This window comes from Pseudomonas sp. SLFW (genome assembly GCF_009905615.1).
In the GTDB taxonomy this organism is placed as follows: domain Bacteria; phylum Pseudomonadota; class Gammaproteobacteria; order Pseudomonadales; family Pseudomonadaceae; genus Aquipseudomonas; species Aquipseudomonas bambusae.
Genome location: NZ_JAAAKW010000019.1, coordinates 1 through 57671, shown reverse-complemented (window position 1 = coordinate 57671; position 57671 = coordinate 1). Strand labels below are relative to the sequence as shown.

47 protein-coding genes and 1 other RNA gene (1 of these 48 running past the window's edge) are annotated in these 57671 nt (G+C 61.3%); 19 read left to right on the top strand and 29 right to left on the bottom strand.

Annotation, left to right across the window (positions count from 1 at the left end):
* Positions 1 to 1993, top strand: the 3' portion of a protein-coding gene (locus tag GVN17_RS24630) for a dermonecrotic toxin domain-containing protein (protein ID WP_166597885.1). It extends 1106 nt beyond the left edge of the window; only the last 1993 of its 3099 coding nucleotides appear in the window; the start codon falls outside the window, past its left edge; the stop codon is at positions 1991 to 1993.
* Between the two features lie 42 nt (positions 1994 to 2035).
* Here the strand turns inward: GVN17_RS24630 and GVN17_RS24625 are convergent, their stop codons facing one another.
* Positions 2036 to 2662, bottom strand: a complete 627-nt coding sequence (locus GVN17_RS24625) for a LysE family translocator (RefSeq protein ID WP_166597884.1) — start codon at positions 2660 to 2662, stop codon at positions 2036 to 2038.
* Between the two features lie 114 nt (positions 2663 to 2776).
* On the bottom strand, positions 2777 to 4138 hold the full coding sequence (locus tag GVN17_RS24620) for an NCS2 family permease (protein WP_371928615.1): 1362 nt from the start codon (positions 4136 to 4138) through the stop codon (positions 2777 to 2779).
* A 343-nt stretch (positions 4139 to 4481) separates the two neighbouring features.
* Between GVN17_RS24620 and GVN17_RS24615 the strand changes: the two genes are divergently transcribed.
* The gene (locus GVN17_RS24615; RefSeq protein ID WP_166597883.1) at positions 4482 to 5246 is read left to right on the top strand and encodes a GntR family transcriptional regulator; all 765 of its coding nucleotides are present in this window, start codon (positions 4482 to 4484) and stop codon (positions 5244 to 5246) included.
* Between the two features lie 190 nt (positions 5247 to 5436).
* On the opposite strand, the gene guaD is transcribed toward GVN17_RS24615, so the two are convergent.
* From guaD to xdhA, 4 genes are all read right to left on the bottom strand, one after another.
* On the bottom strand, positions 5437 to 6741 hold the full coding sequence (guaD, locus tag GVN17_RS24610; protein ID WP_166597882.1) for a guanine deaminase: 1305 nt from the start codon (positions 6739 to 6741) through the stop codon (positions 5437 to 5439).
* Positions 6742 to 6766: 25 nt separating this feature from the next.
* On the bottom strand, positions 6767 to 7618 hold the full coding sequence (xdhC, locus tag GVN17_RS24605; protein ID WP_166597881.1) for a xanthine dehydrogenase accessory protein XdhC: 852 nt from the start codon (positions 7616 to 7618) through the stop codon (positions 6767 to 6769).
* 140 nt (positions 7619 to 7758) lie between these two features.
* Positions 7759 to 10167, bottom strand: a complete 2409-nt coding sequence (gene xdhB, locus GVN17_RS24600; RefSeq protein WP_166597880.1) for a xanthine dehydrogenase molybdopterin binding subunit — start codon at positions 10165 to 10167, stop codon at positions 7759 to 7761.
* Positions 10160 to 11617, bottom strand: a complete 1458-nt coding sequence (gene xdhA / locus GVN17_RS24595) for a xanthine dehydrogenase small subunit (protein ID WP_166597879.1) — start codon at positions 11615 to 11617, stop codon at positions 10160 to 10162. Before xdhA ends, xdhB begins: the two co-directional genes overlap by 8 nt.
* Before the next feature lie 283 nt (positions 11618 to 11900).
* On the opposite strand from xdhA, the gene GVN17_RS24590 reads away from it, so the two are divergent.
* The 7 genes from GVN17_RS24590 (at position 11901) to ffs (ending at position 23369) form a co-directional block, all read left to right on the top strand.
* Complete coding sequence (locus GVN17_RS24590; RefSeq protein WP_166597878.1) at positions 11901 to 12560, top strand: GntR family transcriptional regulator; 660 nt, start codon at positions 11901 to 11903, stop codon at positions 12558 to 12560.
* A gap of 3 nt (positions 12561 to 12563) precedes the next feature.
* Entirely contained in the window at positions 12564 to 16052 is a 3489-nt protein-coding gene (gene smc, locus GVN17_RS24585; protein ID WP_166597877.1) for a chromosome segregation protein SMC, read from the top strand.
* A gap of 263 nt (positions 16053 to 16315) precedes the next feature.
* Entirely contained in the window at positions 16316 to 17173 is an 858-nt protein-coding gene (gene zipA, locus GVN17_RS24580) for a cell division protein ZipA (RefSeq protein ID WP_166597876.1), read from the top strand.
* 159 nt (positions 17174 to 17332) lie between these two features.
* Positions 17333 to 19696, top strand: coding sequence for an NAD-dependent DNA ligase LigA (gene ligA / locus GVN17_RS24575; protein ID WP_166597875.1), 2364 nt, complete (start codon positions 17333 to 17335; stop codon positions 19694 to 19696).
* Positions 19697 to 19990: 294 nt separating this feature from the next.
* Entirely contained in the window at positions 19991 to 21157 is a 1167-nt protein-coding gene (locus GVN17_RS24570) for a putative zinc-binding metallopeptidase (RefSeq protein ID WP_166597874.1), read from the top strand.
* A 165-nt stretch (positions 21158 to 21322) separates the two neighbouring features.
* A complete protein-coding gene (locus tag GVN17_RS24565; RefSeq protein ID WP_166597873.1) occupies positions 21323 to 23128 on the top strand; it encodes a GGDEF and EAL domain-containing protein in 1806 nt (601 codons plus the stop codon).
* Positions 23129 to 23272: 144 nt separating this feature from the next.
* An RNA gene (gene ffs / locus GVN17_RS24560) (signal recognition particle sRNA small type) lies at positions 23273 to 23369 on the top strand.
* Between the two features lie 15 nt (positions 23370 to 23384).
* On the opposite strand, the gene GVN17_RS24555 is transcribed toward ffs, so the two are convergent.
* Positions 23385 to 24461, bottom strand: coding sequence for a hypothetical protein (locus tag GVN17_RS24555; RefSeq protein ID WP_166597872.1), 1077 nt, complete (start codon positions 24459 to 24461; stop codon positions 23385 to 23387).
* A gap of 158 nt (positions 24462 to 24619) precedes the next feature.
* Here GVN17_RS24555 and GVN17_RS24550 point away from each other — a divergent pair, with 158 nt between their 5' ends.
* Entirely contained in the window at positions 24620 to 25081 is a 462-nt protein-coding gene (locus GVN17_RS24550; protein WP_166597871.1) for a hypothetical protein, read from the top strand.
* 6 nt (positions 25082 to 25087) lie between these two features.
* Positions 25088 to 27049, top strand: coding sequence for a hypothetical protein (locus GVN17_RS24545; RefSeq protein WP_166597870.1), 1962 nt, complete (start codon positions 25088 to 25090; stop codon positions 27047 to 27049).
* A gap of 17 nt (positions 27050 to 27066) precedes the next feature.
* On the opposite strand, the gene GVN17_RS24540 is transcribed toward GVN17_RS24545, so the two are convergent.
* Together GVN17_RS24540 and GVN17_RS24535 are read right to left on the bottom strand one after the other, a co-directional pair.
* Positions 27067 to 27291, bottom strand: coding sequence for a hypothetical protein (locus GVN17_RS24540; RefSeq protein WP_166597869.1), 225 nt, complete (start codon positions 27289 to 27291; stop codon positions 27067 to 27069).
* Between the two features lie 126 nt (positions 27292 to 27417).
* A complete protein-coding gene (locus tag GVN17_RS24535; protein WP_166597868.1) occupies positions 27418 to 28749 on the bottom strand; it encodes a hypothetical protein in 1332 nt (443 codons plus the stop codon).
* Between the two features lie 485 nt (positions 28750 to 29234).
* Here GVN17_RS24535 and coaA point away from each other — a divergent pair, with 485 nt between their 5' ends.
* The 3 genes from coaA to GVN17_RS24520 all read left to right on the top strand — a co-directional run bounded on the left by coaA (position 29235) and on the right by GVN17_RS24520 (position 31903).
* On the top strand, positions 29235 to 30161 hold the full coding sequence (gene coaA / locus GVN17_RS24530) for a type I pantothenate kinase (protein ID WP_166597867.1): 927 nt from the start codon (positions 29235 to 29237) through the stop codon (positions 30159 to 30161).
* Positions 30161 to 30529, top strand: coding sequence for a Rap1a/Tai family immunity protein (locus GVN17_RS24525; protein ID WP_166597866.1), 369 nt, complete (start codon positions 30161 to 30163; stop codon positions 30527 to 30529). Before coaA ends, GVN17_RS24525 begins: the two co-directional genes overlap by 1 nt.
* A gap of 150 nt (positions 30530 to 30679) precedes the next feature.
* Positions 30680 to 31903, top strand: coding sequence for a nitrate/nitrite transporter (locus GVN17_RS24520; RefSeq protein WP_166597865.1), 1224 nt, complete (start codon positions 30680 to 30682; stop codon positions 31901 to 31903).
* 55 nt (positions 31904 to 31958) lie between these two features.
* Here the strand turns inward: GVN17_RS24520 and GVN17_RS24515 are convergent, their stop codons facing one another.
* The 4 genes from GVN17_RS24515 to GVN17_RS24500 all read right to left on the bottom strand — a co-directional run bounded on the left by GVN17_RS24515 (position 31959) and on the right by GVN17_RS24500 (position 36340).
* Complete coding sequence (locus GVN17_RS24515; RefSeq protein ID WP_166597864.1) at positions 31959 to 32795, bottom strand: PhzF family phenazine biosynthesis protein; 837 nt, start codon at positions 32793 to 32795, stop codon at positions 31959 to 31961.
* Between the two features lie 111 nt (positions 32796 to 32906).
* Positions 32907 to 33404 carry an N-acetylmuramoyl-L-alanine amidase gene (locus GVN17_RS24510; protein WP_166597863.1) on the bottom strand — a complete coding sequence of 166 codons (498 nt, stop codon included), beginning with the start codon at positions 33402 to 33404 and terminating at the stop codon, positions 32907 to 32909.
* Positions 33405 to 33532: 128 nt separating this feature from the next.
* Positions 33533 to 35254 carry an acid phosphatase gene (locus GVN17_RS24505; RefSeq protein WP_166597862.1) on the bottom strand — a complete coding sequence of 574 codons (1722 nt, stop codon included), beginning with the start codon at positions 35252 to 35254 and terminating at the stop codon, positions 33533 to 33535.
* A gap of 315 nt (positions 35255 to 35569) precedes the next feature.
* Positions 35570 to 36340, bottom strand: a complete 771-nt coding sequence (locus tag GVN17_RS24500) for an ABC transporter substrate-binding protein (RefSeq protein ID WP_166597861.1) — start codon at positions 36338 to 36340, stop codon at positions 35570 to 35572.
* Positions 36341 to 36495: 155 nt separating this feature from the next.
* Between GVN17_RS24500 and dnaX the strand changes: the two genes are divergently transcribed.
* The 4 genes from dnaX (at position 36496) to recR (ending at position 41037) form a co-directional block, all read left to right on the top strand.
* Positions 36496 to 38637: a DNA polymerase III subunit gamma/tau gene (gene dnaX, locus GVN17_RS24495; protein ID WP_166597860.1), complete on the top strand. Its 2142-nt coding sequence runs from the start codon at positions 36496 to 36498 to the stop codon at positions 38635 to 38637.
* Between the two features lie 66 nt (positions 38638 to 38703).
* The gene (locus GVN17_RS24490; protein WP_166597859.1) at positions 38704 to 39030 is read left to right on the top strand and encodes a YbaB/EbfC family nucleoid-associated protein; all 327 of its coding nucleotides are present in this window, start codon (positions 38704 to 38706) and stop codon (positions 39028 to 39030) included.
* Positions 39031 to 39336: 306 nt separating this feature from the next.
* Positions 39337 to 40365: an NADP-dependent oxidoreductase gene (locus tag GVN17_RS24485; RefSeq protein ID WP_166597858.1), complete on the top strand. Its 1029-nt coding sequence runs from the start codon at positions 39337 to 39339 to the stop codon at positions 40363 to 40365.
* 69 nt (positions 40366 to 40434) lie between these two features.
* A complete protein-coding gene (recR, locus tag GVN17_RS24480; RefSeq protein WP_166597857.1) occupies positions 40435 to 41037 on the top strand; it encodes a recombination mediator RecR in 603 nt (200 codons plus the stop codon).
* A gap of 110 nt (positions 41038 to 41147) precedes the next feature.
* On the opposite strand, the gene GVN17_RS24475 is transcribed toward recR, so the two are convergent.
* From GVN17_RS24475 to ccoN, 14 genes are all read right to left on the bottom strand, one after another.
* Positions 41148 to 41681 (bottom strand): adenine phosphoribosyltransferase, encoded by a 534-nt coding sequence (locus tag GVN17_RS24475; RefSeq protein WP_166597856.1) that lies wholly within the window; start codon positions 41679 to 41681, stop codon positions 41148 to 41150.
* A 67-nt stretch (positions 41682 to 41748) separates the two neighbouring features.
* Entirely contained in the window at positions 41749 to 42483 is a 735-nt protein-coding gene (gene fnr / locus GVN17_RS24470) for a fumarate/nitrate reduction transcriptional regulator Fnr (protein ID WP_166597855.1), read from the bottom strand.
* 120 nt (positions 42484 to 42603) lie between these two features.
* On the bottom strand, positions 42604 to 43986 hold the full coding sequence (gene hemN, locus GVN17_RS24465) for an oxygen-independent coproporphyrinogen III oxidase (RefSeq protein WP_166597854.1): 1383 nt from the start codon (positions 43984 to 43986) through the stop codon (positions 42604 to 42606).
* A 277-nt stretch (positions 43987 to 44263) separates the two neighbouring features.
* The gene (locus GVN17_RS24460) at positions 44264 to 44947 is read right to left on the bottom strand and encodes a sulfite exporter TauE/SafE family protein (RefSeq protein WP_166597853.1); all 684 of its coding nucleotides are present in this window, start codon (positions 44945 to 44947) and stop codon (positions 44264 to 44266) included.
* Positions 44948 to 45085: 138 nt separating this feature from the next.
* Positions 45086 to 45295: a cbb3-type cytochrome oxidase assembly protein CcoS gene (gene ccoS / locus GVN17_RS24455; RefSeq protein ID WP_166597852.1), complete on the bottom strand. Its 210-nt coding sequence runs from the start codon at positions 45293 to 45295 to the stop codon at positions 45086 to 45088.
* A gap of 17 nt (positions 45296 to 45312) precedes the next feature.
* Positions 45313 to 47766, bottom strand: a complete 2454-nt coding sequence (locus GVN17_RS24450; RefSeq protein ID WP_166597851.1) for a heavy metal translocating P-type ATPase — start codon at positions 47764 to 47766, stop codon at positions 45313 to 45315.
* Between the two features lie 4 nt (positions 47767 to 47770).
* The gene (locus GVN17_RS24445; RefSeq protein WP_166597850.1) at positions 47771 to 48310 is read right to left on the bottom strand and encodes a FixH family protein; all 540 of its coding nucleotides are present in this window, start codon (positions 48308 to 48310) and stop codon (positions 47771 to 47773) included.
* A gap of 12 nt (positions 48311 to 48322) precedes the next feature.
* The gene (gene ccoG / locus GVN17_RS24440) at positions 48323 to 49732 is read right to left on the bottom strand and encodes a cytochrome c oxidase accessory protein CcoG (RefSeq protein WP_166597849.1); all 1410 of its coding nucleotides are present in this window, start codon (positions 49730 to 49732) and stop codon (positions 48323 to 48325) included.
* A 178-nt stretch (positions 49733 to 49910) separates the two neighbouring features.
* Positions 49911 to 50363: a type II toxin-antitoxin system VapC family toxin gene (locus GVN17_RS24435; protein ID WP_166597848.1), complete on the bottom strand. Its 453-nt coding sequence runs from the start codon at positions 50361 to 50363 to the stop codon at positions 49911 to 49913.
* Positions 50363 to 50614, bottom strand: coding sequence for a type II toxin-antitoxin system Phd/YefM family antitoxin (locus GVN17_RS24430; RefSeq protein WP_166597847.1), 252 nt, complete (start codon positions 50612 to 50614; stop codon positions 50363 to 50365). The genes GVN17_RS24435 and GVN17_RS24430 overlap by 1 nt, the downstream gene beginning before the upstream one ends.
* A gap of 148 nt (positions 50615 to 50762) precedes the next feature.
* Positions 50763 to 51743: a cytochrome-c oxidase, cbb3-type subunit III gene (gene ccoP, locus GVN17_RS24425; protein WP_166597846.1), complete on the bottom strand. Its 981-nt coding sequence runs from the start codon at positions 51741 to 51743 to the stop codon at positions 50763 to 50765.
* Entirely contained in the window at positions 51740 to 51931 is a 192-nt protein-coding gene (locus tag GVN17_RS24420) for a cbb3-type cytochrome c oxidase subunit 3 (protein ID WP_166597845.1), read from the bottom strand. The genes ccoP and GVN17_RS24420 overlap by 4 nt, the downstream gene beginning before the upstream one ends.
* A gap of 5 nt (positions 51932 to 51936) precedes the next feature.
* Positions 51937 to 52548 (bottom strand): cytochrome-c oxidase, cbb3-type subunit II, encoded by a 612-nt coding sequence (gene ccoO, locus GVN17_RS24415; protein WP_166597844.1) that lies wholly within the window; start codon positions 52546 to 52548, stop codon positions 51937 to 51939.
* Positions 52548 to 53990, bottom strand: a complete 1443-nt coding sequence (gene ccoN, locus GVN17_RS24410) for a cytochrome-c oxidase, cbb3-type subunit I (protein WP_166597843.1) — start codon at positions 53988 to 53990, stop codon at positions 52548 to 52550. The genes ccoO and ccoN overlap by 1 nt, the downstream gene beginning before the upstream one ends.
* A gap of 894 nt (positions 53991 to 54884) precedes the next feature.
* Between ccoN and GVN17_RS24405 the strand changes: the two genes are divergently transcribed.
* On the top strand, positions 54885 to 55565 hold the full coding sequence (locus tag GVN17_RS24405; RefSeq protein WP_166597842.1) for an alpha/beta family hydrolase: 681 nt from the start codon (positions 54885 to 54887) through the stop codon (positions 55563 to 55565).
* Here the strand turns inward: GVN17_RS24405 and GVN17_RS24400 are convergent, their stop codons facing one another.
* Positions 55566 to 56042 (bottom strand): hypothetical protein, encoded by a 477-nt coding sequence (locus tag GVN17_RS24400; protein ID WP_166597841.1) that lies wholly within the window; start codon positions 56040 to 56042, stop codon positions 55566 to 55568.
* A 95-nt stretch (positions 56043 to 56137) separates the two neighbouring features.
* Positions 56138 to 57671 (bottom strand): hypothetical protein (locus tag GVN17_RS24395; RefSeq protein ID WP_166597840.1); only part of this gene is annotated, 1534 nt, incomplete at its 5' end.

Below are 57671 nucleotides of genomic sequence, written 5' to 3'. Positions count from 1 at the left end.
CGCCGCCCAGCAGCTCGACACCCGCGCCTGGATGCTTCAGCAGGCGATTCAGAGCCGCGCGCGCACCCGCTTCGACATCCAGACCGAGCAGAACCGGCAGCAAGGCGAGACCTATGTGGGGTACCTGAAAGCCCTGTTGGGTCTGCTTCCCGGCATCGGTACCCTGGTCAGCGTGCAGGATGGCTGGCTGGATGGGCACGACGCCATGAAAGCCTTTAGAGAGGGGCGCCTCGATGACGGGCTACTGGCGTTGGGTAGCACGGCGATGAGTGTGCTCGACGTGGCGATGTCGGTGATTCCCGGTGCCGCCAGCGTGTTTGTGCTGGGGCGGATGGCGCGCCGTGGCGCAAGGTTGGGCACCGCGACGTCAGGCTTGCGGCCGCACCTGCTGATGCCGTTTGAAGGCTATGAAGTGCCCAAAACGCTCACTGATGCGGTGCCGCAATCGGGGCGCGATCTCGGCACGCTGCTCAAGGACGGTCAGCTCTGGATCGAGCGCGAAGGGCAGGCGTACGAGGTTTATCGACGCGCTGGGGAGCAAACGCTGCGCCTGAAGAAGACCGCTGTTCACGGCTTCGAACCCCCGGTGCGGTTTCACAATGGCGCCTGGGTGTACCACTCGGACGTCGGGCTCAGGGGCGGCATGCGCTCGACCATTGCCGAAACACTGATCGCCCAGGCCCACGGCGACCCTGCGTTCAAGAACCGGCACGCGCGGCAGTTGCTTGATGAGTTCGAATTCCCCGCTGATCGTCAGCGCAGACTGGAGCTGGACATCGCCGTGCACTACCAGCAACACAAGGCGACCCCGGAATGGGCCGAGGCCTATCGTCGGCCGCCCCAGGCCGAACCACAACCTGGTACCAGCGGCAGTAAACGCAAGGAGCCACCTCAACCTTCGGCGCTGCGCGATGCGCTGGACGGCGCCGACCGCTGGAAACGTTGGGGCCGCCCTCTGGATGACGCCGGCAGGCTGCAACAGATCGAGGTGTTTCCACCAATCTTCCGGCTCAAAGACCAACCGGGCAGCACCTTCGTGCAGATCGACGGACAGCGATTCGACATCCTGCCGAGCGGGGCGAGCCAGAACCCTTCGATCGTGTTCCTGAAGCATCCGACGCCGCTTGAGGACAGCTTTTCAGGACTCAACGAAACCATTCGCCGCGACCGCTTCAACCAGCCGGGCATGGCGTCTTTCAAGGACGGGCACTGGACAGTGCATGGTCCGCTGTTTCGCTTGAAGATCCAGCATCTGGTGGAGGAAGCGCGGCCCGGGCTGAGCCCGGTCACCTGCCGGATTCTCGCGGAGAAAATCTACGATGCCGCTGATCAGGCGCACACGGGCCTGACGGCAACTCGGCTGATCAACATCAAGGCCACCCTTAACGCGTGGAAGAGGGGGCAGCTTGCGCCGTTTCCTCAATTGAACGATCCGCTGTTGATGCTCGAAGGCGCTCATTTCACAGGCATCGGCACCACGATGCCCCGGATGTGGATCAGCTACGGCCCGTCGATTCAGGAGTTCAAACGTCTGGATTTCGCGGTCTCGAAACCTCCGCTGGTGACCCTGCTGGAAAGGGTCACCGGCGGCCCTCGTATCGGCACACCGGCAAAAACGGCAATGCGTGAGTTCATGTCGGCGTTGATCACCGACGCAGGCTACCGCATGGTTTCCGATGGTGAGGCGGTGTTGCAGGTGCGTTCGATCCTGTTGTTCCGACGCACCGGACAGGAGCACCTCTACATGCTCCACACGCATCACGTCTCTGCTTCGCAAGTGGAGTTTCAGACCCTGACGCCAAACGCCGCCGTTCCCCTGTCCAATCGCTGGATCGATGAGTGGGCGGCGGCGCGACCGGGAGAAGGTGCGTTGAATACCTTGCTCGAAGTCCGGGATCAGGGGCGTCTGGTGAAATTGATCGGGGGTGTCAGAAGCGGCAGCTCGCTGGAGCCGGCGCCGCAGGTGTTCATACAGCGCGTCGCCGAACCGTGACGAACACGCCGCTGCCTTGAGAGGACAACAGCGTGCAGGGCGTCAATGGCTGAGCAGTGCAGCGCTGCCCGCGCCACCGAACAGCCCGGCGCTGATGTGGTTGAACCAGGTTTGCCCTTTACCTGTGCGCAGGTAACGCGCAGCACCTTGGGCGCTGAAGCCGTAGAACAGCTTGCAGGTCAGGTCCAGCAGCGTCCACGTGATGATCATGGTGATCAGTTGGCCGAGGAACGGTTGATCCGCCTTGAGGAACTGCGGCAGGAAGGCGGCAAAGAACAGGATGTCTTTCGGGTTGCTGCCGCCGAGCACGAAGGCGCGCCAAAACAGCAGCGCGAAGCCCGGATGGCTGAGGGCCGCTGGCACGTCTGCGCCGGTCGCGGGTTGGCGGGACTGTTTCCAGCTTTGCCAGGCGAGGTAGAACAGGTACAGCCCGCCAACGATCTTCAGTGCGCCGAATAATTGCTCCGACGCCATCAACAACGCCCCCAAGCCAAAGGCTGAGGCGCTGAGCAGGCAGATCGACGCGCAGACCCCGCCGAAAAATGCCGGGTACGAACGCAGCACGCCATAGTTCAGGCTGTTGCCGATCATGAGCAGGGACAGCGGCCCCGGGATCAGAATCACCACCAGCGCGGCGCCGCTGAACAGCAGCCAGGTTTCCAGGGTCATGGGGTTTCTCCTTGTTGAAATCGGAAAAGCAAAAACGCCACCCAATGGGCGACGTCATGTGCGGATCTACAGCGCTCCCACAGGGGGTGTTGCATCAGGCAGATACGGGCCTCTTTACAGGAACACAAACTTGGCAATGAATATCGCGCACAGCGCCCACAGGCTGACCGAAATCTCCTTGTGACGCCCGGTAAACGCCTTCAGCACGACGTAGGTGATGAAGCCCAGTGCGATGCCGTCGGCCACCGAGAAGGTCAGCGGCATCATGATCGCCGTGACAATGGCGGGAATCGCGTCGGTGGCTTCGTCCCATTCGATGTGGGCCATGCCGCCCATCATCAGCATCGCCACGTAAATCAGCGCGCCTGCGGTGGCGTACGCCGGGATCATCCCCGCCAATGGGGCGAAGAACATCGCGGCGACGAACAGCACGCCCACGGTCACGGCCGTCAGCCCGGTGCGGCCACCCGCCGCCACGCCCGAAGCACTTTCCACATAACTGGTGACCGGCGGCACGCCGACCATCGCACCGAATACGCTCGACGCGCTGTCGGCCTTGAGGGCGCGGGACAGGTTCTCGATGCGGCCGTCGTCATTCACCAATCCGGCCCGTTGCGCGACGCCCATCAAGGTGCCCGCGGTGTCGAACATGTGCACAAACAGGAACGCCAGCACCACGCTGATCATGCTGACGTTGAACACGCCTGCGACGTCCATCGCCATCCAGGTCGGGGCCAGGCTCGGCGGGGTAGAAAAAATGCCGTTGTAATGCACCAGCCCCAGGCCCCAGCCCGCGACAGTCACGGTAATGATGCTGATCAGGATCGCGCCGAACACGCGGTGATAGCTGAGCACCGCAATCATCAGAAAGCAGATCGCCGCCAGCAACGGACCGGGTTCACGCAGCGAACCCAGCTTGATCAACGTCGCGGGGCTGTCGACCACGATGCCCGCTGTTTTCAGGCCGATCAGCCCGAGGAACAGCCCGACCCCCGCGCCCATCGCGAAGCGCAGGCTCACCGGAATGCTGTTGAGCAGCCATTCGCGGACGCGGGAGAGGGTGAGGATCATGAAGATCACGCCCGAGATGAACACCGCACCCAGCGCCGTTTGCCAGCTGTACCCCATCGTGCCGACGACGGTGTAGGTGAAGAACGCGTTCAAGCCCATGCCCGGCGCCAGTCCCACCGGCCAGTTGGCGTACAGACCCATCAGCAGGCAACCCAGCGCCGCGGCAATGCAGGTGGCCACGAACGCGGCGCCATGATCGATGCCCGCGTCGGCCATGATGTTGGGGTTGACGAAAATGATGTACGCCATGGTGATGAACGTCGTCAGGCCCGCCAGCAGCTCGGTCCGAACGGTGGTGCCGTGCAGGCTGAGCTTGAAGAGGCGTTCAAGCAGGCCCGAGCGTGTCGGCCTGAGGTCTCCTTGAGTGGCTTCCAGCGGCGTGGCTTCGGTTTTGCGACTTTCCACAGTGAATCCCTCGAAACGTTTTTGTTGTTTTTTTCAGAGCCGGTAACTGCTCCGTGGGGCGAATTGACCGCCAGCCTGATTTGTTGACTGGAAGGTCAGAAACGTGCACGAGCGAATTATGCTTTTGTATACAAAAAATGCAAATAATGTTTTCGTTTTTGTTGTGGGGATTTTCGGGATTGTGTGCATAACGAAGCGAACGGCAGAAATCTGTTCAGCCGCTGCGCACTGTGTACAATGCGCCATTACTTTTACTGTGACTTTGCCCTGATATCTGCTATTGCTTTTGTCATCGCCGTCACGGTCACGGCTTACATGCCGGATTCAGTTCTCACGAGTGCCCATGAACGATCAGTTGCAACCCCTCAAGAAACAGCCGCGCACCGCCAAGGCGGGCCGTAGCGGCACCCAGGACGACATCGTCTACGCGCACATTTTCGAGGCCATCCTCGAACAACGGCTGGCGCCCGGCACCAAGCTTTCCGAAGAGGCCTTGGGTGAGATTTTCGGGGTCAGCCGCACCATCATTCGTCGCGCTTTGTCGCGTCTCGCTCACGAAGGCGTGGTGTTGTTGCGCCCGAATCGCGGCGCGGTGGTTGCCAGCCCGAGCGTGGACGAAGCGCGGCAAGTGTTCTTCGCCCGGCGCATGGTCGAGAAGGCGATCACTGAATTGGCGGTCGAACACGCGACGCCGGAGCAGTTGAATGAACTGCGCAAGATGGTCAGCGACGAGCGCGACAGTTTTTCCAGAGGGGATCGTGGAGCGGGGATTCGCCTGTCGGGCGAGTTCCACTTGAAATTGGCCGAAGCGGCGAAGAACGCGCCGCTGATCAGCTTCCAGCGCAGCCTGGTGTCGCAGACCTCGCTGATCATCGCCCAGTACGAAAGCGGCAACCGCTCGCACTGTTCCTACGATGAGCACACCCAGTTGATCGACGCCATCGAAGCCCGCGACGCGACGCTGGCGGTGAGCCTGATGATGCACCACATGGACCACATCGACAGCAAGCTCAACCTCGACGAAGAAAGCGCCTCCGACGACCTGCACGCGGTGTTCTCGCACCTGATGCTGCCGAAGAAAAAGCCGGGGCGCAGCACGGCGGTTTGATTGCGCAAACCCGCCGCACGTTTTTTAGCCAAGCGGATTTGCGGCGGACGCAGATTTAATCTGTGGGAGCGAATTCATTCGCGAATCGGCGTCTTGGGCGATGCATCTCTGTTGGGTGTACGGCCGCCGCATCGCGAATGAATTCGCTCCCACAGGGGATCTTGTCCAATTTCAAAATTGGGTGCTGACCTCAGCGCTTATGCACCAACACTCCCGCCGAATACGTCTCGCTCACCGTCCGGTCATCCCCCAGGGTCATCAACACGAACAGCTGTTCTTCGATGCTCTTCGCCTGTTTCATGCGGTAGGACAGCAGTGGGGTGGCGTTGAAGTCCAGCACCACGAAGTCCGCCTCAGTCCCGGCGTGCAGGTTGCCGATCTTGTCTTCCAGACGCAGCGCCCGCGCACCCCCCAAGGTCGCGAGGTACAGCGATTTGAACGGGCTCAGCTTGGCGCCTTGCAACTGCATGACCTTGTACGCCTCGTTCAGGGTTTGCAGCAGCGAGAAGCTGGTGCCGCCGCCCACGTCCGTTCCCAGTCCCACATTGACCTTGTGCTTCTCCGCCATCGGCAGGTTAAACAGCCCACTGCCGAGGAAGAAGTTGGACGTCGGGCAGAAGGCGATGGCTGACCCGGTCTCCGACAGACGCTGACATTCCTCGTCGCACAGATGCACCCCGTGGGCAAACACCGAGCGCTCACCCAGCAGCTTGAAGTGGTCGTACACGTCCAGGTAATTCTTGCGCTCCGGGAACAGCGCCTTGACCCACTCGACTTCCTTGAGGTTTTCGCTGATGTGGGTCTGCATATAGAGGTCGGGGTATTCGGTCAACAACTGGCCGGCGAGGGCAAGCTGCTCGGGCGTGCTGGTCGGTGCGAAGCGGGGCGTGACCGCGTAATGCAGACGGCCCTTGCCATGCCAGCGCTCAATCAGCGCCTTGCTGTCGACGTAGCTGGATTCGGCGGTGTCCACCAGATAATCCGGGGCATTGCGGTCCATCATCACCTTGCCCGCGATCATCCGCAGGTTGAGCTTTTCGGCGGCGGTGAAGAACGCCTCCACCGACTCCTTGTGACGGCTGCCGAACACCAGCGCCGTCGTGGTGCCGTTGCGCAGCAGCTCCTGAATGAAGATGTCGGACACTTCAGCGGCGTGTGCAGGATCTGAGAACTGACGCTCGACAGGGAATACGTAGGTGTTGAGCCAGTCCAGCAACTGCTCGCCGTAGGAACCGACCATGCCGGTCTGCGGCAAATGGATGTGAGTGTCGATGAAACCGGCGGTGATCAGCGCGTCGGTGTAGGTCACCACGTCGACGTCGCTGCCAAGGCTGCCCAGCAAATCCCGGGCATGGCCGACGGCGGAAATCTTGCCGTTCTCCACCACCATCAGGCCGTCTTCGAAATACTCGTAGGACGCTTCGGCCACCACCTCGGCAGGGTCGGCGATGCTGTGGACGATGGCGGCGCGGTAGGCTTTCTTTTCAATAGTCATGTTTACGATTCGTTCTTCTAAAAATTCATTGAGCTTGGGCACGGCGGGAGACCGGCATCAGCTTGGCGATGGGTTCGGAGGTTGAGCCATGCTCGCCGCTCTCAGTGCCGAAATGCAGGTTGTACGTGGCGATCACCTCGGCGGCGACCGACACGGCAATCTCCATCGGCAACTTACCCTTCACTTCGGACAGCCCCATCGGGCAGCGCATGCGTTGCACCAGTGCCGGGTCGAAACCGCGATCGCGCAGGCGGTGTTCGAACTTGGCGCGTTTGGTCTTCGAGCCGATCAGCCCGAACCAGGTGAAGTCGCCGCGCTTGAGGATGGCGGCGGTCAGTTCCAGATCGAGCTGGTGATTATGGGTCATGACAATGCAGTAACTGCCAGCGGGCAGGTGATCCACTTCATCGACCACTTCTTCGTTGACGATCTTGCTCACGCCTTCAGGCAGGTGCGTCGGGAATTCCGCTTCCCGCGAATCGATCCAGCGCACGCGGCAGGGGAGGCTGGCCAACAGCGGGACCAACGCACGGCCGACGTGGCCAGCACCAAACACGGCAATCTGCGCCTGCGACTGGCCCATGGGTTCGAACAGCAGCACGTTCACGCCGCCGCAGCACTGCCCCAGGCTCGCGCCGAGGCTGAAGCGTTCGAGGCGGGTTTGCTGGCTGCCGCTTGCGAGCATCTCGCGGGCGATTTCCATGGCCTTGTATTCCAGATGGCCGCCGCCAATGGTGTCGTAGATCCGCTCGGCGCTGACCACCATCTTCGACCCCGCGTTGCGCGGCGTCGAGCCACGCTCCTCGATGATCGTCACCAGCACGCAGGCTTCACCCTGGGTTTGCAACTCGGCGAGGGCGCTGATCCAGTTGTTCATGTGTTTCTCCTGATCGCCTGTGGCAGATCAAAAATCTTGTTTGGCTGTACCGGCGTCATCGCGAGCAAGCTCACTCCTACAGGGATTGCGCACTGCCTGTAGGAGTGAGCTTGCTCGCGATGAGGTCCATCCAGACGCCGCTAAACCGGTGAAACCGTCAGCTCATGGGCCACACCGACTGCCTCGGAACTGGCCACCTTCAACTGGCGCATCTGCTCACACCCCCACAGCACCCGCTCCGGCGTGGCAGGCGCGTCGATCTTCGGCTGATGTCTGTAATCGCCGAGACTCGCCACGGCGTCCTTGATCGCACACCACGCCGCAATCCCCAACATGAACGGCGGCTCACCCACGGCCTTGGAATGGAACACCGTGTCTTCGGGGTTCTTGCGGTTTTCCACCAGCTTGACCCGCAAGTCGGCGGGCATGTCCGCCACCGCCGGGATCTTGTAACCGGCCGGGCCGTTGGTCATCAGCTTGCCCTTTGCGTTCCACACCAGTTCTTCGGTGGTCAGCCAGCCCATGCCCTGAATGTAGCCGCCCTCGACCTGGCCGATGTCGATGGCCGGGTTCAGCGAGGCGCCGACGTCGTGGAGGATGTCGGTGCGCAGCATCTTGTATTCACCGGTCAAGGTGTCGACGACCACTTCGGTGCACGCCGCGCCAAACGCGAAGTAATAGAACGGCCGACCCCGCGCCTGACTGCGGTCGTAGTAAATCTTCGGCGTCTTGTAATAGCCGGTGCTCGACAGCGACACCTGACCCATCCACGCCTGCTGGGCCAGGGTGTCGAAGCTGATCACCTGCTCGCCGACGCGCACGTGGCCGTTGCGGAATTCGACCTGCGTGGCTTCGCACTTGTAATGCTTCGCAGCGAATTCGATCAGCCGTTGCTTGATGGTTTCCGCTGCGTTCTGCGCCGCCTTGCCGTTCAAGTCCGCGCCGCTGGACGCTGCCGTTGGCGAGGTGTTCGGCACTTTGTCGGTGTTGGTCGCGGTGATCTGCACGCGGCTGATGTCCACCTGAAACACCTCGGCCACCACCTGCGCAACCTTGGTGTTCAAGCCCTGGCCCATCTCGGTGCCGCCGTGGTTCAGGTGGATGCTGCCGTCGGTATAAATGTGGATCAGCGCACCGGCCTGATTGAGAAAGCTGGCCGTGAAGGAAATGCCGAATTTAACCGGGGTCAACGCCAAGCCTTTCTTCAGAATCGGGCTGTGGGCGTTGTAAGCCGTGATCGCTTTTCGACGCTCGGCGTACTGGCTGCTTTCCTCCAGTTCGGCGGTCATCTCTTCGAGCATGTTGTGCTCGACTTCCTGGTAGTAGTGGGTGACGTTGCGCTCGGTCTTGCCGTAGTAGTTGGCCTTGCGCACCGCCAGCGGGTCCTTGCCCAAATGGCGGGCAATGGCGTCCATCACTTCCTCGATGGCGACCATGCCTTGCGGGCCGCCAAAGCCGCGATAGGCGGTGTTCGACGCGGTGTTGGTCTTGCAGCGATGACCGTTGATGGTGGCGTCGCCGAGGTAATACGAGTTGTCCGAGTGGAACATCGCGCGGTCGACGATAGAGGCCGATAAGTCCGGCGAACAGCCGCAGTTCCCGGCCAGTTCCAGCTGAATGCCGTGCAGGCGCCCGTCGTTGTCGAAGCCCACGTCGTACTCGACGTAGAAGGGGTGACGCTTGCCGGTCATGATCATGTCTTCCATGCGCGGCAGGCGCATCTTGGTCGGCTGACCGGTCAGGCGTGCGATCACCGCGCACAGGCACGCAGGGCTGGCGGCTTGCGTTTCCTTGCCACCGAATCCGCCACCCATGCGGCGCATGTCGACCACCACCTTGTTCATCGACACGTCGAGCACTTCGGCGACCAGCTTCTGAACTTCGGTGGGGTTTTGCGTAGAGCAGTAAACGATCATCCCGCCGTCTTCAGTGGGCATCACCGAGGAGATTTGCGTCTCCAGATAAAAGTGTTCCTGCCCGCCAATGTGCAGCGTGCCCTGAATGCGGTTCGGGGCCGTATCCAGCGCCGCGACCGAGTCGCCGCGCTTGTGGGTGTGGCTGTCGAGGACAAAATGCTTTTTGCGGTAGGCCTCGACCACGTCGAGCACCGGCTCCAGGTCTTCGTATTCGATGATCGCTGCCATCGCCGCCTTGCGCGCGGTTTCCAGATCGCGCGCAGCAACGGCAATCACCGGCTGGCCGACGAACTCGACCTTGTCGATGGCCAGCAGCGGATCGCCCGGCAGCAACGGGCCGATGTCTTTCAGGCCGGGAATGTCTTCGTGAGTGATGGCGATGCGCACCCCTTCGAAGTCGTAGCACGGCGACACATCGACGCTGACGATGCGCGCGTGGGCGCGGTCCGACATCCGCGCGTACACGTGCAGCTGATTGGGGAATTCGAGCCGGTCATCGATGTAGATCGCTTCGCCTGAGACGTGTTTATCGGCGCTGTCGTGCTTGACGCTGCGGCCGACGCCCGAGGTGAGGTCCTGCTGAAACAGTGCGACCAGTTCTTCCTGAGTTTTCTGCGGGGCGTGATTAGACATAAGCGGTCACCCGTGTCTCGATGTGTGGCGTTTGCAGCTCGATGAAGTATTTGCGCAGCAGGTTCTGCGCGCTCAGCAGGCGGTATTCCTTGGTGGCGCGGAAGTCCGACAGCGGGGTGAAATCCTGCGCCAGTGCGGCGCAGGCGCGCTCGACTGTGGCCGATGTCCACGGCTGGCCGATCAAGGCCTTTTCACAGTTCGCAGCACGTTTCGGGATCGCCGCCATGCCGCCAAACGCCGCACGGGCATCGACGATGGCGCCGTTTTCCACCTGCACACGGAACGCCGCGCAGACCGCCGAAATGTCGTCGTCCAGACGTTTCGAAACCTTGTAGGCCCGGAACGCCTGTTTGGCGTTGGCCTTGGGCACGACGATCTTCTCGATGAACTCGCTTTCCTGACGTGCGGTGACGCGGTAATCGATGAAGTAATCCTCCAGCGCCAGCGTGCGCGTCTTCTCGCCTTTGCGCAGGATGATGCTGGCGCCCAGCGCAATCAGCAGGGGAGGCGAGTCGCCGATGGGCGAGGCGTTGCCGATGTTGCCGCCCAGCGTGCCCTGATTGCGGATCTGCAACGACGCAAAACGGTGCAGCAATTCGCCGAAGTCCGGGTATTCGCTGCTCAACGCTTCGTAGCAGTCGGTCAGCGCCGTGGCAGCGCCGATTTCGAGGCGGTCGTCGAAGTGCTCGATCTTCTTCATGTCCGCGACGTTGCCGACGTAAATCATCACCGGCAGGGCGCGATGGAACTGGGTCACTTCCAGTGCCAGATCGGTGCCCCCCGCCAGCAGGCGCGCCTGGGGATAAGAATCGTAGAGATCGGCCAGGTCGGCCACGGTCAGCGGGACGAGGCAGCGTTTGTCGCCACTGTTCAGCTCGGCGGTTTCCGCAGGCTTGATAGCTTTCAGGCGCGCGATGGTCTGCGCCTTCAAGGCATCGAACTGATCGGGTTGGCGTTGTTGGCCGCAGGCCTGTTCGGCGGCGGCGAGAATCGGGCGGTAACCGGTGCAGCGGCAGAGGTTGCCGGCGAGGGCTTCGTGGGCCTGAGCAGTGTCCGCAGTGGTGCTGTTTTTCTGCAAGGCGAACAGCGACATCACGAAGCCCGGCGTGCAGAACCCGCATTGCGAGCCGTGGCATTCGACCATGGCCTTTTGCACGTTGTGCAGCTCGCCCTGGTGTTTGAGGTCTTCGACGCTGATCAGCTGTTTGCCGTGCAGCGACGCCACGAAGGTCAGGCAGGAATTCAGGCTGCGATAGCTCAGGTGCTCCTGGCCATCGTCATGAGTGGTCAATTCGCCCACCACCACGGTGCAGGCGCCACAGTCGCCGCTGGCGCAGCCTTCCTTGGTGCCGGACTTGTGCAAATGCTCGCGCAGGTAGTTGAGCACCGTCATGTTGGGGTCCAACGCATGTTCGGTTTTCAACGTCTGGTTCAGTAGAAACTGGATCACCGGTTGTGCCTCGTTTTTCTTTTAATAGAAGTGGTCATCGAACCTGTCGATGAATCTATCAGTTCTGACTATGGGGTCAATGAAAATCTGACCTTTAAGTCAAGAAATCGGGTTTTGCCGGGACTTGCCGATTAACGGCAGCCTGAGGTTGCAATGAATCGCTGCGCACACGCTCAAAGTTTTGCTTATTTCGTGCCACATTGCGTGACATGGCCCTGCGCCACGGGTATCCAGTGCGATACACTTCCGCGCTTGTGTACAGCTATGGGTTTAAAGGAAAGAAATGACGTTCAAGGCACCGGACAGCCTCGCTGAGCAGATCGCTCATCACCTTGCCGAGCGGATCATTCGTGGCGAGCTCAAGCCTGGTGAGCGGATTCAAGAGCAGAAGGTCACGCAAGCCCTCAACGTCAGCCGCGGTTCGGTCCGCGAAGCACTGTTGATCCTCGAACGCCGCCACCTGATCGCCATCCTGCCGCGCCGGGGTGCGCAAGTGACGGTGCTCACAGCGCACAACATCCAGAGCCTCTGCGCGTTGATGAGCGAGCTGTACATTTTGCTCGGCCTCGCGGTGGCCAAAAGCTGGACCGAACAGCTCGATCTGGCGCCTTTCCTGCAAATCCAGCAACGGCTGATCGCCAGCTGCGAGCGGGGCGACGTGAAGAACTTCGTCGAGGACAGCTTCAACGTGATGCGCGCCGCGTACCCGTTCGCCAACAACCCTTACCTGCAAGAGACCGTCGAGAACTTTCAGCCGTCCATGAGCCGCTTCTATTACCTGGCGCTGGATCAGCGTCAGGCCGAGATGAGCGAATACCTGACGCTCTTCGGCCAGCTGCTCGAAGCCGTGGTTGCCCGGGACCTGGCGCGCATCCGCGAGGTGCTGACTGCTTACGCCGAGCGCAGTTGCCAATCCATTCTTTCTGCCTTGGCGGCCAGCTAATCCATGCGCCTCAAATGCATCAGGCTGGCCGGGTTCAAATCGTTCGTCGACCCGACGACGGTGAACTTCCCCAGCAACATGGCGGCCGTGGTCGGCCCCAATGGATGCGGCAAATCCAACATCATCGACGCGGTGCGCTGGGTCATGGGCGAAAGCTCGGCCAAGAACCTGCGCGGCGAGTCGATGACCGACGTCATCTTCAACGGCTCCACCAGCCGCAAACCGGTGAGCCAGGCGAGCATCGAGCTGGTCTTCGATAACTCCGACAGCACCCTGGTGGGCGAGTACGCGGCGTACGCGGAAATCTCCATTCGCCGCAAGGTCACCCGCGACAGCCAGAACACCTATTACCTGAACGGCACCAAATGCCGTCGTCGCGACATCACCGACATCTTCCTCGGCACGGGCCTGGGGCCGCGCAGCTACTCGATCATCGAGCAGGGCATGATCTCCAAGCTGATCGAAGCCAAGCCTGAGGACCTGCGCAATTTCATCGAGGAAGCGGCGGGCATCTCCAAGTACAAGGAGCGCCGTCGCGAGACCGAGAACCGCATCCGCCGCACCCACGAAAACCTCGCGCGCCTGACCGACTTGCGCGACGAGCTCGAACGCCAGCTAGAGCGACTGCACCGGCAGGCTCAGGCCGCCGAGAAGTATCAGGAATACAAGGCCGAAGAACGCCAGTTGAGGGCGCAACTATCAGCCTTGCGCTGGCAGGCCCTGAACGAACAAGTGGCGCAGCGCGAGTCCGTAATCGGCAGCCAGGAAGTCGGTTTCGAGGCATTGGTGGCCGATCAACGCAGCGCCGATGCCGCCATCGAGCGCCTGCGGGACGGGCATCACGACCTGTCCGAGCGCTTCAATCTGGTGCAGGGCCGCTTCTATTCGGTGGGCGGCGACATTGCTCGCAACGAACAGAGCATCCAGCACGGCCAGCAGCGTTTGCGGCAGTTGCAGGACGACCTGCGCGAAGCCGAGCGTGCGCGGCAGGAAACCGAATCCCACCTGGGCCACGACCGCACCTTGCTCGCGACCCTCGGCGAAGAGCTGGAAATGCTCGAACCCGAGCAGGAGATGACCCTCGCCGCCGCCGAGGAATCTGCCGCCGCGTTGGAAGAGGCCGAAGCCGCAATGCACGGCTGGCAGGAGAAGTGGGACGCCTTCAACCTGAGTTCCGCCGAACCCCGCCGTCAGGCCGAGGTTCAGCAGTCACGCATCCAGCAGCTGGAAACCAGCATGGAGCGGCTGGCCGAGCGTCAGCGTCGCCTCGGTGAAGAACGCCAATTGCTGGCGGCCGATCCGGAAGACGCGGCGATCCTCGACCTGAGCGAAGACCTCGCCGCCCGCGAGATGGCCTCCGAAGAACTGCTGGTCGAAGAAGAACAGCTCATCGAGCGCCTTGAGCACCTGCGCGTCGAACTGCAACGGGCCACCCAATCCCAGCAACAGGCGCAAGGCGAGCTGCAACGCCTCAACGGCCGCATCGCGTCGCTGGAAGCCTTGCAACAGGCGGCGCTCGATCCGGGAACGGGCACCGCCGAATGGCTGCGCGATCATCAGTTGAGCGAGCGTCCGCGCCTGGCTGAAGGCCTGCGCGTGGACGCAGGTTGGGAGCTGGCGGTGGAAACCGTACTGGGCGCTGACTTGCACGCGGTGTTGGTTGATGATTTCGGCGGGCTCGATCTGGCCGGTTTCAGTCAGGGCGATCTACGCCTGGTCAGCCCTTCGAAAGACATCACGCGGATCCCCGGCAGCCTGCTGGACAAGGTCGAATCCCGCGTCGATCTGACCCCGTGGCTGGGTCAGGTGAAACCGGTGGAGACCCTCGACGACGCGCTGTCGATGCGCGGGCAACTGAGCGCAGGTCAGAGCCTGATCAGTCGCGACGGTTATTGGGTCGGGCGCGATTTTCTGCGGGTCCGTCGGGCCAGCGAAGCCGAAAGCGGCGTGCTGGCACGAGGGCAGGAGTTGCAGCGCCTCGAAGCCGAGCGTGATGAGCGGGAAGCGACCCTCGCCGCGCTGGAAGACCAACTGGCGACCCAGCGCGAGCAGCAGCGGGTGCAGGAAGACAGCCGCGAGCAACTGCGCCGCCGCCTGCAAGACGAAACCCGTCAGCAAAGCGAACTCAAGGCTCAACTGTCGGCGGCCAAGGCCAAGGTCGAGCAGTTGACCCTGCGCCGCACCCGTCTCGACGAAGAGCTGACCGAACTGGGCGAGCAGCGCGCCATCGAGCAGGAAAGTCTCGGCGAATCCCGGCTGCAATTGCAGGACGCCCTCGACAGCATGGCGCTGGACACCGAACAGCGTGAGCTGCTGCTGGCCCAGCGCGACAGCCTGCGCGAGCGGTTAGACCGGGTGCGTCAGGAGGCCCGGCAGCACAAGGACCACGGCAACCAGTTGGCCGTTCGCCTGAGTTCACTGCGGGCGCAGCACGACTCGACCCGTCAGGCGCTGGAGCGGCTGGAGATGCAGTCCGAACGCCTGACCGAAAAGCGCGAGCAGCTGAACCTCGGGCTGGAGGAGGGCGAAGCACCGCTGGAAGAACTGCGCCTGAAACTCGAAGAACTGCTGGAAAAGCGCATGGTCGTCGACGACGAAATGCGCATCGCCAAAAACGCCCTGGAAGACGCCGACCGCGAACTGCGTGAAGCGGAGAAACGCCGGACGCAGGCCGAACAACAATCCCAACTCCTGCGCGGGCAACTGGAGCAGCAGCGGCTTGAATGGCAGTCCCTGACCGTGCGCCGCAAAACCTTGCAGGAGCAATTGCACGAAGACGGCTACGATTTAAATGGTGTGCTGGCGACCCTGACGCCGGAGGCCAACGAGAAAGAAGCCGAAGAAGAACTGGAGCGCATTGCGGCCCGGATTCAGCGTCTCGGCGCGATCAACCTCGCGGCCATCGACGAATACCAGCAGCAGTCCGAGCGCAAGCGCTATCTGGATGCGCAGGACGCCGACCTCGTCGAAGCGCTGGACACCCTGGAAAACGTGATCCGCAAGATCGACAAAGAAACGCGCAATCGCTTCAAAGAGACCTTTGATCAGATAAACAGCGGAATTCAGGCACTTTTTCCAAAAGTTTTCGGTGGCGGCAGCGCTTACTTGGAACTGACGGGCGAAGATTTACTCGATACAGGGGTGACGATCATGGCGCGTCCTCCGGGCAAGAAAAACAGCACGATCCATTTGCTGTCCGGCGGCGAAAAAGCCCTGACCGCACTGGCGCTGGTTTTCGCCATTTTCAAACTCAACCCGGCGCCGTTCTGCATGCTCGACGAAGTCGACGCACCACTGGACGACGCCAACGTGGGCCGCTATGCCCGACTGGTCAAGGAGATGTCGCAAACCGTGCAGTTCATCTACATCACCCACAACAAGATCGCCATGGAAATGGCCGATCAACTGATGGGCGTCACCATGCATGAGCCGGGGTGTTCGCGCCTCGTGGCAGTGGACGTTGAGGAGGCGATGGCGCTGGTGGATGCGTAGCGGGTGACGCAGGATTAGACGGATTTGAAGGGAAAAGTGAGGCGCAGAGGCTTCAGCACAGGTTTTACCGTCGCAGCAGTACAGATGCTCGCGACATGCCAGATGTAACAGACGGTGTAAAGTTACCTTTGGTCGTGCTAGCTTAATGTCCACTTTTTCTTGTTACGTGGGTAAAAGGCCATTCAGAACAGAGAGTTGGCTCCACGTTTTAAAGGGGTTTACGCCCTTAATTTTCAGAATTTTCATTAGAGGCACGGGATTACATGGAAATCGGTCTGCGAGAGTGGCTGATCGTCATCGGCATTATTGTCATTGCCGGTATTCTTTTTGACGGCTGGCGCCGGATGCGCGGCGGCAAAGGCAAGTTGAAATTCAGGCTGGACCGCAGCTTTTCCAACCTGCCGGACGACGAAGAAGGCTCGTCCGCCGAGGTGCTGGGCCCTGCGCGTGTCCTCGAATCCCAGAAAGAACCCCAGCTCGACGAGCACGACCTGCCCACCATGAGCGCGGCCCGCGAACGGCCTGAGCGTCCGGAGCGCGAAAGCAAACGCGGCAAGCGTAAAGACGAGCCGCAGCAGGGTGACCTGAACCTCGACACCGACGGCCCGAGCCTGTTCAGCGCCCGTGATGACGATTTCCCGGACGACAAGGCGCCGCAGCGCATCACCGAAGACAAGGACCTGGCCCCAGTCGAAGAAGTGCTGGTGATCAGCGTGATTTCCCGCGACGAAAGCGGCTTCAAAGGCCCGGCGTTGCTGCAGAACATTCTGGAAAGCGGCCTGCGCTTCGGCGAGATGGACATTTTCCACCGCCATGAAAGCATGGCGGGCAATGGCGAAGTCCTCTTCTCCATGGCCAATGCGGTCAAGCCGGGCGTGTTCGACCTGGACGATATCGACCATTTCAGCACCCGCGCCGTGAGCTTCTTCCTCGGCTTGCCAGGCCCGCGTCACCCGAAACAGGCTTTTGACGTGATGGTGGCGGCAGCCCGCAAGCTGGCCCACGAACTGAACGGCGAGTTGAAAGACGATCAGCGCAGCGTCATGACCGCGCAGACCATCGAACACTACCGCCAGCGCATCGTCGAATTCGAGCGCCGCGCCCTGACTCAGCGTCGTTGATAAACGCAATACCTGTAGGAGTGAGCTTGCTCGCGATGAGGCATGTCTGACACGCCGCGTAGCCTGATCCAATCGCGAGCAAGCTCACTCCTACAGGTTTATATCGCAATATAGATCGAGCAGCCCCGGCTGCTCTTTTGCTTTTTCGAGAACACACTTATGAACGCCGCCGAACAACGCATCCTTGAACTGCGCGCAGAGCTGGATCTTCACAACTACCGCTACCACGTCCTCGACGAGCCGAGCATTCCGGACGTCGAATACGATCGCCTGTTCCACGAACTCAAGGCGCTGGAGGCGGAAAACCCGCACCTGGTGACCCCGGATTCGCCGACCCAGCGCGTCGGCAGTGCGGCGTTGTCGGCGTTCACCCAGGTGCGTCACGAAATCCCGATGCTCAGCCTCGGCAACGCCTTCGAAGAAACCGACCTGCGTGAGTTCGACCGTCGTGTGAACGAAGGCCTCGACCTGCCGGTGGGCGACCTGTTTGGCGCAGGGGCCAAGGTTGAATACAGCTGCGAGCCGAAGCTCGACGGCCTCGCCGTGAGCCTGCTCTACCTGAACGGCGCGCTGGTGCGCGGCGCCACCCGTGGCGATGGCACCACCGGCGAAGACATCAGCGTCAACGTGCGCACCGTGCGCAACATCCCGCTCAAGCTGCACGGCAAGGGCTGGCCAGAAACGCTGGAAGTGCGGGGCGAAGTGTTTATGTCCAAGGCAGGCTTCGAACGCCTCAACGCCAGTCAGCTGGAGGTCGGCGGCAAGACCTTCGCCAACCCGCGCAACGCGGCGGCGGGCAGCCTGCGTCAACTGGACTCGAAGATCACTGCCAACCGCCCGTTGGAATTCTGCTGCTACGGCATCGGCCAGGTGTCCCACGACATCGCCGACAGCCACATCGGCAACTTGAAACAGCTGAAAGAGTGGGGCATGCCCATCAGCCGCGAGCTGAAAGTGGCAGACGGCATTGAAGACTGCCTGACCTATTACCACGACATCGGTGAGCGCCGCCTGTCGCTGCCCTATGAAATCGACGGCGTGGTGTTCAAGGTCAACAGCATCGCCTCCCAGCGTGAACTGGGCTTCCGCGCGCGCGAACCGCGCTGGGCCATCGCGCACAAATTCCCGGCCATGGAAGAACTGACCGAACTGCTCGACGTGGAATTTCAGGTGGGCCGCACCGGCGCTGTGACGCCCGTTGCGCGTTTGAAGCCCGTGAAGGTTGCAGGTGTGACCGTCGCCAACGCCACCCTGCACAACATGGACGAAGTGGCGCGTTTGGGCCTGATGATCGGCGACACCGTGATCATCCGCCGTGCCGGTGATGTGATCCCGCAAGTGGTGCAGGTGGTGCTGGAACGCCGTCCTGACGATGCCCGTCAGGTCGAGATTCCGCAGACCTGCCCGATGTGCGGTTCGCAGGTCGAGCGCACGCAATTGATCAAGCGCAGCAAGGGCAAGGAAACCGTCAGCGAAGGCGCGGTGTACCGCTGCGTCGGCCGTCTGGCCTGTGGCGCGCAGCTCAAGCAGGCGATCATCCATTACGTGTCCCGCCGGGCGATGGACATCGAAGGCTTGGGCGACAAGACCATCGAGCAACTGGTGGACGAGAAACTCATCGGCTCGCCCGCTGACCTCTACAAGCTCCAATATGATCAGATCATCGATCTGGAGGGCTTCGCTGACATCTCCAGCAAGAAGTTGCTCAAAGCCATCGACGACAGCAAAAAGCCGACGCTGGCGCGCTTCATCTATGCGCTGGGCATTCCCGACGTGGGCGAGGAAACGGCCAAGGTGCTGGCTCGCTCGCTGGGGTCCCTGGAGAAGGTCAAGGTCGCGCTGCCGGAAGTGCTGACGTACCTGCCGGACATCGGCCTGGAAGTGGCCCACGAAATCCACAGTTTCTTCGAGGACGACCACAACCAGAACGTCATTGGCGCGTTGTTGGGCGAGTGCAAGATGCAATTGCAGGACGTCGGCGAGCTGGGCGCGGAGTTTGCGGCCAGCGCAACGTTGGGCGGCATGCTCGACAAGCTGAACATCCCGTCGATTGGACCGGGCGGTGCGCAGAAGCTGGCCGACAAGTTCGGCACACTGGAAGGCGTGGTCAAGGCCGACTGGCTGGACATGCGCCAGACCTTGCCGGAAAAGCAGGCGCAATCTGTCAGAGCCTTCTTCGATGTGGCCGAGAACGCGGACCGCGCCCTCCAGATCGAGCAGCAGCTCAAAGACTTCGGCATGCACTGGCAGAGCGAGAAGAAGGTCGTCGAAGGACTTCCGCTGACCGGCCAGACCTGGGTGCTCACCGGCTCGCTGGAACTGATGAGCCGCGACGTCGCCAAGGAAAAACTCGAAAGCCTGGGCGCCAAGGTGTCCGGGTCGGTTTCCGCCAAGACCCACACCGTCGTGGCCGGGCCGGGAGCGGGTTCGAAACTGACCAAGGCCAACGAACTGGGGTTGAAGGTGCTGGATGAGGAGGCGTTCGTGGCGTTTCTCAAGAAGCACGGCATTTCGGTGGATTGATCCGATCACGGTGGCGAATGGTCCACCGTCTTCGCTGCCGTCGTAACCTCCGGCGTCTCCCACAGGTCCAGCGTCGAGCATGAGTCTTCCATACGACGAACTACCGAGTTAATGCCAGACACAGGTCTCGGATTCGGCGCACAGCCTGTGGGAGACGCCGGAGGTTACGACGGCAGCGACAGCGGTGGGCCAGATAAAACCGGATTTTCATCACAGATCTACCCCTTCAGAAAATATCCGGAACCCCCGCAACCGCCCGTGATCTAGTGCTTGCAGCCCACTCAGGAGATCGCTATGTTCCAGTTCTTCGAACAACTCAGCACACGGATCGCGGCGCCTTTCGCCGGTGAAAGCAAGCGCAACAGCAAGGTCTGGCAGTGCCGCTGCGGACAGTCGGTGTTTTTCCGCAACAGCCAGTGCCTGGCCTGTTCGGCTGCCCTGGGTTATCTGCCGGAACAAAGTAAAATCGCGGCCCTGGAACCCGGCGTCGATCTCAACACCTGGCGCCTGAGCGACGAGCCTGAAGCCGGGCTGTATCGCCGATGCGCCAACCTCGACACCCCGGCGGCCTGCAACTGGATATTTCCTGCGCACAATGCTGGCGAGTTCTGCGTGGCCTGTAGCCTCAACCGCACCATTCCCGACCTGTCCGTCCCGGAAAACCCTGAGCGCTGGCTGAAGATCGAAACCGCCAAGCGGCGTCTCGTCGCGCAACTGATCACCCTCGGGCTGCCCGTCATCGCGAAAACGGTCGATGAAGAACGCGGGTTGGCGTTCGAATTCCTCGGTGTCGATCTGGACGGCAACCTGCCAACCACTGGCCACGCCAATGGCCTGATCACCCTCAACGTCGAAGAAGCCGACGACGCCATTCGTGAGAAGGTTCGCGTGCAGATGCACGAACCCTACCGCACGCTGCTCGGGCATTTCCGTCACGAAGTGGGGCATTACTACTGGGACCGTCTGATCGCCAACACCTACTGGCAGGATGGTTTCCGCAATCTGTTCGGCGACGACCGCGCCAGCTACGCCGAAGCCCTCGATCATCACTACCAGAACGGCGCCCCGTCCGACTGGCAGCAGCACTGCGTCAGCGCCTACGCCACCATGCATCCGTGGGAAGACTGGGCCGAAACCTGGGCGCACTACCTGCACATGATGGACGCCGTTGATACCGCACTCAGCCTGGGCATGAGTGCCCGGGACATGGACCTCGACTACCAGCCTTTTGAGCTGAACACCCTTTACGACCCGCAACATCCGGGCGGGCCGTCCTTCCTTGCCTTCGTCAATGCCTGGATCGAACTGGCGGGCATGCTCAACGAACTTTCTCGCGCCATGGGGCAACAGGATTTCTACCCGTTCGTGTTGCCGCCTGCGGTGATCACCAAGCTCCATTTCATTCATTTGGTGATCCAGGGCGCGGGCGGCAAGGCAGATGAGGTGCTTCAGGTGCAGTAACCCCTCCAACTGAGGGGATGGCCGTTTAACTGCAACTTTGCAACGGCGGTTGTGTCATCACCGCCGGTCTGCGAATGCCTGCACGTCGCTGAATCTAATGCTACTTTCCCTCAACAATATCGTTTTGATACTAGTGGCACAGAGCAGTTGCAAAGGGATTCGCATATGGCCAATAGCGCTCCAACTCCGTCAAACGAGGCCTCGCGTCTGTCCCGAATTCAACACATGGGGCTTCTCGATTCAGGCTCGGACGAAGTGCTCGATCACATCGTCGCGATGGTCACTCATTATTTCGACGTGCCCATCGCGCTGGTCTCCATCGTCAGTGAACACCGGCAATGGTTCCGCGCAGGCGCTGGCCTGGATGAGCGGGAGACGCCTCGGGAAATCTCGTTCTGCGCGTATTCGATCCTTTCCCACGACGTGTTCCAGGTGCCGGACGCCCTGCTTGACGAGCGCTTCTGCGACAACCCGATGGTCACCGGCGATCCGCACATCCGCTTCTATGCCGGTGTGCCGCTGGTCACCGCCGATGGCCTCGCCCTCGGCACGCTCTGCATCATCGACCACAAGACCCGCCCGCCCCTCGATGCCCGCGACATCACCATGTTCGAGATGTACGGCCAGTTGGTGATGAAGCGCCTGAATAACCTGCGTAAGGCCAGTTATGTTGACCAACCCACGGGGCTGTTCAACCGCCTGCGTCTGGAGGAAGACATCATCGCCCTGGCTGACCGCGACGACCACGCGCTGGTGGCGCTGGACATGGTCAACCCGGTGTTCCTCGACAGCATTATCAAGGCACTGGGCTACAGCTTCGCCCAGGAGTTGGTGCGCTGCATGATCGACAGCTGCCGTGAGCAATTGCCCCCCGACACTGCGCTGTACAAAGTCAGCCCGACGCGCATCGCGTTGGTCATGCGGCACGGCGGACCGGAGCAGGCCGAACTGCTGTTTCGCAGACTGATCAAGCATTTTCAGCGCCCGTTGATCTGCCGCAACATCCCGATTCAGATGGACCTTGGCATTGGCGTTTTGCCGCTGGGCCTGGGGCGTTGTGACGAAAAGGACTGGATTCGTCTGGTGGTCAGCGCCGCCGACGAAGCGCGAGGCAAGTCCACCGGGTGGCGCTGGTACGAACCGCATCTGGATTTCGCGCAGCAGCGTGCCTTCTTGTTGCTGGCTTCACTGGCCGACGCTGTGCGCAGCCCCGACCAGTTGTCGCTGGTGTATCAGCCAAGAATGGAAGTCAGCACGGGGCGCATTGTCACCGTCGAGGCACTGCTGCGCTGGCAGCATCCGGTGTTGGGGCCGATCAGCCCTGCGGAGTTCATTCCGCTGGCAGAGAAGACCGCGCTGATTCGCTCGCTCAGCCTCTGGGTGCTTCGCCATGCTGTGGAGCAGGCGCGGACCTGGCAGCGGCAGGGTTACGCGTTCAAGGTCGCGATGAACGTCTCGGCCATTGATCTGGCAAATTCGCAATTCAGCGATGCGCTGTTCGAACAGCTGGCCCTCAGCGAGCTGGACCCCGGCCGTTTCGAACTTGAATTCACCGAAAGCGCACTCTGCGACAACCCCGACATCACTCGCCAGCAACTCGAACGCCTGCGCGCGCTGGACATCGACATTGCCATCGACGACTTCGGCACGGGCTACAGCAACTGGACCTACCTGCGCCAACTGCCAGCCACCACCGTCAAACTCGACAAATCGCTGGTGGAAAACCTCGACGCCAATGAAAAGGATCGACGCCTCGTCGAAGCCATCGTCGACCTCGCCCGGCGCCTGGGGTATCGCGTCGTCGCGGAAGGCGCCGAGACCGAAGACGTCTATGAAATCCTCTGCCAGCTCGGCTGCCACGAAGTGCAGGGCTACCTCGTCGCACGGCCCATGACCGTCAGTGCGCTGGAACACTGGATGAACGGCGAGCGCAACAACAAGGTCCGACAACTGCGGGCGCTGTCCCACTGAGACCGGCGGGATGGGCACTCACGCCTTGCACACAAGTGCTTGAGCCCTCTCATATTTTTTTATCTGACACGAGAGGTTGTAACTTCGCGTCAGACCGGTACAATGGCGCGGCTCGCCGACTGGCGAGTGTCGTTATGGTGACCCCATCGGTCCCCCCGCAACGATTACCCGTTAACCTGGTCAGGCCCGGAAGGGAGCAGCCACAGCGGGAACATTGTGTGCCGGGGTGTGGCTGGTGGGGTTGCCTCCTAGCGGTTCAGCCGTTTCGCACTACCCTTCCTTTTTGTTCCCCCCCCAACACGCGCCATTTTTGACCGAGTGAACTCAACAGCTCGCCACTCGATTGCTGCCACAGCGCACTCATGACGATGTCTTGTCCGCCCATTCCTTGAAGATCAGATTCCGGAATCCTGAACGTCACTTCTGACGTCGTGTCCTTGACCTCCAGCACGTATGAAAACCCCGGGCCTTCTCGGTCGATCACCAGCATCAAGCGCTCGCCGGCCTGTGGGGTGTCAGTGCCAAACATCTGAGTGACGGGCGCGTAATACTCCCCATTTTCAAACTCAACCACTGCTAAAAAGAGTTTGTTGCCGAATGGATCGGTCTCTTGATGGACCGGCTCGGGTGCCGCGAGCAGGGCGGTTACAGCGATTTCGATGAGATGCGACACCAACTGGTGAGAGCTGTGCGAAACGGTATAGCCGAGGTTGATCGTTCCGGGCACCAGCTTTGTCAGCTTGTCTGCCTCATAGGGAAACTCGAGGGTTTTGGCCACATCGTCTTGCGTGACCGAATACTCCCGCCATACCCCCGCCCCGTGACGGGACGCCGTCGCGAAGAGGGTGACGCTGTCGCCAGGTGCCATGTTTTCATAAGGCGGAATGAGGATGGTCAGGCCGTTTTCGACCGCATCACCGGGGATGATGAAATCGTCCCTGTTGTTCTCTACGAAACCTTCTACCTGTGGCGTCGGAATGGGCTCCTGGAAATAGGCGACTCGTTCTTCTGACGTCCCGAGCGGGCCTTGCAAGATGACGTATTGAACGTACCCGTTCCCGGCAATGGACTGCAACTGATCCGGCTCGAAGCGAATGCTGATCGGCGTTGTAGGGTCGTCGAGGGTGAACGGTGTGCCTGACATTCCGTACTTGCTGACGACGGCGACCGTGCCCGAGTTGCCGCGAACGGCGTTGGGTATCGGTGGAATCTTCACCGTAAATCCGCTACGCAACAACGCGAGCGAGATTGTGTGTTCATCCGTTTCCACAATGCTTGGTGCCGCGAATTCGTGGTCGGCTGAGGTAAGGTCTTGATTGGCGGTCCGTGTCATGGCGGAAACTCCCTGGGCTATACGCTGAAAACTAGCAGCCACGTGTGGCTCCCCCAGACCGTTTCGCGATAGGAATTATCGCCAAGCTTGCGCCCGCGGTTCAGTCCGGCACCTCAATCAATGGCATAATCCGCCACCCGACAGCGAGAGGTGGCGCAGTGGACAAGATTGACGACCTGACCCGGCGACAACTCAGGGAATGGCAGATGCGTCGCCTTGAACTCAAGGACCGGATGCAGTCGCACCCCGAGCAGACGCTTGAGTTGTCGAAGGTGCTGGACCTGATGGACGAGGAACACGCAGCGATTCTGGCAGGTGCCACGCGCGTGCCGTCGCAGCCTGAACCCGAATCTGAGTTGGCGCAGGCATCCACCGCTGTTCAACCGGAACCGACCGAGGATGTGCCGGCGCCTGCCGCGCCCGCGTTCGACCTGAACCTGCGCGTCACCGCTCACTCCCGCGAGGGCTTGCGAAAGCTGCTGGAGATTGCGGTGTACGAACTGCGCGAGCAGGTCGATAACACAGCCGCCGACGAAGCCCGGTCCTGCCCCGGCGGCATGTCCGGCACGTTGGGCGACTATGAATACACGCTCGACATCCACTGCCTTTCCAAGCCCTGAGACGCCATGCAACCGGAACATTCCGATTTATCCACGCCGGTCTTTCTGCCTGTCACATCGGTGACCTGTGAAGCGCTGAAAACCGACGGTGCCACTGCCCTCGACACGCTGACCGACCCGGAACTGGCCGCCGTGCTGGTCATCCAGAATCTGGCGCAGATGAGCGAAAAGGACCTGAGTGGCGCGGCGGCGGAGAAAATTCTGGCGCGGCTGATCGCGTGGTCTGTCACGGGTCAACATTCAACAGGCACGGGGTTGCTGTCGGAAGCGCGTCGCTTGTTCGATCCGGGCCAGCTGTATTTCGGGCTGGAGGTGATCAAGGGCCTGAACCTGCGTTTGCTGCTGGCCGAGGAAGTGGCAGCGCGGGAGTACCTGTTGGCGGATGGGCAATGGGACGTCGAGTACAAGGTTCGCCATCACCGCAACCACGACCCGTTCAGCCAGCAGATAGTCACGCCGCGCTTTCGCGAGCGCTGGTTGAGTGCGGCGCAGGACAAGCTGGTGCGAACCTTTCGTGCCAATCTCGACGAAGACCTGCACGTGCAAGGCTATGCCGGGATCGGCAAAAGCCATTTGCTCGGCGTGTTGATCGAGTGCCTGCGACCCGAGAAAACGCTGTTGTTGGCGCGCACCCCCGCCAAGCTGAACACCCTTCGCGAGCGGATGAACCACGGCAAGGGCAAGGCACCCGGCTCGACCTTCAAAGCCTTCGCCCAGGCCTTGCTGCGCGGTCCGCGATTCCAGCCCGAACGTGTGCAGACCAAAGGCCCCACCCGGCAGGCCCTGGCCCAGGATTTGAACATCCTGGGCTTTCGCGACCACGGCGCCCAGGCCACCCTCGACATCTGCCTGAAGGTGCTGGAGCTGTACTGCCAGTCGTGGGATCGCAGCCTGTCGAGCAAACACCTGCCGCATTTCAATCAGCCGCTCAGCAGCCTGGAGCTTCAGGTGGTGTTGGAATACGCCAGTCGGCTGTGGGTCTGGCTGGAGGCGCACCCGGCTTGGGCGAGTCAGACCGGGTTCGAAGCTCTGTGGATGATCAAACGGGCGAATCTGGAGGGCTGCGTGATGCCCGACCGTTACACCCACGTGCTGATCGACGAGAGCCAGGACATTCCGCCGTCGTTGTTGCAAATCATCGAGCGTGGTCGACAGGTGCTGATCACCCTTGGCGACGAGTACCAGCAGCCGGGCAGGGTGATGGTCAAGCGCGAGCGCAGGGTTCGACAGACGGACATCAGCTACTCGGTGCGCTCGGGCCGTAACGTCGAACGCCTGGTCAATCCGCTGATCTACCAGCACTCCGAGAAGGGCAAGGTGCCCTTCGAAGGCACCCGTGATGCGGATGTCACGATTGTCGAATACCCGCAAGGGTTCGTGCCGCCGGAGCGTTGCGTGGTCCTGACCGCTTCGCCTTGGGACACGATGCGCTGGGCCATTGAATTACACAGCTCGAAGAGTCCGTTCGGGTATCCGGACGACACGACGCGGCGCAGTTTCGAACACTTCATGACCACGGCCGTCGGTTTGTCAGACCCGGACTTTTACGCGCCGGAACGCAGTGCCGAGGGGCTGCATCCCTATTTCAGCGACCTGACCGATTGGGCGCAGGTGCGTGAGGCCAACCGGTTCGACGAGTCGTTTCTGCAGGTCGAAGCCTTGCTCAAGAACAAGGATTTCCGCATGGCCCACGTGACCCGCCTGAGCCGACTGTTCGGCGACCCGGACAAGCGCTGTCTGTTGATGCAGGCCGATGAGGCCGGTGGGATGGAGTTCGATGAGGTGCTGCTGACGCCGGAATTGCTGACCAACGTGAAATTCAAGGACGCCTACGCGTTCGATCAGCGGATCTGCGCGGTGTACATCGCCATTTCACGGGCCAAACGGCAGCTTTATGTGCCTTACGACGTGGTGGAGTGGATCGAGTACCACCAGTACCAGAAATATCGCGAGTCTCATGGTTACTGAGGTTGGCGCTCCCCCGCTCAGCGTCGATACCTCGGTCGCGAGGGGCCACCGGCACGGTCACTGGCGAACTGCTTACCGGCGGCCGTGCGCTCGGCCACCACGCAGCCATCCTTGACCGACACCGCGGCATAACCCTGGTCCCGCAAATACAGCAGCGCGGTGAAGTCCAGCGGATTGACGCGGGAGGCGACTTCATCGGTCAGGGTGGCGAGCAGTGCGATAGCCAGGGATTCGAGCCGCATCGAGGGTTGCCTCTGGTTGCGAGTGAGTTAGTGGCTATTTGTCACCACGGCTCAAACCAGAGTTCCATTTATTTTCGGCCTCGTATGAAAGGCTTCTGAACCCGCGCTCAGAAGCCGTTTCCCGTATCAGGCGCCGGAAATTGCGTCCTCATGCAGCAATTTCGCAATGGTTGCGCTGACACCATGCCCCTCCCGAATCAGCGCCGCGAACCGGTGCAGCATCTGTGGGCCGGTGTCATGGAGCAGCGCATCGCACAGCAGCCGTTTGACCGGCCCGTTCTCTGGAGGCGCTTCGGCAGCAAAGGGTGGGTCGGGAATGAGCGCGGTCAGACGCGCGTAAACATCTGCGCCCGGGGTGTCTTCGTCGATGCCGAACAGGTCGCTGAAGAGCATGCCTAACGTGCCGGCAGGTTGGTAATTGGGCCGGTCCCACTTTGGGACGTCCGTGCTTTGCTTTTCGATCTTTTCGAGGTTCCGGCGGATCTTGCCGGGAATCGTGGCCGTCGCGCGGGCTTCGGAGTAGTAGACCATTCGGGCGAGACTGGCGGCGTCCTTGACGTTTTTCCAGATGACGTACCAGATCTGCGAAACGCTGTGGGTTTTCAAGCCTTCGCGCAACGTGCTCCTGATTTCGTCGAACTGGGATGCGTCCAGATCGTGATCGAATGCGCTGCACTTGTCCGCCAGGTAACTCATGGCGTCGGCACTGGCGAAATCCAGCCAGAGGTTGAACAACGCCAACCCGTCGCTGTACTCCCGGTCCAGTTGGCTGCGCAGGATTGCCGTGCTCGCCTCCGGTTGCCGGTCGGGCGCCAGGGTGTAGACGACCTGTCGGGTTCGAATCACCAAATGGCCATCGAGCAAGAAATACGTGCCGGGTGCGGCCAGGCGCGGAACCTCGCGCAACACGTCCGCTGTTACAAGCCGTTCGATAAATCGATCGGCGTCGGCAGGCACCAGCGATGTGCAGTCGTCGACGGTGAACGCCCCATCGGTCAGTCGGGGTGACAGGGCCGCATTGAGCGCCAGCAGCAGTAAAGCCTGATCGTCTTTCAACTGCGCGTAATCGATCTCGTGGTTCGGAAGCTGGGCGACGTAAGCGTCGAGCTGGACGTCAAGCGCTGCGGTGGCGGCGGCCTGTGCTTCGCGGTCCTTTTGATCCTGCAGGACTTGGCAAGCGGGGCACGGGCGGATGGACCTTTGTGGAAACTTCTTGGCCAGTGAGCGGCTTTTGACTTCCATGATCGCGCTGCAGTACCGGCAGGTCAGGTTTTCATCGAATGCACGACACCATTCCCTGACATGCCCTGCCAGCGAGCCGCTGTGGGCGATGTCCCGAAAGGGCACCAGATCGATCACCTTTTCCTTGAATTCCCCGTCTTCGGTCATGGCCCAATAGCGAACGGCCAGGGCCTTTTCTTCGGGGTCACTCGTGAGCATTTCGAGCTTGATTGGCATAGCTGGGATCAATCCATTGTTCATGATGAGTTGAATGACAGGCGTTGTCGGCGTTATGCAGCGGCCTCGCCTGCAGAGCGGTCGAAACAACAAGTAACGACCGCCTTCATCATCCTTGGACGGAGGTTGGGGTCGCTGTCAGTCAAGGATGGCGTGAGTTGTAGTCCGGGTCCGTTAACTGTCCTGTTCAGGGGTGGGAATCTGTTCGCTCGGTGTGCTCGCTCGGGTAAACGTCTGAGATTGTGCTGAAACGATTCGGGAACGGCGGGGCGTGGTGCACGAGGTTTCTCACCTGACCACCGAATACAGGACGTCGTGAAACGGATTAATTGAGAGTGGCTTGATTTGGCGCAATGCGCGGGATTACAACAGCGTTTTCTGCGCCAATAATGCGTGGGAAATCAAAGAAATCTGCCCTGTTTTTAGGTCAATACGATAGTCTTCGCACCATTGTCGATACGGACACCTGGATTGGAAGGCTATAGATGGCGCCTGATGACTATCTCGTAATGACCAGCGCGGAATGGGCGGGGCTGCGCGCCAGCACGCCACTGACTTTATCCGAAGAAGATCTGGCGGCATTACGGGGCGTAAACGAAGATATTTCCTTGGAAGATGTCGTCAATATCTATCTTCCGCTGTCGCGCCTGATCAACTTGCACGTCAACGCGGCCCGCAGTCTGGCCAGCATCAAGGACACGTTCCTTGGCCGTCCGGCAAAAAAACAGACGTACGTGGTGGCCGTTGCAGGCAGCGTCGCCGTGGGCAAGAGCACTTTCGCCCGTGTGTTACAGGCGCTGATGGCCCGCTGGCCCGATCATCCGCGGGTCGATCTGGTCACTACCGACGGCTTTCTCCACCCCAATGCCAAGCTGGCAGCAGGGGACATCATGCACCGCAAGGGCTTTCCGGAAAGCTACGATCGCAAGCGCATGGTCAAGTTTCTTTCCGACCTCAAGGCTGGCATTCCGGTGATCAGCGCGCCGGTGTATTCGCACATCAGCTATGACATCGTGCCGGACAAATTCATCGAGATCAGCCAGCCGGACATCCTGATTTTCGAAGGGCTGAACGTTCTGCAAACCGAAGGCAACGACGGTCAGAAGCCGGGCAGCATCGTGTCGGACTTTTTCGACTTCTCGATCTATCTGGACGCTGCCGAGGGCGATATCGAGCGCTGGTACGTCGAGCGGTTCCTGATGCTGCAACAAACGGCGTTTCGTGCGCGTGGTGCTTACTTCCGCGAACTCGCTGACTTGCCTCCCGAGAAATCCCCTGACGCGGCGCGCAAGATCTGGCGCGACATCAACCGGCCGAACCTGCTGGAAAACATCCTGCCAACCCGCGAGCGCGCGAGTCTGGTGGTGCGCAAGGCGGCGGATCATTCGGTCAAGGAATTGTGGCTGCGCTGATGCTCAAACCCGTCCTGTTTGCTTCGGCGCTGTTCGCCCTGTGTTTCAGTGCATCTGCCCTGGCGGACGGCAATACGCTGTTGCTCGAATGCCAGGACGGGATCGCCAGCATGAGCGGCGGGACGGCGAAAGATCCCGTGGGGATCGGCCACTGCGTCGGCGTGCTACAAGCCACCATCGACACCCTTGATCTTGTCCACGAAGCGGGCGGTACGCCGAAGCTGGTGTGCGTGCCCGAAGGCGGCATTCCGATGGTTCAGTCGATGCGCATTGTGGTCCAGTCACTGGAAGAACACCCGCAAAGCCTGCATTTGAACGAGTCCGTGCTGGTCACCGCTGCGCTAAAAAACGCCTTCCCTTGCCAATAAACGTCACGCCCCGAGCGTGAACGCCATCAACGTCTAGAGTTGATGGGCCAGTCTGATTTGTTGGCGAATTCTCCTACATCTATGAGCCCATCTTCAGCCGGTTTGAAGGTGCATTTCTGGTACTTGCCTGGAAAAGAAAGGACGCTGACCATGCGCATCAATGCGTTGATCGTGGTGCTGCTGACCGGCCTGGTCGCAGCCACCTTCGGTTTCGGAATTTACCTGTTTGCCCAGTTGGTGCCGGACATGCGCGCCAGTCTGGGCTTCGATATTTCCTACGTGGGCACCCTGACGGCTGCCGGGCAATTCGGCTATCTGACGTGCGCGTTGGTGGCTGCCTGGTTGACGGCGCGGCTCGGCGGCGGCTGGGTGATTTTTGGCTCTGGCGTGGTGTGCGCCTTGGCGCTGATCGGACTGTCGATGGCCCAGAGTGTGCTGCTGATCGGCGTGCTGCTGACCGTATTGGCGGGCACGGCGGCCACGGTGTTCGTGCCGATGGTCGATGTCATCTCGCGCACGGTCGCTTACAAATACCGCGGCATGGCCATGGGACTGGTGTCCAGCGGCACCAGCTACGGCGTGTTCGTCAACAGCCTGTTGGTGCCGCTGTATGCGCCGCAGGGGGAATGGCGCACCGTGTGGTGGATCGTCGGGCTGATCACCACCATGTTGGCCGTCGGCGCGCTGATCGTGTTCAAACGTGCGCGGCTGTTCGTCAACACCTCCCGCGCCACTGCTGCAATCGATCCCACGGCGAAGGTCGGAAAAACGGCGATGTTGCAACCGTGGGTGCTGATGGTCTGGGCGATTAATTTCCTGCTCGGCTTCTCGACCTTTCCGTTCCAGAACTACCTGTCGTCCTACCTGCGCACCGAACTGAATTTCGACGTGACCTACACCGCGCAGATCTGGGCCAGCATCGGTTTCGTCGGCATGTTCGCGGGCCTCGCAGTGGGCTGGCTGTCGGATCGCATCGGACTGCGCATTACCATGATGCTGGTGTTCGTCTGCGTGGCGGTGGCGTCGTTGATCCTCGTCGTGCACCCGGCCGGGTATTGGCCACTGGTGGCGGGGGTGCTGTTCTCCCTCGCGTTCTACCCCATCTTCGGGCTGATCCCGGCCTACGTCTCGAAAATGGCCGGCACGGCTGCGTTGGCCGTCACCCTTTTTGGTGTCGCGAACATCATGCAAGGGGTGGGCGGCATGCTCGGCAACTTCAGCGGCGGTGTGCTGGCGAGTTTCAGCGGATCGTTTTCAGGGCTGTATGTGGCGATCGGACTGGTCGCGCTGGTGATGGCTGGGCTGGCGTTGCGGTTGCCGAGGGAAGGAAAGGAGCTGCCGTCGGATGACGCACCGGTTCCTGCGGGCGTCTGACCGGGCGACGTCAAGACCGGCCGCAATTGATCGCGGACCGGTCGTTTGAGAGGGACTACAACGTCACTCGACCCACCACACAGGGCTGCACATCGCCACCGACCCAAATCCGCTCGCCGATCTGTTCGATGTGGATTCGCCCCTTGTGCCCAATCACCGTGCCTTGGCGGGCGGTGTAGGCGCTTGGCGCCAACCCTGCGCCAATCAGCCATTGCGCCAGGCTTGCGTTGAGGCTTCCGGTTACCGGGTCTTCCGCAGCGATGTCACCGATCAGGGCGCGCACTTCGAAATCGGCCCCGGCGTCGGCGCCTGTCCAGGGTGCGACGGCACCGATATTCATGCCTTTCAGGGCGGGGTAATCCGGTTGGATCGCCAGCAATTCGTCCCGGCTTTCGAGCAGGATCGCGACCCAGCCGGGGCCATTGTCGGCCCATTGGCTGGCAACGATGCGCTCGGGCTGGATCTGCAAACCGGTGGCGATGGCCTGCAACACCTCCGCTTCTACCGGACCGCTGCGTTTCAACGGGGGCGCCGCGAAGGCAAGGCGGGAACCGTCGCGACGCAAGCGGACCAGCCCCACGCCGCATTCCTGAACCACTTCATCGCCCTTGGGAATGCCGCCGTTGTCGAGCCAGACGAAACAGCTGCCCAACGTCGGGTGCCCTGCGAATGGCAGCTCGCGGGTGGTGGTGAAAATGCGCACGCGGTAGTCGGCGTCGGGGTGGGTGGGGCGCAGCAGGAACGTGGTCTCGCTGAGGTTAGTCCAGCGGGCGAACGCGGCCATCTGCGCGTCAGTCACGTCATCGGCGGCGATCACCACGGCCAGCGGGTTGCCCTCGGTGGCGGCGCTGGAAAAGACATCGACCTGCTGAAAACTCAGTGGCTGGGGCACGGTACTCTCCTGTTTATGCGGTGGGCGCGGTCACTCTAGGCAGGCGCGACCACGCTGTACAGGCACAGATTCACACTCATTCCCGGCCAATGTGTGTGGTCTGCAGAGACGTCACCCGGCCAGTTCGCGGCCCGATAACCAGGCGGTCACATCGAACGAGGGACAGGCCTTGATGAACTCATCGGCGCTGATGACGCCGTCGCCATTGCGGTCCGGTGACAGGTCTCGATGGCCCAGGATGCGGGCGTCGGGATAGCGTTTGCGCAGGTCGTCCAGCAGTTGTCCCAAGGCGGCGAATTGCGCGGTGGTGAAGGTGTTGGCGGGTTTCCCGGCTGCGTCCAGGCCTCCGGCCAGGCATATGCCGATCGAGCGTGAGTTATGGCCTTTGACGTGAGCGCCGACGGCTGTCTCCGGGCGACCGGTTTCCACGGCGCCGTTGCGGCGGATGACGTAGTGGTAGCCCACCGTATCGAAGCCACGCTGGACGTGCCATTGAGTGATCTCCCTCACGCCGATGTCGTACATGGGACGAGTCGCCGAGCAGTGGACCACCAGCAGATCGGTGGCCGTGCGAAAGGTCGGTTTATAAAGTGGAGGTGATGCTTTCATGGTTTTGCTTCCTTGCAAGGTAAATAGGAACCCTGAAGGAATACGCAAGGAGGGCGAAGGTCAACTCCGCAAACGTTGCAGAACGTCTCTATGACGGCTGCAACGTTGCGAAGGAGGCAGAGCTTCGATCAGGCCGGGAAGTGCAGCGCGTTGGTCAGGTCGCCCATCGGCGCCTGGCCCCGGGCGATCATCGCGTTGTCGCGTTCGGTCAGGCCGTCGAGTTTTTCCAGACCGTGCACACGGGTGATCAGGCGCAGGATCGACGCCGTGTCGTAGACCGTGTGGTCGACGGTGCCCTTGCGGGCGAACGGCGAGACAACGAGTGCCGGAACCCGCGTGCCCGGACCCCAGCGATCACCTTTCGGCGGTGCCACGTGGTCCCACCAGCCGCCGTTTTCGTCCACGGTCACCACAACCACCATGTTTTTCCATTGCGGGCTGTTACGCAGGACTTTCAGGGCGCGGTCGATGTGACGGTCACCGGCGGCCACGTCGGCGTAACCGGCGTGCATGTTCAGGTTGCCCTGTGGCTTGTAGAACGTCACGGCAGGCAGCTTGCCCGCCTCGGCGTCGGCGAGGAACCTGTTGGTGCTGGCTTCATCCCCCAGGCCGCCGTCGCGCAGACGTTTCTTACGCTCGGACGGGTTCTCCGGGCCTTGCTGCTTGAAGTAGTTGAACGGCTGGTGGTGGTACTGGAAGTTCGGGATCTTCGGGATGCCCGTGGAATCCTTGTACTCGTCCAGGGTCACCTGCCAGGCCCCGGCGTACCAGGCCCAGTCGATATCCTTTTTCGACAGCTTGTCGCCGATGTGATCGTGGCTCTGGGGCACCAGCACGTTGGCCAGGTTCGGCTGCGAGTAGTCCGGTTTTTCCTTGTCGCGCAGCCAGGTCGGCCAGTAGGGCGGGGCCATGGTGTTGACCGCATAGCCGTCCGGCGTCAGGGCGCTGGGGCCGAATTGCGGCGGCCCGGACATCGCGCTGGCCGGGGATTTTTCCAGCGGCTTGAGGCGGTAGTCCAGCGGATCGCTGCTTTCGACAGTGGCGATTTGCGACTTCGCGGCAGAATTCGCGGCGTCCGGGTAAAACGGGGCGCGGGCGGAAATCAGGTACTGGTGATTCAGGAACGAGCCGCCGAAGGCGCCCTGGAAGAAGTTGTCACAGAGCACGAACTCGCGGGCGACGTCCCACAGGCGCAAGGAATATTGGGTCTGGCTGTAATAGCCCATGGTCAGGCCACCGGAATCGGCCCACGCCACGAAGGCGTCGTTCTTACCGCCGTTGATCTGCATCTGGTTTTGGTAGAACACGTGCCACAGGTCGCGGGTGATCAGCCCCAGCGGCAGGTCTTCGCCGGACGGACCTTTGAGGGCGTACGGCGCGTTGGGCAGGTTTTCCTGATATTGCACGCCGGTGGCGTAGGTCACGCCGTCGAGGCTTTGCGGGCCAATCTGGCACACGCCACCCCAGGCGGGTGGCAAGTTGTCGAGGACCTTGCCGTCGCGGTCGCGCTGACGGAAATCGTCCTTTTTGACGGCGGACAGGGGTTTTTCCACGCCCGGGAAATCGGCGAACAGGTTGTTGAAGCTGCGGTTTTCCGCGTAGATCACCACGATGGTTTTGACGTTGTCGTGCAGCGCCTTATCCAGATGAGGACCGCTTAGCGTGGTTTCCAGCGCGGCGGCATCGCCGCCTTTTTTCGATTCGCTGGCTGTGACGACACCGCTCAGCGTCGCACCCGCGCCCAGCACGGCGACACCGCCCAGAAAGCGGCGACGGCTGGTGTCGGTGGGGCTGTCGATCGAAGTTTCAGGGGTGGACGGTTTGCTTGGGTCTTGAGGTGTGTCGCTCATCACGGCTCCTGCTCACAGAACTGAAGTGTTGCGAATTATGTCGAGGGAGCCTAATCCTGCAATGTGACGGTATTGCTACAGGCTAAGAGGTGCAGGGTTGAGCCCTTTCACCCTTTTGTCATGACGCACACAAACAGAAAGGCCTGCGCGGACCTGTGGGGTTGCGATGACCTGTGGGAGCGAATTCATTCGCGAACAGGCAGTGCGGCTGACACCTCTCTATCGGCTGGACGATTTTTCGCGAATGAATTCGCTCCTACGGAAGGCCGCGGTCATCCTGCGACACCGCAGTGTGACTTCGGGATACGCAAAGGCTTACGGCATCGCAGGCCCATCCACGGGTAACCCGGAGGAGGTGTTGTAGCGGCTCATGATCCGGTCGATCTCGCCAGACATGCGCATCCTCAGCAAAATTCGCATCAACCGCTGCGCCGGAATGTCGGAGTCGTTGCGCACGATGCAGCCCACCGGTTGCTCGTCGATCACTGCCACGCCGCGCAGCTTCTGGTCGTCCGGCAGGTTGCGGTTGAACCAGTCCAGCGACCATTGATTCCCGACCGCGTAGCGATAGCGATGAATCTGAAGCTTCTGTAGGACCTGGACTTCACTGCGGGCATCGTCGCGGCGCAGGGTGTGGTTGTCGAACGCGGTCTGCAAGGTGGGGTAGGCGTAGCCCAGCACCGTGCCGATGGTTTCGTTCGTCAGGTTGTCGGGCGTTCGCGGGGTGGCGTTGTCCGGGGTGCTGATCAACAGGTCGCGCTGAATCAACAGCGGCAGGCTCCAGGTGTAATCCCCGGACAGACTGGGCATCCACGACTGCGCCGCATAACAGCGCACGTCAATGGCGCCGCGCTCCAGCGTGCGTTGCACACGTTGGATGGGCACGACACGGTATTCCGCGCTCAGGTTGGCGTGGGCGGCCATGCTCTGCATGATGTCGAAGATCAACCCGCTGGTGGGCTGATGATCTTCGATCTGCACCAGCGGCATTCCCCACGCATCGGCAATGGAGAACCGCAACGGCGCCTGTTCGGCCACGACCGGCCCACTTGTCAGCAACACAGCGCTCAACGCCAGCAGACGCATAAGGTCTCCTTTAAGAGCAAAACGGTGCTATCGGACAGTGATGGCAGTCTAGCGGCAGATTCCTTATATGCGCGCACTCATATTGCCCGGATGCAATTTTGGCCCCGCTCCGCTAGCATTAGCGGTCTTCCGCATCCCAGTCGCGACGGTTTTCAATGAGTTATCAGGTTCTTGCACGTAAATGGCGTCCGCGCTCGTTCCGCGAAATGGTCGGCCAGACCCATGTGCTCAAGGCCTTGATCAACGCCCTGGACAGCCAACGCCTGCACCACGCCTATCTGTTCACCGGCACGCGGGGCGTCGGCAAGACCACCATCGCGCGGATCATCGCCAAGTGCCTGAACTGCGAAACCGGCATCACGTCTTCGCCCTGTGGCGAATGTTCGGTCTGCCGGGAGATCGACGAGGGCCGTTTCGTCGACCTGATCGAGATCGATGCCGCGAGCCGCACCAAGGTCGAAGACACCCGCGAACTGCTCGACAACGTGCAGTACGCCCCGAGCCGCGGACGCTTCAAGGTCTACCTGATCGACGAAGTGCACATGCTCTCCAGCCACTCGTTCAACGCCTTGCTCAAGACGCTGGAAGAGCCGCCGCCCTACGTCAAATTCATCCTCGCGACCACTGACCCGCAGAAACTGCCCGCGACCATCCTGTCGCGTTGCCTGCAGTTCTCGCTGAAAAACATGACGCCCGAGCGCGTGGTCGAGCACCTGACCCACGTGCTGGGCGCTGAAAACATTCCGTTCGAAGACGACGCGCTGTGGCTGCTGGGCCGCGCCGCCGACGGTTCGATGCGCGACGCCATGAGCCTCACGGATCAGGCCATCGCGTTCGGTGAAGGCAAGGTGCTGGCCACTGACGTGCGGGCGATGCTCGGCACGCTGGATCACGGCCAGGTCTATGACGTCCTCACGGCGCTGATCGACGGCGATGCGCGCTCGTTGCTCGAAGCCGTGCGCCATCTCGCCGAACAGGGGCCTGACTGGAACGGCGTGCTCTCGGAAATTCTCAACGTGCTACACCGCGTGGCCATCGCCCAGGCACTGCCTGAAGGCGTGGACAACGGTCATGGCGACCGCGATCGGGTGTTGGCACTGGCGCAGGCGCTGCCCGCCGAAGACGTGCAGTTCTATTACCAGATGGGCTTGATCGGCCGTCGCGACCTGCCTTTGGCGCCGGACCCCCGTGGCGGCTTCGAAATGGTGCTGCTGCGCATGCTGGCGTTCCGCCCGGCCGACAGCGACAGCGCGCCGAGACAGCCGCTAAAGTCAGTGGGGATCAACCCGGCCACGGTTGATTCCCAGACAGCGGTGGCCGGTGCAGCCCCTGTTGCATCGGTTCCGGCTTACATCCCGGCGCCCGTTGCGCAAGCCCCTGTCGCGATCCCGCCTCCCGTGGAAACACCGGCCTCGGTCGCAGCCGCTGTCCAGCCGCCCGCTCCGGCGGAAGAAGTTGATCTGCCGTGGAACGAGCCCAAGGCTGCGCAGCCGATCAACACTCCCGCGCCGGAACCCGAGCCGGTCGCAGCGCCCGTTGTCGAAGCCATTCCCGAGCCTGTGCTCGACACCGTCGCCGAACAGCCCGACCTTACGCCGATGCCGACGCCCGCCCCGGCGAGCCCGGTCCCGGATGCACCGGAGATGGAATCCGAAGCGCAGCTGCAAGCCGCTGCCGAGACCGTCACCCCGGCCATGCTCGAACACGTGCCCGATGCTGTGCCGTATGTTCCCGCGCCCATGGAGCGCGACGACGAGCCGCCACCGGACGACGATTATTACGAACCGGACGTGGACATCGATCCTGCGTCGTTCGCCTATCTCGATGATTTAGCTCACGACGCAGTCGAGGCCGTGGAGAAAGAGCCCGAACTGCTGCTGGCCGCCAAGCCTGCCACAGGCCTGGCCGCAGACTGGCTCGAACTGTTCCCGAAACTGCCGATTTCCGGCATGACCGGCAGCATCGCCGCCAACTGCACGCTCATTTCAGTGGACGGCGACAGCTGGCTGTTGCACCTGGACCCGGCCCACAGTGCGCTGTTCAACCCGACGCAACAGCGCCGTTTGAACGATGCGCTGAACCAATACCACGAACGCACCCTCAATCTGACCATCGAGCTGATCAAGCCCGAACAGGAAACCCCGGCCCAGGCGGCGGCGCGTTGGCGTGCCGACCGTCAGCGCCAGGCGGAGGCGTCGATTCAAAGCGATCCGTTCATCCAGCAGATGATGCAGCAGTTTGGCGCGATCATCCGGGACGATACGATTGCCCCCGTGGATGCACCGGCGGCCCCTTAATGACCGCGAGGCGCTAAGCTTTAACAGCGCCGCGCAACGACCCATCGACTTTCGAGGAGAACAACCATGATGAAAGGTGGCATGGCAGGCCTGATGAAGCAGGCCCAGCAAATGCAGGAAAAAATGGCCAAGATGCAGGAAGAACTGGCCAATGCCGAAGTGACCGGCCAATCCGGTGGCGGTTTGGTCAGTGTGGTGATGACCGGTCGCCATGACGTCAAACGCGTGAGCCTGGATGACAGCCTGATGCAGGAAGACAAAGACGTTCTCGAAGATCTGATCGCCGCGGCACTCAATGACGCCGTGCGCAAGATCGAAGCCGCGAGCCAGGAAAAAACCGCCAGCATGACCGCCGGTATGCAACTGCCGCCGGGCATGAAGCTGCCGTTCTGATCGAGCGGTCGTTGCGTCACCCGAATGCCAGGCCTCGTGCCTGGCATTTTTGTGCGTGGGGTCACCGATTCCTCGGCGTGTGCACGACCTGGAGCAGCGAATTCCTTCGCGAATAATGGTTCGGCCACTGCAGGTGTGCTGGATGTACCGGCGTCTCGTCGGAATGCCGCCCAGCGTGAATTCGTGTCGACAGGATTCTGCGGCGACTCGCAGTATTGCGTGTGCCATATTGAGCGCTCACATTCAACCGAACGCCGCCCGACAGCTACGGTCTGCTTTTTATAGCCATTCAAGGAGCCGCTCCCGATGTCGCAAGAACTGATCCTCAACCAGCGTATCGTCCTCGCTTCACGCCCCGAAGGCTCGCCGACCCCGGAAAACTTCCGACTCGAACGCGAGGCGTTGCCCGACCTGCAAGACGGTCAGGTTCAACTGCGCACGCTGTACCTGTCCCTCGACCCTTACATGCGCGGTCGCATGAGCGATGCGCCGTCCTACGCGCCACCGGTGGAAATCGACGGGGTGATGGAAGGCGGCGCGGTCAGCGTGGTCGAGCAATCGCGCAACCCTTCATTCAACGAGGGTGATCTGGTGGTGGGGCAGACTGGCTGGCAGACCCACAGCATCTCCGACGGCAAAAACCTCATGGCCATGCCCAAAGACCTGCCCAGCCCGTCGATGGCGGTCGGGGTGCTCGGCATGCCGGGCATCACCGGCTACATGGGGTTGATGCACATCGGCCAACCCAAGGCCGGTGAAACCCTGGTGGTGGCTGCGGCGTCCGGCGCGGTGGGTTCGGTGGTGGGCCAGGTCGCCAAGCTCCACGGCCTGCGCGTCGTGGGCATTGCCGGGGGCATCGACAAGTGCCGTTATGTAATGGACGAGCTGGGCTTCGACGCCTGTATCGATCACAAGAGCCCGCACTTCGCCGAACAGCTCAGCGAGGCTTGCCCCAGCGGCATCGACATTTATTTCGAGCTGGTCGGCGGCAAGATTTTCGAAGCGGTCATCCCACTACTCAATCAGCACGCCCGCATTCCGCTGTGCGGCGTCATTGCGCAATACAACGCCCAACGTTTGCCGGAAGGCCCGAATTACTTGCCGTTGCTGATGCGAACCCTGCTGACCAAACGCGCGCGGATTCAGGGCTTCATCGTGTACGAAGAGTATTACCACCGCCTGGACGAATTCATGCGCGACATGGTGCCGTTGGTGAAGGACGGCAAGGTCAAGTTCCGTGAGGACGTGGTCGAAGGCCTGGAACATGCGCCGGATGCCTTCATCGGCATGCTGGAGGGCAAGAACTTCGGCAAGCTGGTGGTGAAGGTGTCCTAAGCGCCATTTGACGCTTGTCAGAGGCGCGGGTATAAACCGCGTCTCGTGTTTTTGTGAGACTTTTCTTCAATGAGCTTCAGCCCCCTGATTCGCCAGTTGATCGACTCCCTGCGCATCCTGCCCGGCGTCGGTCAGAAAACCGCCCAGCGCATGGCGTTGCAGCTGCTGGAGCGTGATCGCAGCGGTGGCTCGCGTCTGGCTCAGGCATTGAGTCAGGCCATGGAAGGTGTCGGTCACTGCAAGCAATGCCGCACGCTTACCGAAGACGAACTTTGCCCGCAATGCTCGGACAACCGTCGCGACGACACGCTGCTGTGCGTAGTGGAAGGACCGATGGACGTGTATGCGGTGGAGCAGACCGGTTATCGCGGTCGCTACTTCGTGCTGAAGGGGCACCTGTCGCCGCTGGACGGGCTAGGGCCTGAAGCCATTGGCATCCCGCAACTGATGACGCGGATCGAAGAGCAGGGCACCTTCGCGGAAGTGATCCTCGCCACCAACCCCACCGTGGAAGGCGAGGCGACGGCCCATTACATCGCGCAACTGCTGACCGACAAAGGCCTCATCACCTCCCGCATCGCCCACGGCGTGCCGTTGGGCGGCGAGCTGGAGTTGGTGGACGGCGGGACCCTGGCGCATTCGTTTGCAGGGCGTAAACCCATAAAGCTTTGAGCTTCAAGCGGCAAGTGGCGAGCTGATCCGGTTGTCCGGTCCTTCTCGATCAGCTTGCAGCTTGCGGCTCGAAACTTGCAGCTTAAGACTTGCAGCTCGAAACTCGCAGCTCAGAAGCGTGTGAGGCAGAACGTCGGGATTTCCATGTCTTCCAGCCGCTGAGACCCGCCCAGTTCCGGGAGGTCGATGATGGCGGCGGCTTCGTGGACCTTGGCGCCCATGCGGCGGATCAGGTTGGCCGCGGCGACCAGCGTGCCGCCGGTGGCGATCAGGTCATCGAACATCACCACCGAGTCGCCGTCGCACAGGCTGTCGGCGTGGACTTCCAGAAACGCCTCGCCGTACTCGGTCTGATACCCCTCGGCCAGCACGTCCGCAGGCAGCTTGCCTTGTTTGCGAAACAGCACCAGCGGCTTGTTCAGTTCGTACGCGATGATCGAGCCGATGAGAAAACCCCGCGCATCCATCGCGCCGACGTGGGTGAATTCCGATTCAATGTAACGCTGGACGAAGCTGTCGATCACCAGGCGCAAGGCCTTGGGCGACTGAAACAACGGGGTGATGTCACGGAAGATGACGCCGGGCTTGGGGAAGTCCACGACCGGGCGGATGAGGGATTTGAAGCTGAGTTCGTCGAAAATCATCGAAAGGTCCTGGGCAGGAAGACGCGCACAAAGAGCGTAGTCTAAGCCTGCCCGACCCTGACGGCCATCAGCTTTCCAGCGAACCTCCGGCCAAGGCGCACAGCTGGATCGGGTCCAGAATGTGAATTTCCTTGCCCTCGGCAGAGATCAGTTGGTTCTGCTGGAAGCGCGTGAACACCCGCGAAACGGTCTCTACGGCCAGCCCGAGGTAGTTGCCGATTTCGTTGCGCGACATGCTGAGGCGGAACTGATTGGGCGAGAACCCTCTGGCGCGGAAACGGGCGGAGAGGTTCACCAGAAAGGTGGCAATGCGCTCGTCGGCGGTCTTTTTCGACAGCAACAGCATCATTTGATGATCATCACGAATCTCGCGGCTCATGACCCGCATCAACTGACGTCGCAATTGCGGCAATTGCACGGACAATTCGTCCAGACGCTCGAACGGGATCTCGCAGACCGACGTGGTTTCCATCGCTTGGGCCGAGACCGGGTAGGCCTCCGCGTCCATGCCCGACAGCCCGACCAACTCGCTGGGCAGATGAAAGCCGGTGAGCTGTTCTTCGCCGCTGTCGCTGAGGCTGAAGGTTTTCAGCGCGCCGGAACGCACGGCGTACACCGAATCGAACCCGTCACCCTGACGGAACAGAAACTCGCCTTTCTTCAGTGGACGGCCACGTTTGACGATGTCGTCGAGTGCGTCCATGTCTTCCATGTTCAATGAAAGCGGGAGGCACAGCGGGGCCAGGCTGCAATCCTTGCAGTGAGCCTGGGTATGAGCGCGCATTTTGACTGGCTCAGACATTGGGAAATTCCTTGTGAGAAGACACTTATCAGTCATAAGGGTAGCCCAGGGCTCAACCTTGCGACCAGCACGCGCCCTCCGTGGCGTGAAAATGATTCCTGCCGGCTTTGCGGAAATTTCCTAGATCACTCTGGAAAAACGCTGACGGTTTTGTAAGTCGAGGTAGGCGTCGAACACCATGCACACCGAACGCACCAAGAGACGTCCGGCGGGTGTGATCCGGATGCCGTTGGCGTCCAGATGAATCAGGCCGTCTTTGGCCATGGCCAGCAGTTTTGGCCAAACGTCGTTGAAATAACCGCGAAAATCGATGCCGAAGCGTTTTTCAATCGCGGCAAAGTCCAGCGTGAAATGGCAGATCAATTGCGCGATGACGGCGCGGCGAATGTGATCGTCCTCATTGCACAGCAGCCCACGTTTGGTCGCGAGTTGATCGCTGGCGAGGGCCATTTGGTATTCGGCCAGATCACTGCTGTTTTGCGCATAAAGATCGCCAATCTGACTGATGGCCGACACGCCGAGGCCGATCAGGTCGCAATGTCCGTGGGTGGTGTAGCCCTGAAAATTGCGTTGCAATGTGCCTTCTTCCTGCGCGATCGCCAGGTCGTCGTCGGGGAGGGCGAAATGATCCATGCCGATGTAGCGATAACCGGCGCGGGTCAACTGTTCGATGGTGCGTTGCAGCATCTGCAATTTGTGTTCGGCACTGGGCAGTTGGGCCGTGTCGATGCGCCGCTGCGGCATGAAACGCTCCGGCAGATGGGCGTAATTGAACACCGACAGGCGGTCAGGTTGCAGGGCAATGACCTCGTCCATGGTGCGGGCGAAACCGTCCGGGGTCTGTAACGGCAGGCCGTAGATCAGGTCGATGTTCACCGAGCGGAATTGCAGGGTGCGGGCCGCTTCGACGATGGCGCGGGTTTCATCGAGGCTTTGCAGGCGGTTGATGGCGCGTTGCACGAGCGGGTCGAGGTCCTGAACGCCGAGGCTGACACGGTTGAAACCCAGCTCACGGAGCAGGCCCATGGTCGACCAGTCGGCTTCGCGGGGGTCGATCTCGATGCCGTAATCGCCGGAATGTTCATCCAGCAGGGTGAAGTGTTTGCGCAGGTGCGCCATCAGCTGACGCAGCTCGACGTGGCTGAGGAAGGTCGGGGTGCCACCGCCGAAGTGCAGTTGCTCCACCACCTGACGCTCGTCGACATGGCAGGCGATCATCTGGATTTCCTGCTCCAGACGCTGCAAATACGCCTGCGCCCGGCCTCGGTCCTTGGTGATGACCTTGTTGCAGGCGCAGTAGTAGCAAATGTTGGCGCAGAACGGGATGTGCACGTACAGCGACAACGGGCGCATCGCCTTGCGGCTGTCGCGCAACGCATGCAGCAGATCGAACGCGCCAACCTGATTATGAAACTGCACGGCCGTGGGGTAGGACGTGTAACGCGGTCCTGTCAGATCGTGGCGGTGGATGAGGTCTGAGTCCCAACGAAGGTCGTCGAGCATGCGGGTAGTCCCGAGGAGGCTGGCGTTAAAGGCAGTTTAAGGACTGTAGGACGGGGGTTTATTGATCTGGGTCAATGGCGGGTCAACCGGATACAGCTGGAGAAACAGGCGCTTTCTATGGGAGCGAATCCATTCTGGGCGGCATTCCGACGAAAAAGGGTTCTGGCGATGGAGACAGGGTGATTGTACGGGCCATTCGCGAATGAATTCGCTCCCACAGAAGAGACCGCATTTTTCCAGATGTTTACCCGGCCGGTCGTGGCCAGGCGGGTGATAATCAATGCCCCATCAACCAATGCTGATGCGGCCCCGGCAGGGTCCACAGTCCGAACAGCATCACCAGCAATCCGCCCGCGATCCGGATGCCGCGTTTACGCAGCAGTGTCGTCGTGCGTTCGGCCGCCAGTCCCGTTGCCAGCAACACCGGCCAGGTGCCCAGCCCGAAGGCCAGCATCAACAACGCGCTGTACACGGCATTGCCCTGACTGGCCGACCACAGCAACGTGCTGTAGACCAGGCCGCAGGGCAACCAGCCCCATAGCGCGCCGAGCAGCAGGGCCCTCGGCAGGCTCGACACGGGCAGCATCCGACTCGCCAGCGGCTGAATGTAACGCCACAGCCAGCGCCCCAGTCCTTCGATGCGCGTCAGGCCACTCCACCAGCCCGCCAGGTACAACCCCATGCAGATCAGCAACAGTGCCGCGATCACCCGCAACACCATGGCCCCCGGGCTGTTGGCCACGGCCCAGCCTGCCAGCCCGATCAGCAGACCGGCGCAGGCGTAGCTGAAAATGCGTCCGAGGTTGTAGGCCAGCAGCAGGCGGAAACGTCGGCTGCGCTGCTCTTTGGGGATGGCCAACGTCAACGCCCCCATCAGCCCGCCGCACATGCCCAGGCAGTGACCGCCGCCGAGCAAGCCGAGGATCAGGGCGGAAAGGAGTTGGGGAAGGAGGTCAGGCATGGGCGGCATTTGGTGTTTTTAGGCTGAGCGCACAGACGCTATCGCGAGCAAGCTCACTCCTACAGAGTTGTGCGACATCCTGTAGGAGTGAGCTTGCTCGCGATAGCGACGTTGAATGCACCTCAAGCTCTGAACTGTTCACCCGATCTTCTTCTCACTCGGGACCGCTTTACCCGACGCCTCATCCACCCCGGCCTTGTGACTCGGGTCCTGATCGTCAAACAGAATGCTGTGCGCCGGGCCGTCCAGGTCGTCGTACTGGCCGCTGTCCACGGCCCAGAAAAACACGTAGATCGCCACCGCCACGATCAGCAGGGCCACCGGAATCATGATGTAGAGCGCGGGCATCGGGCCTCCGGAATTCGCTATACAGGCAACGGGCGTTGACGGCCCGTCAGGGAGGGCGCGGCATCGCTGGCCTTCATCCGCGTCAGACGCAGCGCGTTCAGCACGACAATCAACGAACTGACTGACATGCCCGCCGCTGCCCACAACGGGGTGATCCAGCCCAGCGCCGCGAAGGGCAGCATGACGCCATTGTACACAGCGGCCCAGATCAGGTTTTCAAGGATGATGCGCCGGGTGCGCCGTGCGAGATCGAACGCCTGGACCAACGCCTGCAAACGGTTGGACAGCAGCACCGCGTCGGCGCTGGTTTTCGCCAGGTCGGTGGCCGAACCCATTGCCACGCTGATGTCCGCCGCCGCCAGCACCGGCACGTCGTTGACCCCGTCGCCGAGCATCAACACGGTCCGCCCTTCGGCCCTGAGTTGTTGAAGCAGGCGCAGTTTGTCATCCGGGCGCAGGCTGCCATGGGCCTCGTCGATGTTCAGTTGAGCGGCGACGCGCGCGACCATCGGTGAGCTGTCACCCGAGAGCAGCAGCGTTTTCCATCCGCGCTGTTTGCACGCGTTGATCAATGACGCCGCGTCATCGCGCAGACGGTCGTCGAGCACCAGCCACGCCAACGCCTGCTGCTCATCGCCCAGCAGCAGCCACTGGCCGGGTTCATCGGGCATCCTGGGCACTGCGTTACCGCTCAGCTCGCAGACGAAGCCCAGCTCGCCGATTCGCAAGCGGCGACCTTCCACCCTGCCTTCCAAACCCAACCCAGGCGTATTGATCACCTGTTCGGCGTTCATCGGTGCCATGCCAAACGCACGGGCAATGGGGTGTTCGGAATGGCGCTCCAACGCCGCCGCCAGGCACAGACAATCGTCGCTGCTCAACGACCCCAATGGATGAATCGCTCGCAAGGTCAGGCGTCCTTCGGTGAGGGTGCCGGTTTTGTCGAAGATCACGGTGTCGATACGATTCAGCCCTTCGAGCACATGGCCTCGGGTCAGCAGCAGGCCCAGGCTGTGCAGTGTGCCGGTGGCGGTGGTCAGCGCGGTAGGCGTTGCCAGCGACAGCGCGCAAGGGCAGGTCGCGACCAACATCGCCAGCACGATCCAGAACGCCCGTTGCGGGTCCAGTTGCCACCACAGCAGACCGATGCCTGCGGCGAGCACCAGCGAAATCACCAAGAACCACTGTGCGGCGCGGTCGGCGATCTGCGCCGTTCGGGGCTTTTCCGATTGCGCGCGGTCCAGCAGGCGAACGATGGCCGACAGCCGCGTGTCATGGCCCAGCGCGAGGACTTCAACGGTCAGCGGGCTCTCGACGTTCAGCGTCCCTGCGGTGACAGCATCGCCTGTCTGTCGCGACTGAGGCAGGTATTCCCCGGTGAGCACGGATTCATCGATGCTCGATTGCCCGTCCACGATGCGCCCGTCCGCTGGCAGCACGGCGCCAGGGTGCACCCGCACTCGATCATGCAGGCGCAATTCGCTGAGCAAAATACGCTCGCTCTGGCCATCCTCATCGAGACGCAGGCAGGAGGCGGGCAGCAGATTGACCAGTTGTGCGGTCGCGGCGGCCGTTCGTTCCCGGGCGCGGCGTTCCAGATAGCGTCCGGCGAGCAGGAACAGCGCGAACATCCCGACCGCGTCGAAGTACAGCTCGCCGACCCCGGTGATCGCCGTCCAGATCCCGGCGATGTAGGCCATGCCAATCGCCAGCGACACCGAGACGTCCATGGTCAGATGACGGGTGCGCACGTCGCGCAAAGCCCCTTTGAAGAACGGCACGCAGCTGTAAAAGACGATGGGCGTCGTCAGAAACATCGCCACCCAACGAAGGATGGTGTGCATCTCGGGGCTGAGGTCGATGTTGAATTCCGGCCAGGTCGCCATGGTCGCCATCATCGCCTGAAACCACAGCAGGCCCGCGACGCCCAGTTGGCGCAGACTGCGACGATTCTCCTGCGCAAGCCGCTCGGTGATCTGATCCGCCTGATAAGGGTGCGCGACGTAACCGATGCTGCGCACTTCGTTCATGACCTGACTCAACGGCAACTGACGGTCGTTCCAGCGCAGGTGCAGGCGGTGGTTGGACAGGTTCAGGCGCGCCTCGACCATGGCGGGCAGGGCGCGCAAATGACGCTCGATCAACCAGCCGCACGCGGCACAACTGATGCCTTCGATCAGCAGCGTGGTCTCGGCGACGTCTTCGGCGTGATGCACGAACGGCGCCTGCACGTCGGGACGGTCGTAGAGCGCCTGCTCGTCCGCCAATTGCGTGGGCAACGTCTGAGGGTTGGTCGAGGCTTCGCTGCGATGGCTGTAGTAGCTTTCCAGCCCGCCCTCGACGATGGCCTGCGCCACGGCCTGGCAACCAGGGCAACAGAACGCCCGGGTTTCACCAAGCACGACCGCATTGAAACGGCCACCACGAGGGACGGGCAGGGCGCAGTGGTAGCAGGGGATGGGCGCGTTCACGTCATCACTTCTTCGGCGCTTCGGCACCTTGAATCGGCTCGTCGCCCAAAATCAGGTCCTTGTCGCGGGTGATGGCTTCTTCTTCGAACAGGCGCCAGGTCTGGCTGTTTTCCACCCCTAGCAGCTCAACGAAACGCCGCCCTTCCACCCGGTCGCTGAGCTGTCCGACGTAGCGCCCCGGCTCGGCCGCGACCCGTGCCAGCACGATTTTGCGGTCTTTTTCCGGTTGGGTCGGGGAGATCAGATTGAGCACCAACGTTTCCGGCTGGCTGTTGCCGGTCAGGCGCAGGCTCGTTTCGCCAGTCACGTCATCGAGACTCACGGTGGCGCGCAGCTTCAGGTTTTGCGCGAACAGTTCGCGGTCCAGCGAGCGGTTGATGCCTTTGCCCGCTTCGTAATAATTGTCGCTGACGAGGTTGTCCGGATGGGTCACGGCAATCGTCATCATCGAGAGTGTGAGGGTGACCGAGCACGCCAGAATGCCGATGAGAATCCATGGCCACAGGTGTTTGTACCAAGGGCTTGAAGCGGTTGCTGCGGTCATGTCTGACGTCTCTCAACGAACGTGGGGGCCGATGAACCGGCTCTTGGCCTGAACTTCGGTGCCGCTGTTTTCAATGTCTTTCAGGATGAACGTGATGTCGTTGGTGCTCGACGGCAGGCGTTCGGGCGCCACCGACAGCTCCACGGGCTGGGTGTAGATGTCTCCCGCTGGCACTTTGATCTCGCGACGGCCTTGCAGCTTGAGGTCCGGCAGACCCGTGGCGTCCAGCACGTACGTGTGATCGACCTGATCCTTGTTCATCACTTTGAGGCTGTAGACGTTCTCGATCCGGCCTTCGGCGTTCTCGCGGTACAGCACGCGGTCCTTGCTGACGTCGAAGCCCACCAGCGAGCGCATGAAAAACGCGCCGGTCAGCACGCCGATCATCACCAGCAGCACGACTGCGTAACCGATCAGGCGCGGCCGCAGTTTATGCGTCACTTGGCCGGAGAGGTTGTGTTCGGTGGTGTAGCTGATGAGGCCGCGAGGGTAGCTCATCTTGTCCATGATCGTGTCGCAGGCGTCGATGCACGCCGCGCAGCCGATGCACTCGATTTGCAAACCGTCGCGGATGTCGATGCCGGTGGGGCAGACCTGAACGCACATCGTGCAGTCGATGCAATCGCCCAGTCCCTGCGCCTTGTAGTCCACGTCCTTTTTACGCGGGCCACGTTTCTCGCCGCGACGTGGGTCGTAGGAGACGATCAGGGTGTCCTTGTCGAACATCACGCTTTGGAAACGCGCGTAGGGGCACATGTAGATGCACACCTGTTCCCGCAGCCAACCCGCGTTGCCGTAGGTGGCGAGGGTGAAAAAGCCGACCCAGAAATACGACCAGCCGTCGGCCTGCCCGGTGAAAAACTCAACGGCCAGTTCGCGAATAGGGGTGAAGTAGCCGACGAAGGTCAGGCCGGTGACCAGGCCGATCAACAACCACAGACCGTGTTTGGCGAACTTGCGGCCGAACTTGCCCGCGCTCATGGGGGCCTTGTCCAGCTTCATACGCTGGTTGCGGTCGCCCTCGGTGACCTTTTCGCACCACATGAAAATCCAGGTCCAGACACTTTGCGGGCAGGTGTAGCCGCACCAGACGCGTCCGGCGAACACTGTAATAAAGAAAAGCCCAAAGGCGCTGACGATCAGAATGCCGGAGAGCAGGATGAAGTCCTGCGGCCAGAAGGTCGCGCCGAAGATGTAGAACTTGCGCTCTGGCAGGTTCCACCACACCGCCTGATGACCGCTCCAGTTGAGCCAGACCGTGCCGAAATACAACAGAAACAGCACAACGCCCCCGCCGATGCGCAGGTTGCGAAACACACCGGTGAACGCCCGGGTGTAGATCTTCTCCCGAGAGGCATAAAGGTCAACGTCGTCGCTTTTCGAAGGCGGTGTGACGTTGTGGACCGGAATCTGATTGCTCATTGGCATGTGCTCATCAAAGCGTCCCACGGCTGGGAAATTGCCTCGGCCAGTGCGTGCCGGTCGGGGTCGTTGGTGGTGTTCAAGCGGTGCCTCTTTTCCCTGTGATTTTAGTCGACGGGGCGACCTGCACGGTCTGTTTTGCCCGAAGGTGGTGGGCGCATGCGTTGATGGTTTCAGGTCAGTCTTCTGTCCCGTAGGGAGCAAGTGTTTCATTCAGCTGACTGACCCACGGATTGATCACCTTCACGCCGCTGCCTGAAAAATCAGCGGTGTTTCGGGTTACCACTGTCATACCGTGAACCAACGCCGTGGCAGCGATCATGGCATCGTATTCACTGCGCGGATCTGGAACGTGCAACCGGGCGCATTTCAGGGCCACTGCGGCGTCAACGGGCAAGATTCGTCCCGAAAATGCAGGCAGTACGTGATGATCAAGCCAGGTCCTCAGCATTGCCGATTGCGTTGAATCATGTCGTTCCAGTCTTAGAATGCCTGTCTCCAGTTCAAGCACGGTAATTGAAGAGAGATAGAGGCTTGCGGCGGGCGTTCGGTCCGCCCACCTGCGCACGCTCGGCGCCGCCTTGTGATTTTTCCTGAGTTCGGACACCACGTTGGTGTCGAGCAGATACATCAGGAAAGGTCCACGTCTCGGGGCGTGATAACGGCACGTTTCGGATGGAAATCGATGTCTTCGATGCCGGGCATTGCGAGCAAATCGACGATGCTGACCGATCCGCCAGTAAGCTTTTGATAATCCTCAATCGTCAGCAGTACGTGCGCTGGCCGACCGCGATCGGTGATGAAAACCGGCCCTTCTCTAGTCGCCTTTTTTGCGCCACTGGTGTCTTGATTGAATTCGCGGCTGGAAATCGTAGTGATCATGGGGGGGACCTGCTTTATATTTGATGTAGTTACGTTGCTACGCTACGTGATTTCGCATCCTAAGCCACTTATGTGCCTCACTCAATCTTCAATATGTAACCAAGAAGGACCCCGCCAGCCCACAGTGCGGGCCTATCTTTCCCATTCCTCACTCCCGCGGATCCGCCGCCTTCTCCCCATGAGAAAGGCTATACACATACGCCGCCAGCAAATGCACCTTGTCGTTCCCTTGCAGCAATTCCTGCGCAGGCATCTGCCCCTGACGCCCGTACCGAATCGTCTGTTGCAACTGCGCGAAGCTCGATCCGTAGATGAATGCGCCAGGGTGAGTCAGGTTGGGGGCGCCCATGGCGGCGGTGCCTTTGCCTTCGGGGCCGTGGCAGGCGACGCAGTTGGCGGCGAAGATTTTCTGCCCGGCGACCGGGTCGGCCTTGGCGTCTTCGGGCAGCTTGCGGCCGTCCAGTCGGGTCAGCACGAACGCGGAGACATCCCGCACGCCCTGGTCGCCGACGACTTCACCCCATGCTGGCATCACAGCGTGGCGACCGCCCATGATGGTGGTCTTGATGGTCTGCGGATCGCCGCCCCAGCGCCAGTCGGCGTCGGTGAGGTTGGGGAAGCCGTAGGCGCCTTTCGCGTCGGAGCCGTGACAGACCGAGCAATTGGAGGCAAACAGGCGACCGCCCATTTTCAGCGCTTGCGGGTCTTTGGCGACGTCTTCGATGGGCATCGCGGCGAACTTGGCAAAGATCGGCCCGAAACGCGCGTCCGAACGGGCCATTTCCTTCTCCCATTCGTGTACACCGGTCCAGCCGGTCTTGCCGTCCGAGAAGGCGACTTTCTTGTCGTTGTCGGCGTAGTCGTAGCCCGGCAGCAGGCCGGTCCAGTTGCCAAGGCCGGGGTACAACGCCAGATAGCCCAGCGCAAAGATGATGGTGCCGACAAAGAGCATGAACCACCACTTGGGCAGCGGGTTGTCGTACTCCTCAATGCCGTCGAACGAGTGGCCGACGGTCTCGTCGGTGGTGTCGGCGCGCTGGCCCTTGCGGGTCGCCAGCAGCAGCCAGGTCAGGCAAAAAATCGTGCCCAGCGTCAGGACCGTGACGTAGAGGCTCCAAAACGTAGTCATTCTGTGTGGCTCCTGGAGGCTTTCGCTTTTTCCAGTTGCGCGATGGCCTCGGGGTCATCGGCAAAGGGCAGCAGGGTCGCGTCGTCGAATTCGGCCTTGCGGCGGGGGCTGAACACCCACAGCGCGAGACCGATGAAGGCCACCATCACCACGACGGTGCCCAGACCTCGAATCATTCCGATATCCATGGCGATCACCGTTTACTCTTGATGACAGTACCGAGGCCTTGCAGGTAGGCCACCAGCGCGTCCATTTCGGTTTTGCCTTTCACCGCGTCGGCGGCACCGGCGATGTCCGCGTCGGTGTACGGCACGCCGAGGCTGCGCAGGACCTCCAGCTTGCGACCGGTCAACTTGCCGTCGAGCCTGTTTTCCACGAGAAAGGGGTAGGCCGGCATGATCGACTCCGGCACCACGTTGCGCGGGTTGTATAAATGCGCGCGGTGCCAGTCATCGGAGTAGCGGCCGCCGACGCGGGCCAAGTCCGGCCCGGTGCGTTTCGAGCCCCACAGGAACGGGTGATCCCAGACGCTTTCGCCTGCCACGGAGTAATGGCCGTAGCGTTCGGTTTCTGCGCGGAACGGCCGGATCATCTGCGAGTGACAGCCGACACAGCCGTTGGCGATGAACACGTCCCGACCTTCGACTTCCAGCGCCGGGCGCGGCTTCATGCCTTCGACCGGCTGGTTGGTGACGTCCTGGAAAAACAGCGGCACGATCTGCGTCAGACCGCCCACCGCCACCGCGATGACCATGAAAATCGCCAGCAGACCGATGTTCTTTTCGAGTGCTTCGTGCTTGATCATCAGTGCGCTCCCACGACAGCGATCTGGGTGGCGGCGTCAGCTTCTTCGGCGTTCGAGGCACGCACGGTGCGGAACACGTTATAGGCCATGAGCAGCATGCCACTGGCGAAGAACGCCCCGCCCAGCGCGCGCACGATGTAACCCGGATGGCTGGCTTGCAGCGCTTCGACGAAGGAGTAGGTGAGCGTGCCGTCATCGTTGATTGCCCGCCACATCAGCCCTTGGGTGATGCCATTGACCCACATCGAGGCGATGTACAGCACGGTGCCGATGGTCGCGAGCCAGAAGTGGGTGTTGATCAATCCGATGCTGTGCATCTGCGGACGGCCGTAAAGGCGCGGGATCATGTGGTAGACCGCGCCGATGGAAATCATCGCCACCCAGCCCAGCGCCCCGGCGTGCACGTGGCCGATGGTCCAGTCTGTGTAGTGCGAGAGGGAGTTGACGGTCTTGATCGCCATCATCGGCCCTTCGAAGGTCGACATGCCGTAAAACGCCAGCGACACCACGAGGAAGCGCAAAATCGGGTCAGTGCGCAATTTATGCCAGGCGCCGGAGAGGGTCATCATGCCGTTGATCATGCCGCCCCAGCTCGGGGCCAGCAGAATGATCGACATCACCATGCCCAGTGATTGTGCCCAGTCGGGCAGGGCGGTGTAGTGCAAATGGTGCGGGCCCGCCCATATATAGAGGGTGATCAGCGCCCAGAAGTGGACGATGGACAGGCGATAGGAATAGATCGGGCGTTCGGCCTGTTTCGGCACGAAGTAATACATCATCCCCAGGAAGCCCGTGGTCAGGAAAAAGCCTACGGCGTTGTGCCCGTACCACCACTGAATCATCGCGTCGGTGGCGCCCGAGTAGGCCGAATACGACTTGAACAGGCTCACCGGCAGCGACATGTGGTTGACGATGTGCAGCATCGCCGTCACCACAATGAAGGCGCCATAGAACCAGTTGCCGACGTAAATGTGCTTGGTCTTGCGCTTGACGATAGTGCCGAAGAACACCAGCGCATACGTGATCCAGACAATGGCCAACAGGATCGCGATGGGCCATTCCAGCTCGGCGTATTCCTTGGTGGTGGTGTAACCCATCGGCAGCGTGACGATGGCGCCGATGATCACGGCCTGCCAGCCCCAGAAGTGAAAGGCCGCCATGCCGTCGGAAATCAGCCGCGTCTGACAGGTTCGCTGGACGACATAGTAGGACGTGCCGAACAGCGCGCAGCCACCGAAGGCGAAGATCACGAGGTTGGTGTGCAACGGGCGCAGGCGTCCGAACGTGGTCCATTCGAGACCGAAGTTCAGGTCAGGCCACACGAGTTGTGAGGCGATGAAGACACCGAGCCCCATGCCAAGGATGCCCCAGACCACCGTCATGATGGCGAACTGGCGGACTACCTTATAGTTATAAGCAGTCGGAGTGATTGCAGTGCTCATTCTAAGGTTCCACGGTTTGGGTTTTGTTATGTGTGGTAACGACCGCAACGTCGATTTAAGCGTAGACCCTTTGCCGCAACGAAGCGGAATCCGGGGCCTGCGGGACGATTGTCGGGTTGCTCCAACAGAGGCCTCTGCGAACGTGCGCAGAAGCGATCTGCCCAAGTGGGCCGAAGAAGGCGGGGAACAGGCGGGTGAGGCAGCGCGCGTGAATGGGAGAAAAATTGGATACAACCCTGCGGGTGACGGACAGGGCTGCGCTGTCTGTCTGCAAGAGGGCTGAGCGGTCGTGCACAATCCTTACGCCAAACCTGTGGCCAGCTGTCGCCGGACCACTGTGGCGCCTAGCTTAGACGGGTTTGATCGGCGATGGAAGCCTCAAGACAGGGGGATGCGACACTTCGACGCGTCGAAATGACAGGATGCTGCGCCCCGTTGCGAGGCGCAGCGATCACCGGATTCGAAGGTCGCTGAAACGCTTCACTCCCTGCGTTCCTTGCGCGTGGGAGGTGCGTTTCTACTTCGAAGTTGTATACAAAAGCCGCTGACATTTGCACTTGTTGCTGCCAAAAAAATGTTTGGCCCGAGCTGGCAGGCAAGGCCGGAGATCGTCACGGTTGATCGACCGGCACCGGACAAAAAGCTCACACGCCGATGAATCCGCCCGGTTGCGTATGGTTTGGGGCGCTCAAGGCAGCGGCGCTTTATGCCGAAGTGTTCTGAAAGGGTAAGTACCGCAAGCTGAACCGGGGCTGTCGCGGGTGGGTATCTTCATGAGGTGGGCGCGCCGGGGTCTCTCACAGGGATCTTCGATGGCCCACAGGTTTCGTGAACCCGCGTCTTCCCCTAACATCCAACCCCTTTCACCCGAACTGCATGGCGAGCCGAGACTTCATGAGCACATCACTTCCTCACGCCGACCCCTGCGCCCGGCTGGCAAAAGAACGCGGCTGGCTGTGGAACGCCCCGGCTTCCCTCGAAGGGAACGCGCCCGCAACGTTGATCCTGGCCCACGGCGCCGGTGCACCGATGGACAGTGCGTTCATGGACGACATCGCCACGCGGCTCGCCGCGTTGGGCGTCGGGGTGCTGCGATTTGAATTTCCCTACATGGCCCAGCGCCGGATCGACGGTGGCAAACGCCCGCCCAACCCGAAACCCAAGCTGTTGGACTGTTGGCGCGAGGTCTATACGGCGGTTCGTGCTTGCGTCAGTGGCACCTTGGTCATCGGCGGCAAATCCATGGGCGGTCGCATGGCTAGTTTGCTGGCCGATGAGCTGCAACCCGACGCGCTGATCTGCCTTGGCTACCCGTTCTACGCCGCAGGTAAACCGGATAAGCCGCGAGTCGAGCACCTGGCTGCACTCCAGACCCCGACCCTCATCGTTCAGGGTGAACGCGACGCCTTGGGCAATCGCGAAACCGTCGAGGGCTACACACTGTCCTCCGCAATCCACGTCCATTGGTTGCCCACCGCCAACCATGACCTCAAGCCATTGAAGGCGGCGGGCGTCAGTTATGAAGCCTGTCTGCAAGACACGGCGGAACAGATCGCCAGGCACTTGGCGCCTTGATCAGCAGATGGCTTTACCCGCACGGCACACCAGGTTGAACTCGCCCCGGGTCACGTTGAAATCGATGGCCGGGATCGAGAACTCAAACGTCCCGCGCAGCCGACCGGTTTCAACGTTGCATTCCAGAAGGGTCAGCGTGCCATCTTGAAAATCCCGCGAATGAAACACCAGCGCCTGTTGTTTGGGCGTCAGGTGGTAGACCGCCGACACCCGCTCGTTGCGCACCAGGTCGTAGGTGCCGGGTTGCAACGATTGATCGATGAAAAAACCGAACACCGTTCGCCGGTGCGCGACCTTTCCCGTCGCGTGAATCTTCCAGATTTGCCGGGTCTGGACGCCTTCCAGCTCAGAGCGCAGGCAGGCAATACCTTGCAGACGTGTCGTGATAAACGGCTTGCCGTTGACCACCGCGCTGAAGCGCGAATCCTTGTCAAAAGGGAGGACGTTCGAAGGTGGAAGATGTATTGAACCGTTCATGATCTCTCTTGGAATTGTAGTGTTGCGTTAAAACGCGAAAATCGAGGGCATCACCGGACCGCAGCGATGCCCACGGACAGGGGTGGTTCAGAGCATCAGCGAATCGCGACGCCGAGGCTGGAGTTGGTGTGCAGCAGCTTGAAGTCTTGCCCGGTCTGCATGTTTTTCACGTAGTACCATTTCGCGCCGAGGAAATTCACGGCCCAGGTCGAGGACCAGAAATTCTGGGTGCCCATCGGCCAGCGGCTGCCATAGGCGTTGTAGATTTCGATCAGCTCATTGATGTTCGGAATGCGCCCACCCTTGGCCGCGGCGGCCGCTTCCATCTGGGTCAGATTGCCCGAACCCACGCCTTCACAATGAATCACGCCCGTGACTGACACCGTATAGCTGCGGCTTTCACCCGCGGCGTCCGTGACCGTGATCGTCGCTGTGCCTTTGCCGCGCACGGAGGTCAAACCTTCTGCGGTGACATGGGCCACCTTCGGCTCGCTGGACGTGTAGCTATAAGGAGGGCGACCGCCGCTGGCGGCACGCTGCACCGTCGTCCCGGTAGGGAAGGGCGGCAGCAGATCGGGATGGCCAGGAATCAGGTAAATCTTGCCCGGCAACGCCACCGGCGACTCATCCAGAATCAGCCCCTCGCGCACGCTCAGCTCAAGCTTGTGCGACTCCGTTTCCGTGCCCTCGCGGTTCACCAGATAAGACACTGTCGCCGATTCCCCGTTACTCGCTTCGATGAACGACTTGGGAATCGTGAATTTCAAGTGCGTGCTGTCGCCAACGGTCTGTGATTCGCCTTCAAACGGGGTCTTGCCAACCCAGCGAACCTTCACGGCATCAGTGGCGAGCATGCCGCGATACGTCGCCCGGGCAATGGCTTCGTCGCCCGTGATCAGCGAAGGACGCAGCACGCCATCCGGCCCGACCGTGTCCAGCGTGGGCGCCGACAGATCCAGCGCCGTGCTGAGAATCTTCAGCGACACCTTCTCTGATTCCTGCACCCCACCGCTGCGACGCATGACGCTGTACGACACCACCACCGTTTGCCCGTCGTTCACCGTCACCAGCGCGCTGGAGATGATCACCGAAACGGCTTGCCCGGCTTCTTCAGCCGTGACCACGTGCTCCTTGAAATCACTGCCTTTCGGGCCCTCCCAGCGCACCGCAATCTTCTCGCCCTCGCGCAGATTGGCCGAGGTGTCGATGACCACCGTTGCGCCGTCGCTGGCGTTGGCCGGATCAAGAATGTTGTTGGCGGCCTCCTTGATGGTCGGGGCCGGGAGCGGGGTGGTGACCGACAGTTGCAGGCTGATCGACAACGCTTCCGACTTCATCGACACATTGCCGGCCAGGTCCGTCACGGTGTAATACACCTCGGAACTCGCCCCATCCGCCTGCTCCAGCAGATCACGGGTGAAATTCACCGTCACACTGTTCAAGCCCATGTCATTGCCATCGACCGTGACCAACGGACCTTCCAACTCACCCCAATACGTGCGCACCACATCACCGAGCGCCATGCCGTTGTAACTGGCGATGCGGCCGGGGAGGATGTTGTCCAGCGCCTCAAGCTCGTCCGAGGTCAGCGTGTCCTGGATGGTGGATGGGAAGAGGATGGGGGCAAGG

Coding starts and splice junctions, on each gene's coding strand:
- GVN17_RS24625 (WP_166597884.1), bottom strand. CDS start 2,662: ATGACCCTGGAAACCTGGCTGCTGTTCAGCGGCGCCGCGCTGGTGGTG.
- GVN17_RS24615 (WP_166597883.1), top strand. CDS start 4,482: ATGAACGATCAGTTGCAACCCCTCAAGAAACAGCCGCGCACCGCCAAG.
- guaD (WP_166597882.1), bottom strand. CDS start 6,741: ATGACTATTGAAAAGAAAGCCTACCGCGCCGCCATCGTCCACAGCATC.
- xdhC (WP_166597881.1), bottom strand. CDS start 7,618: ATGAACAACTGGATCAGCGCCCTCGCCGAGTTGCAAACCCAGGGTGAA.
- xdhB (WP_166597880.1), bottom strand. CDS start 10,167: ATGTCTAATCACGCCCCGCAGAAAACTCAGGAAGAACTGGTCGCACTG.
- GVN17_RS24590 (WP_166597878.1), top strand. CDS start 11,901: ATGACGTTCAAGGCACCGGACAGCCTCGCTGAGCAGATCGCTCATCAC.
- smc (WP_166597877.1), top strand. CDS start 12,564: ATGCGCCTCAAATGCATCAGGCTGGCCGGGTTCAAATCGTTCGTCGAC.
- zipA (WP_166597876.1), top strand. CDS start 16,316: ATGGAAATCGGTCTGCGAGAGTGGCTGATCGTCATCGGCATTATTGTC.
- ligA (WP_166597875.1), top strand. CDS start 17,333: ATGAACGCCGCCGAACAACGCATCCTTGAACTGCGCGCAGAGCTGGAT.
- GVN17_RS24570 (WP_166597874.1), top strand. CDS start 19,991: ATGTTCCAGTTCTTCGAACAACTCAGCACACGGATCGCGGCGCCTTTC.
- GVN17_RS24565 (WP_166597873.1), top strand. CDS start 21,323: ATGGCCAATAGCGCTCCAACTCCGTCAAACGAGGCCTCGCGTCTGTCC.
- GVN17_RS24555 (WP_166597872.1), bottom strand. CDS start 24,461: ATGACACGGACCGCCAATCAAGACCTTACCTCAGCCGACCACGAATTC.
- GVN17_RS24545 (WP_166597870.1), top strand. CDS start 25,088: ATGCAACCGGAACATTCCGATTTATCCACGCCGGTCTTTCTGCCTGTC.
- GVN17_RS24540 (WP_166597869.1), bottom strand. CDS start 27,291: ATGCGGCTCGAATCCCTGGCTATCGCACTGCTCGCCACCCTGACCGAT.
- GVN17_RS24535 (WP_166597868.1), bottom strand. CDS start 28,749: ATGCCAATCAAGCTCGAAATGCTCACGAGTGACCCCGAAGAAAAGGCC.
- coaA (WP_166597867.1), top strand. CDS start 29,235: ATGGCGCCTGATGACTATCTCGTAATGACCAGCGCGGAATGGGCGGGG.
- GVN17_RS24525 (WP_166597866.1), top strand. CDS start 30,161: ATGCTCAAACCCGTCCTGTTTGCTTCGGCGCTGTTCGCCCTGTGTTTC.
- GVN17_RS24520 (WP_166597865.1), top strand. CDS start 30,680: ATGCGCATCAATGCGTTGATCGTGGTGCTGCTGACCGGCCTGGTCGCA.
- GVN17_RS24510 (WP_166597863.1), bottom strand. CDS start 33,404: ATGAAAGCATCACCTCCACTTTATAAACCGACCTTTCGCACGGCCACC.
- GVN17_RS24505 (WP_166597862.1), bottom strand. CDS start 35,254: ATGAGCGACACACCTCAAGACCCAAGCAAACCGTCCACCCCTGAAACT.
- GVN17_RS24500 (WP_166597861.1), bottom strand. CDS start 36,340: ATGCGTCTGCTGGCGTTGAGCGCTGTGTTGCTGACAAGTGGGCCGGTC.
- dnaX (WP_166597860.1), top strand. CDS start 36,496: ATGAGTTATCAGGTTCTTGCACGTAAATGGCGTCCGCGCTCGTTCCGC.
- GVN17_RS24490 (WP_166597859.1), top strand. CDS start 38,704: ATGATGAAAGGTGGCATGGCAGGCCTGATGAAGCAGGCCCAGCAAATG.
- GVN17_RS24485 (WP_166597858.1), top strand. CDS start 39,337: ATGTCGCAAGAACTGATCCTCAACCAGCGTATCGTCCTCGCTTCACGC.
- recR (WP_166597857.1), top strand. CDS start 40,435: ATGAGCTTCAGCCCCCTGATTCGCCAGTTGATCGACTCCCTGCGCATC.
- GVN17_RS24475 (WP_166597856.1), bottom strand. CDS start 41,681: ATGATTTTCGACGAACTCAGCTTCAAATCCCTCATCCGCCCGGTCGTG.
- fnr (WP_166597855.1), bottom strand. CDS start 42,483: ATGTCTGAGCCAGTCAAAATGCGCGCTCATACCCAGGCTCACTGCAAG.
- hemN (WP_166597854.1), bottom strand. CDS start 43,986: ATGCTCGACGACCTTCGTTGGGACTCAGACCTCATCCACCGCCACGAT.
- GVN17_RS24460 (WP_166597853.1), bottom strand. CDS start 44,947: ATGCCTGACCTCCTTCCCCAACTCCTTTCCGCCCTGATCCTCGGCTTG.
- ccoS (WP_166597852.1), bottom strand. CDS start 45,295: ATGCCCGCGCTCTACATCATGATTCCGGTGGCCCTGCTGATCGTGGCG.
- GVN17_RS24445 (WP_166597850.1), bottom strand. CDS start 48,310: ATGACCGCAGCAACCGCTTCAAGCCCTTGGTACAAACACCTGTGGCCA.
- ccoG (WP_166597849.1), bottom strand. CDS start 49,732: ATGAGCAATCAGATTCCGGTCCACAACGTCACACCGCCTTCGAAAAGC.
- GVN17_RS24435 (WP_166597848.1), bottom strand. CDS start 50,363: ATGTATCTGCTCGACACCAACGTGGTGTCCGAACTCAGGAAAAATCAC.
- GVN17_RS24430 (WP_166597847.1), bottom strand. CDS start 50,614: ATGATCACTACGATTTCCAGCCGCGAATTCAATCAAGACACCAGTGGC.
- ccoP (WP_166597846.1), bottom strand. CDS start 51,743: ATGACTACGTTTTGGAGCCTCTACGTCACGGTCCTGACGCTGGGCACG.
- GVN17_RS24420 (WP_166597845.1), bottom strand. CDS start 51,931: ATGGATATCGGAATGATTCGAGGTCTGGGCACCGTCGTGGTGATGGTG.
- ccoO (WP_166597844.1), bottom strand. CDS start 52,548: ATGATCAAGCACGAAGCACTCGAAAAGAACATCGGTCTGCTGGCGATT.
- ccoN (WP_166597843.1), bottom strand. CDS start 53,990: ATGAGCACTGCAATCACTCCGACTGCTTATAACTATAAGGTAGTCCGC.
- GVN17_RS24405 (WP_166597842.1), top strand. CDS start 54,885: ATGAGCACATCACTTCCTCACGCCGACCCCTGCGCCCGGCTGGCAAAA.
- GVN17_RS24400 (WP_166597841.1), bottom strand. CDS start 56,042: ATGAACGGTTCAATACATCTTCCACCTTCGAACGTCCTCCCTTTTGAC.